Origin of the sequence: Lewinella cohaerens DSM 23179, assembly GCF_000379805.1 — a bacterium.
Classification (GTDB): Bacteria; Bacteroidota; Bacteroidia; order Chitinophagales; family Saprospiraceae; genus Lewinella; species Lewinella cohaerens.
The window spans coordinates 1-57,671 of the sequence record NZ_KB903598.1 but is presented as its reverse complement, the minus strand read 5'-3'; the positions used below and the strand labels follow the sequence as shown (position 1 = coordinate 57,671).

General features: G+C 43.5%; 38 protein-coding genes. 19 read left to right on the top strand and 19 right to left on the bottom strand.

Features of this window, described 5'->3' with window-relative positions; all coding sequences use genetic code 11:
• Positions 1–43 precede the first annotated feature (43 nt).
• Positions 44–1,660, top strand: coding sequence for a M43 family zinc metalloprotease (locus A3EU_RS35330; protein WP_020539093.1), 1,617 nt, complete (start codon positions 44–46; stop codon positions 1,658–1,660).
• Positions 1,661–1,759: 99 nt separating this feature from the next.
• Here A3EU_RS35330 and A3EU_RS0125865 read toward each other — a convergent pair whose 3' ends face one another.
• Positions 1,760–3,565: a hypothetical protein gene (locus A3EU_RS0125865; protein WP_020539092.1), complete on the bottom strand. Its 1,806-nt coding sequence runs from the start codon at positions 3,563–3,565 to the stop codon at positions 1,760–1,762.
• Positions 3,566–3,710: 145 nt separating this feature from the next.
• Here A3EU_RS0125865 and A3EU_RS0125860 point away from each other — a divergent pair, with 145 nt between their 5' ends.
• Both A3EU_RS0125860 and A3EU_RS0125855 read left to right on the top strand, forming a co-directional pair.
• On the top strand, positions 3,711–5,261 hold the full coding sequence (locus A3EU_RS0125860) for a bifunctional ADP-dependent NAD(P)H-hydrate dehydratase/NAD(P)H-hydrate epimerase (RefSeq protein WP_020539091.1): 1,551 nt from the start codon (positions 3,711–3,713) through the stop codon (positions 5,259–5,261).
• Between the two features lie 86 nt (positions 5,262–5,347).
• Complete coding sequence (locus tag A3EU_RS0125855) at positions 5,348–6,046, top strand: SIR2 family NAD-dependent protein deacylase (RefSeq protein WP_020539090.1); 699 nt, start codon at positions 5,348–5,350, stop codon at positions 6,044–6,046.
• A gap of 101 nt (positions 6,047–6,147) precedes the next feature.
• Here the strand turns inward: A3EU_RS0125855 and A3EU_RS31925 are convergent, their stop codons facing one another.
• Entirely contained in the window at positions 6,148–6,702 is a 555-nt protein-coding gene (locus A3EU_RS31925; RefSeq protein WP_020539089.1) for an RNA polymerase sigma factor, read from the bottom strand.
• Between the two features lie 266 nt (positions 6,703–6,968).
• Here A3EU_RS31925 and A3EU_RS33320 point away from each other — a divergent pair, with 266 nt between their 5' ends.
• Positions 6,969–7,505 (top strand): helix-turn-helix transcriptional regulator, encoded by a 537-nt coding sequence (locus tag A3EU_RS33320; RefSeq protein ID WP_020539088.1) that lies wholly within the window; start codon positions 6,969–6,971, stop codon positions 7,503–7,505.
• On the top strand, positions 7,502–8,134 hold the full coding sequence (locus tag A3EU_RS0125840; protein WP_020539087.1) for a DNA-3-methyladenine glycosylase I: 633 nt from the start codon (positions 7,502–7,504) through the stop codon (positions 8,132–8,134). The genes A3EU_RS33320 and A3EU_RS0125840 overlap by 4 nt, the downstream gene beginning before the upstream one ends.
• A gap of 40 nt (positions 8,135–8,174) precedes the next feature.
• On the opposite strand, the gene A3EU_RS0125835 is transcribed toward A3EU_RS0125840, so the two are convergent.
• Positions 8,175–8,591 carry a hypothetical protein gene (locus A3EU_RS0125835; RefSeq protein ID WP_020539086.1) on the bottom strand — a complete coding sequence of 139 codons (417 nt, stop codon included), beginning with the start codon at positions 8,589–8,591 and terminating at the stop codon, positions 8,175–8,177.
• A gap of 281 nt (positions 8,592–8,872) precedes the next feature.
• Here A3EU_RS0125835 and A3EU_RS31915 point away from each other — a divergent pair, with 281 nt between their 5' ends.
• Both A3EU_RS31915 and A3EU_RS0125825 read left to right on the top strand, forming a co-directional pair.
• Positions 8,873–9,457, top strand: coding sequence for a TlpA disulfide reductase family protein (locus tag A3EU_RS31915; RefSeq protein ID WP_020539085.1), 585 nt, complete (start codon positions 8,873–8,875; stop codon positions 9,455–9,457).
• Positions 9,458–9,475: 18 nt separating this feature from the next.
• Positions 9,476–10,189, top strand: coding sequence for a thioredoxin family protein (locus tag A3EU_RS0125825; RefSeq protein WP_020539084.1), 714 nt, complete (start codon positions 9,476–9,478; stop codon positions 10,187–10,189).
• Positions 10,190–10,371: 182 nt separating this feature from the next.
• Here the strand turns inward: A3EU_RS0125825 and A3EU_RS0125820 are convergent, their stop codons facing one another.
• Positions 10,372–13,533 (bottom strand): WD40/YVTN/BNR-like repeat-containing protein, encoded by a 3,162-nt coding sequence (locus A3EU_RS0125820; protein ID WP_020539083.1) that lies wholly within the window; start codon positions 13,531–13,533, stop codon positions 10,372–10,374.
• 466 nt (positions 13,534–13,999) lie between these two features.
• On the opposite strand from A3EU_RS0125820, the gene A3EU_RS0125815 reads away from it, so the two are divergent.
• The gene (locus A3EU_RS0125815; RefSeq protein WP_020539082.1) at positions 14,000–14,602 is read left to right on the top strand and encodes a hypothetical protein; all 603 of its coding nucleotides are present in this window, start codon (positions 14,000–14,002) and stop codon (positions 14,600–14,602) included.
• A gap of 130 nt (positions 14,603–14,732) precedes the next feature.
• Here A3EU_RS0125815 and A3EU_RS0125810 read toward each other — a convergent pair whose 3' ends face one another.
• Positions 14,733–16,208 carry an XRE family transcriptional regulator gene (locus tag A3EU_RS0125810; protein WP_020539081.1) on the bottom strand — a complete coding sequence of 492 codons (1,476 nt, stop codon included), beginning with the start codon at positions 16,206–16,208 and terminating at the stop codon, positions 14,733–14,735.
• Positions 16,209–16,470: 262 nt separating this feature from the next.
• Between A3EU_RS0125810 and aceB the strand changes: the two genes are divergently transcribed.
• Both aceB and aceA read left to right on the top strand, forming a co-directional pair.
• A complete protein-coding gene (gene aceB / locus A3EU_RS0125805) occupies positions 16,471–18,060 on the top strand; it encodes a malate synthase A (protein WP_020539080.1) in 1,590 nt (529 codons plus the stop codon).
• Positions 18,061–18,091: 31 nt separating this feature from the next.
• Entirely contained in the window at positions 18,092–19,363 is a 1,272-nt protein-coding gene (gene aceA / locus A3EU_RS0125800) for an isocitrate lyase (protein ID WP_020539079.1), read from the top strand.
• A 286-nt stretch (positions 19,364–19,649) separates the two neighbouring features.
• Here the strand turns inward: aceA and A3EU_RS31910 are convergent, their stop codons facing one another.
• Entirely contained in the window at positions 19,650–20,159 is a 510-nt protein-coding gene (locus A3EU_RS31910; protein WP_044087034.1) for a thioredoxin family protein, read from the bottom strand.
• A 179-nt stretch (positions 20,160–20,338) separates the two neighbouring features.
• On the opposite strand from A3EU_RS31910, the gene A3EU_RS0125790 reads away from it, so the two are divergent.
• Complete coding sequence (locus tag A3EU_RS0125790) at positions 20,339–20,920, top strand: UbiX family flavin prenyltransferase (RefSeq protein ID WP_020539077.1); 582 nt, start codon at positions 20,339–20,341, stop codon at positions 20,918–20,920.
• A 234-nt stretch (positions 20,921–21,154) separates the two neighbouring features.
• Positions 21,155–22,267 carry an acyltransferase family protein gene (locus A3EU_RS0125785; protein ID WP_020539076.1) on the top strand — a complete coding sequence of 371 codons (1,113 nt, stop codon included), beginning with the start codon at positions 21,155–21,157 and terminating at the stop codon, positions 22,265–22,267.
• Between the two features lie 392 nt (positions 22,268–22,659).
• On the opposite strand, the gene A3EU_RS0125780 is transcribed toward A3EU_RS0125785, so the two are convergent.
• On the bottom strand, positions 22,660–23,826 hold the full coding sequence (locus tag A3EU_RS0125780; protein WP_169433398.1) for a VWA-like domain-containing protein: 1,167 nt from the start codon (positions 23,824–23,826) through the stop codon (positions 22,660–22,662).
• Positions 23,827–23,935: 109 nt separating this feature from the next.
• Here A3EU_RS0125780 and A3EU_RS31905 point away from each other — a divergent pair, with 109 nt between their 5' ends.
• The 5 genes from A3EU_RS31905 (at position 23,936) to A3EU_RS0125750 (ending at position 28,488) form a co-directional block, all read left to right on the top strand.
• Complete coding sequence (locus A3EU_RS31905; protein ID WP_020539073.1) at positions 23,936–24,667, top strand: low molecular weight phosphatase family protein; 732 nt, start codon at positions 23,936–23,938, stop codon at positions 24,665–24,667.
• 64 nt (positions 24,668–24,731) lie between these two features.
• On the top strand, positions 24,732–25,904 hold the full coding sequence (locus tag A3EU_RS0125765) for a glycosyltransferase (RefSeq protein ID WP_020539072.1): 1,173 nt from the start codon (positions 24,732–24,734) through the stop codon (positions 25,902–25,904).
• On the top strand, positions 25,901–26,608 hold the full coding sequence (locus A3EU_RS0125760; RefSeq protein WP_020539071.1) for a peptidoglycan bridge formation glycyltransferase FemA/FemB family protein: 708 nt from the start codon (positions 25,901–25,903) through the stop codon (positions 26,606–26,608). The genes A3EU_RS0125765 and A3EU_RS0125760 overlap by 4 nt, the downstream gene beginning before the upstream one ends.
• 3 nt (positions 26,609–26,611) lie before the next feature.
• Positions 26,612–27,550: a GNAT family N-acetyltransferase gene (locus tag A3EU_RS0125755; protein WP_020539070.1), complete on the top strand. Its 939-nt coding sequence runs from the start codon at positions 26,612–26,614 to the stop codon at positions 27,548–27,550.
• Positions 27,547–28,488: a glycosyltransferase family 2 protein gene (locus tag A3EU_RS0125750; RefSeq protein ID WP_044086961.1), complete on the top strand. Its 942-nt coding sequence runs from the start codon at positions 27,547–27,549 to the stop codon at positions 28,486–28,488. Before A3EU_RS0125755 ends, A3EU_RS0125750 begins: the two co-directional genes overlap by 4 nt.
• Here the strand turns inward: A3EU_RS0125750 and A3EU_RS33315 are convergent.
• The 8 genes from A3EU_RS33315 to A3EU_RS0125705 form a co-directional block, all read right to left on the bottom strand.
• Entirely contained in the window at positions 28,485–29,411 is a 927-nt protein-coding gene (locus tag A3EU_RS33315; protein WP_020539068.1) for a glycosyltransferase family 2 protein, read from the bottom strand. The two genes, A3EU_RS0125750 and A3EU_RS33315, sit on opposite strands and share 4 nt — an antisense overlap.
• Position 29,412: 1 nt before the next feature.
• Entirely contained in the window at positions 29,413–30,816 is a 1,404-nt protein-coding gene (locus tag A3EU_RS0125740) for an oligosaccharide flippase family protein (RefSeq protein ID WP_020539067.1), read from the bottom strand.
• A gap of 104 nt (positions 30,817–30,920) precedes the next feature.
• Positions 30,921–31,559 carry a hypothetical protein gene (locus A3EU_RS31895; RefSeq protein ID WP_020539066.1) on the bottom strand — a complete coding sequence of 213 codons (639 nt, stop codon included), beginning with the start codon at positions 31,557–31,559 and terminating at the stop codon, positions 30,921–30,923.
• A gap of 14 nt (positions 31,560–31,573) precedes the next feature.
• A complete protein-coding gene (gene porU2 / locus A3EU_RS0125730; protein WP_020539065.1) occupies positions 31,574–36,619 on the bottom strand; it encodes a putative type IX secretion system sortase PorU2 in 5,046 nt (1,681 codons plus the stop codon).
• A gap of 345 nt (positions 36,620–36,964) precedes the next feature.
• A complete protein-coding gene (locus A3EU_RS33310) occupies positions 36,965–38,470 on the bottom strand; it encodes a metal ABC transporter permease (RefSeq protein ID WP_020539064.1) in 1,506 nt (501 codons plus the stop codon).
• Between the two features lie 46 nt (positions 38,471–38,516).
• Positions 38,517–39,641, bottom strand: coding sequence for a glycosyltransferase family 4 protein (locus A3EU_RS0125720; protein WP_020539063.1), 1,125 nt, complete (start codon positions 39,639–39,641; stop codon positions 38,517–38,519).
• 80 nt (positions 39,642–39,721) lie between these two features.
• Positions 39,722–40,048, bottom strand: coding sequence for a HesB/IscA family protein (locus A3EU_RS0125715; protein WP_020539062.1), 327 nt, complete (start codon positions 40,046–40,048; stop codon positions 39,722–39,724).
• Positions 40,049–40,503: 455 nt separating this feature from the next.
• Entirely contained in the window at positions 40,504–41,676 is a 1,173-nt protein-coding gene (locus A3EU_RS0125705; protein ID WP_026211592.1) for a cysteine desulfurase family protein, read from the bottom strand.
• 232 nt (positions 41,677–41,908) lie between these two features.
• On the opposite strand from A3EU_RS0125705, the gene A3EU_RS0125700 reads away from it, so the two are divergent.
• Complete coding sequence (locus tag A3EU_RS0125700) at positions 41,909–43,093, top strand: methylmalonyl-CoA mutase family protein (protein ID WP_020539059.1); 1,185 nt, start codon at positions 41,909–41,911, stop codon at positions 43,091–43,093.
• Between the two features lie 94 nt (positions 43,094–43,187).
• Here the strand turns inward: A3EU_RS0125700 and A3EU_RS0125695 are convergent, their stop codons facing one another.
• The 4 genes from A3EU_RS0125695 to A3EU_RS0125680 form a co-directional block, all read right to left on the bottom strand.
• Entirely contained in the window at positions 43,188–44,135 is a 948-nt protein-coding gene (locus A3EU_RS0125695) for a fasciclin domain-containing protein (RefSeq protein ID WP_020539058.1), read from the bottom strand.
• A 229-nt stretch (positions 44,136–44,364) separates the two neighbouring features.
• Positions 44,365–48,006 (bottom strand): reprolysin-like metallopeptidase, encoded by a 3,642-nt coding sequence (locus A3EU_RS0125690; RefSeq protein ID WP_020539057.1) that lies wholly within the window; start codon positions 48,004–48,006, stop codon positions 44,365–44,367.
• Positions 48,007–48,148: 142 nt separating this feature from the next.
• Entirely contained in the window at positions 48,149–49,960 is a 1,812-nt protein-coding gene (locus tag A3EU_RS33305; protein ID WP_083937579.1) for a PAS domain-containing sensor histidine kinase, read from the bottom strand.
• A gap of 237 nt (positions 49,961–50,197) precedes the next feature.
• Entirely contained in the window at positions 50,198–51,292 is a 1,095-nt protein-coding gene (locus A3EU_RS0125680; protein WP_020539055.1) for a 6-phosphofructokinase, read from the bottom strand.
• 416 nt (positions 51,293–51,708) lie between these two features.
• Between A3EU_RS0125680 and A3EU_RS33300 the strand changes: the two genes are divergently transcribed.
• Positions 51,709–57,671: choice-of-anchor I family protein (locus tag A3EU_RS33300; RefSeq protein ID WP_052331339.1), on the top strand; the 5,963-nt coding region annotated here is incomplete at its 3' end.

The following is a 57,671-nucleotide window of genomic DNA, read 5'->3' as shown; positions in this document are numbered from 1 at the left end:
GTGAATTATTGAGATATTATTTTACATCATTTAATTGACTAGTATGAAAAACGGTTACCTAACATTTTTACTCTTACTACTTTTTGGACTAAACCTCAACGCTCAGCGCAACTGTGGAGCGATGGAGTACCTCGAATATCAAAAGCAACAAGACCCAACCCTTGAACTCAGGATGCAAGCCATTGAGGACTTCACAGAACGATTTAGTGGAGAATCTGGCGCTCGTAATGTCATTAGTATTCCGGTTGTAGTCCACGTTGTTTATAACACAAGCTCGGAAAACATTAGTGATGCTCAAGTGCTTAGCCAAATACAGGTACTAAACGACGATTTCCGGCGCATGAATTCAGATGCTGACAATGTGTGGTCACAAGCGGCAGATGCTGAAATAGAATTCTGCATGGCCACTATTGACCCTTCTGGCAATGCAACCAATGGTATCACACGCACATCTACCGGTAAGCGTTCGTTTCGCACCAATGATGATATTAAGAAAAGTAATAAAGGTGGTAAAGACGCCTGGCCTTCTGGAGATTATCTGAATATTTGGGTAGGTGATATCTCCAATGGAATTTTGGGTTACGCTCAGTTTCCTGGCGGTCCTGCTTCTACAGATGGTGTTGTCATTGATTACGCTTATTATGGCACCATTGGAACAGCAACAGCTCCTTTTGACTTGGGCCGTACTGCTACTCACGAAGTAGGCCACTGGCTTAACCTACGTCACATTTGGGGAGATGGCCCTTGTAGTGCTGATGATTTTGTTTCAGATACGCCAAATTCTGATGGTGCCAACTACGGTTGTGCATTAGGTAGCGTTTCTTGTAGTTCTACAGACATGGTTCAGAATTATATGGACTACTCCGATGATGCTTGTATGAATTTGTTCACAAACGGGCAAAAGTCGCGTATGCGTGCCTTGTTTGCCTCTGGTGGAGCTCGTGAAAGCTTATTGTCTTCTGGTGCTTGTGGCGGTACTCCTCCTCCTCCACCAACCCCTACCTGTGATGATGGTATTCAGAATGGAAACGAGACTGGAGTCGATTGTGGCGGACCTGACTGTGATGCCTGTCCTACCGGTTCCTGTGATACTCCTGACAACCTTAATTATTCTTCTGCTCAAGGTGGCAAAGCAGCTGACTTAAGCTGGAGTGCTGTTAGTGCAGCAACAGGTTATACTCTAGAAATTCGTCCAACGGGAGGAAGCTGGCAGTCATTTGCTATTGCATCCAATAGTGTTCGGATTACCGGGCTTACAAGAAATGCCTCTTACGAATGGCGTGTAACTGCCAATTGCTCAAGTGGCAGTGCAACATCAGCAGTCGCTAGTTTTGTTGCTGGTCAAAGCAACCGTCTAAGTGGTGAATACAGCAGCTTATCAGTATTCCCGAATCCTGCCCAGGATCGCATCTTCTTCGATTTTGACCTCGCAGAAGGAACCTTAATTGAATTCGGAAATGCGACTGTTACCGAACTTAACGGCACTTACCGGGCTACAGTTATAGATGCCACCGGGCGGGTACTCACCAATCAGCAAGTAACTTATGGTGATACTAATGTGGAAATTGATGTACAATCATTTAGTGCTGGACTTTACTTCCTACAGCTTCATAGCAGAGAAGGGGAATTGCTTGAAGCCACTAAATTTATTGTAGAATAATTAAACCAAGAATTTATTAGTCTTAATACTTACCCGAATTCTGGCAATAGCTAGAATTCGGGTATTTACTTTTGGCTGTAAGCATATTTGAGTCTTATGCTACTGCTTGTCCTCTCCTCCATCCTGTATGACCGGAACAGGGCTCAAATCCACTTCCGGTACGGGCGGCGGCGGTGGGTTGATCGTGGGGAATGAAATAACGCCTTTGAGTGGTCGCTGCATTCTCGCTTCAGAACGCTCGGCAGGTAGGTGTACTTGACAATTCAGCTGATAGCTTCTCATCTCTTGGTCGTTAATTCTTCCTAATGGCCAGGTTTGTACCGTTTCCAAGACCAGCACATATTCATGTCGACGAGCATCTGTTATCACCTCTTTCACCTGAACCTCTAAAGGGTCAAGTTGATTGCTACCACGTAGGGCCAGTTCACTGAAATAGGGCACCTCCAGAAAATCGACGGGATTTTCGTCATCAATCACTTCAAGTGGTACTTTCCACTGCAGGGCAAAACGTCGATCTTCCTTGATAGATAAATCAAACCGTCCCTCTCCTAGCTGGACTACAGGATGAGCACTGGTAGGCAATTCCTCTTTAACAGTAACCGAGAGTGCTTTCGGGCCAATCTGCTGTAAGCTTCGGATGCGGTACGACAAGGTTTGCTTTCCTGGGCGTTCTGCTAAAGGCCCCGTAAATAAAGCTGCCTCAGGTTGTCCAATAATTGTAAATCGGCAGCCAAACCTGCCATCTTCAGAATATGGACGGGCTTCCAGGCGGGGTGATTGACTGTACACTCCCGGAGAAACGCCTTCTATGACCCAACCTCCGCGCGCCAGCGACGCCGGTATTCCTTCTAATTTTAAATAATGACGATGCTCAACACCTTCCGTTAGCAAAGGAAAGTCAGCATGACGCTCAAACCCTGGTTGTAGTTGTCCAAAGTAGGCAATAATTGCCGTAGGATCTGGCAAGCGAGCATACCACTGCTGGCGCTTGTATTGCTCGTTGAAATCAGCAAATACAATGGTTTCCCAATCGGTACCCGAAAAACTAGCCCTCCGGCTGCGCCCCCAATCCATTTGCGCATTGGCCTTTATCCCCAAAGGCGCGTTAATATTCATCCCCAATTCATTCTCTATTCTGCGGCTCTCCTCTGCCGAAGCAGTGTGCTTAATCATTACGCCAGCAAAAGATTGCAAGTAATAAGCCTGCCCTATGTACTCAGGATTTTCTTGATAAAACTCCCATAGTCGCAACATCAAGCTGGTAGTACGGGCGTCTTTAGCACGCAGGGCTGTTTCTAATGGGCTAAGGAAGGTTCCGGCAATAGCCAACACTGTTGATTCTTTGCGGTCATCGGTACTCAAAGCTGCTTTAAACGCAGCATACGGAGGCTCCACACCTGCATCCAGCGCTGCCTTGAGGTAACCACTACAGTTTTCCGTAAGGATAAACGTATCAAACTCATCTACCGGAGACAACTCGAAAGAGGTAGTGCTTCCAGGTAATTCCAAACGAAATTCCGGACGGAACCGAACCACGTTTAATGGTAAGGTCGTTTCATCTTCATTGAAAATGTATTGCAGTAACCCACCACCGCTGAGGTCTGCTGCTTCAACCTTGGTACGTAAATCACGGCTTCCCAGAAAACGGTTAATATCTGCGGGGAGGTAATCTCTGCTCCCTTCAGCGGATTCAAATCCACAATATTGATAATGTCGCTGAAAGGTCTCTTGGAGAGCGCGTCCTAATGACACCCTGGAATAAACTTTCTCCGGAGGCCAGCTTTCCGTACGATGGTCTCTTAACTTACTACGGGCACGGTCTATACGTTGCGCGGATAAGACTGGCGCAAAAAAAACACCAAGTACTAAAAGCAATAAAAAACAGCGTAATTGTCTGGAAAGCATATCACTCATTTTGTCCTAAGCCGAAAATAGCCAGATGACTGCTAAAACTACACTTGTATATTGTTTATTTTACGCAACGGTAGGAATCCAAAGAGAATGGTAAGTATTGCGCAAAAAATAATACCTTCTCTCATAATTTTGAAATATGCCACCAATAAAAATTCTTTCAGCTGCCCAGATACGCACACTTGATCAACAAACTATTTCGCTAGAGCCTATTTCTTCTTATGATTTAATGGAGAGAGCAAGCCGTACCTTCGTCCAGCAGTACCAAAAAGAACATACCGACCTAGACCAGCAAATTCTCATCGTCTGCGGCCCTGGCAACAATGGAGGGGATGGTCTGGCCATTGCCAGAATGCTCTACGAAGCCAGCTATGAAGTCAGTGTATTGGTCATTAACCTGGAAAAAAGTAGCGAAGACCAGCAAGCCAACCTAAAACGACTGCACAAAAAGCGAGGGGTCCCCATTCAAACTTTATCAGAAGGAGAAAAACTACCTGACCTAGCCAATATTGAGGTCATCATTGACGGGCTTTTTGGCTCCGGCCTTAATCGCCCAATATCGTCTTATTGGGGGCAATTGATCACCCACCTCAATGAAAGTCCTGCCAGACGTGTAGCGATTGATATCCCCAGCGGGCTTTTTGCTGATTCTTCTTCAGGAGGCATTATATTCAAAGCCGATCGCACCTATACTTTTCAACTGCCAAAGCTTTCCTTTTTCGCTCCTGAAAATGCGCCTTACACAGGGCGATGGACAGTCCTTGACATACAACTCCACCAGCAAGCAATGGCAGCCCAAACGACTGCTTACTCTTACTTCCCCATTCAGGCTGCTACTGGCTTTTTAAAAAGAAGAGGTCGTTTTGACCATAAAGGCACCTTTGGACACAGTTTAATCATTGCGGGCAGTTATGGCAAAGTTGGTGCCGCTATCCTCAGTGCGAGGGCCGCACTACGGGCGGGTTGTGGCTTGGTAACTACCTATTTGCCAGTTTGTGGTTACGAAATTATGCAGATCGCTTTTCCGGAAGCGATGGTTTTAACCGATCCGCATCAAGAAGTATTCACCACCCCTCCTGACCTCGGGGCCTACGCTGCTATAGGTGTGGGGCCTGGCCTTGGGACCAACTCGCTCACCCAAGCCGCATTGTTGTCTTTACTAAAAAAAGCATCGCAACCGCTAATACTCGATGCTGATGCACTAAACATACTGGGCGAGCATCCTGATTGGCAAACATTAATACCCAAAAATAGTATCCTAACGCCTCATCCTAAAGAATTTTCTCGCCTTTTCGGGCAAACAGCAAATAGCTTTAGCAGGTGGGAGCGACTACAGGAAAAAGCACAACAGCTACAATGCTACATTCTCCTTAAAGGTGGAAATACAGCGATTGCCACCCCGGAAGGCCATATGTTCTTTTTGACGGTTGGCAACCCTGGAATGGGAACTGCTGGTGCAGGTGATGTGTTAACTGGTATTATCTGTGGTCTTCTAGCGCAGGGATATACCTCTGAAAAAGCCGCTTTATTAGGAGCTTGCTTACATGGTTTGGCCGGTGACCTGGCAGCAGCTGATCAACAAATGGAAAGTATCATTGCCGAAGATATTATTCAATACCTCGGTAAAGCTTTCGCTAAACTAAGGAACAGCACGAAAATAAAAAGCGATTTTGTTTTTCACAATAGTTGACTAAATGCTTCATTTTAAGCGTTTTAACTATTTGAAAAACTTAGAAAAATCGCACTTTATTTTCTGCGCAATATAAAGAACCTATCATGCGTAAAAGAGAAAAAATAGTTGTCCTCACCGGAGCAGGCATCAGTGCCGAAAGTGGCATCAACACCTTCCGCGACGCAGACGGGCTATGGGAAGGGCACGATGTAATGGAAGTGGCCACGCCCGAAGGCTGGCGTAAGAACAAGGAATTGGTCCTTGATTTTTATAACCAGCGGCGGCGACAATTAAAAACAGTAAGCCCCAATGCAGGACATCTTGCACTAAAAGAGCTGGAAGCACAGTACGATGTTGTTATTGTCACTCAAAATGTAGACAACCTACACGAGCAGGCCGGAAGCACCAACATTATCCACTTACACGGAGAGCTTCGAAAAGTGCGGAGCACAGGTGATGAAACCCTGATTTATGATTGGGAAGAGGATTGTGTGCTAGGTGATCGCTGTAAAAAAGGTTATCAACTGCGGCCTCACATCGTTTGGTTCGGGGAAGCAGTTCCTGCATTGGAAGATGCCGTCGATGAAATTTACGGCGCACATCATATCCTTATTGTAGGCACCTCTATGCAAGTTTATCCAGCTGCCGGATTGGTGGGGTATGCTCCTCGAGATGCTAACATTTACTACATCGACCCCAGACCTAGTATTAATTACGAATTACAACAGCGGAGTAACTTGGAAGTTATTGCGGAGCCCGCGACCACCGGTGTTCGAAAATTAGTGGATCGGTTGCTTCTCTAACTTTCTTAAAAAAGAACAAGCTCCAACAAAATTAATCGTCGGAGCCCATTCAAGTCACTTGTTTAAAGTCAGTTCTAATACTTGGCGCTTGCGCCATTATGTCATGCCGTTTTGGTATTTCGCTGCTGTTCCTGCAATAAATTCTTCGTCGCGTCTGCATACATTTTCTGCAATTTACGACGAGCGAAGAAAATACGGCTCTTAATTGTACCTAATGGAGACCCCAATTCTTCTGCAATCTCATCATACTTGTAGCCTTGGTAGGCCATCATGAAGGGAATCTTGAAGTCATCGGGCAAACGATCTACCATTTCTACCAATTCCTTGTAAGCAACCTGGGTCTCGCCATCATTTTCAATGGGGCGCTCACCAGAGTTGATGTAGTAGTTATTGGGTGTCTGGTCGATAATGAGGTTACGACGAACTTTCTTGCGGTAGTTATTGATAAAGATATTCCGCATTATAGTAACCGCCCAGGCCTTGAAGTTGGTCCCTTGGCGATATTTATCAGCATTCGTGATAATCCGTAATGCGGTATCCTGATACAAGTCCTCCGCATCGTCGCTATTTCCCGTCAGTTTCATTGAGAAAGCCTTCAGTGAGTTACTGATGGAGTCTAATTGATCCTGTATTTGGTTCTGAATCGCGTATAGCATATCAGGGGTGATTTATATTCTGTAATTATTTTTGTCAAAAATAGCTACATTTTCAACACAATGCAAATATTTTTGACTTTTCAACTATATTTGTACAAGAACTGTTCCATACACGACGAACTGACGCATTGGCAGCTTAAAAAGTGTTAATTTTCTTAACATTCTAAAACAAAATCAGTCCCTCCTTTGTATTTTTGGATAGGAATTGATAGTGAAACGTTTTTTGGGTATTCATTAAGGTAGTTTCCACACAAATGTGCTAGTAAATGGAAACTGTTAAGCAGGACAAACAAATCAGCAGCAATTATCTTGCCGTCAATCTTCGGCTTCTACGAAAACGCAGGAAGTTGAGCCAGGAAGAGTTGGCCCTACAAATAGGTCTTAATCGAGGCAATATTGCTTCTTACGAAAATGGATCAGCTGAACCCAAAATCAGCAATCTGCTACGCATGGCGGAATTTTTTGAAATTTCGCTGATCGACCTTGCCCAACGAGATCTAACCGAGGAAGCGACCCTCAAGTCACTAACGAGAATTCATGGTTTGTGCCCTCAGGAGCGGGTCAAATTAGAAGGCCTTTTTCAAGGTGCGCTAGATTTTGATCAATTCCTCAAAGGCATATACACCTGCTATTCCTACAAATCAAAAGATTTGGAAAAGAACAGTGATGACCTTCCTCAAGTAGCTAAATTTTTACGCAGCCATTTTGAGCAACTGCATGCAGCAGCCCTCAAGTTATCAGAACAACATCTGCAATTACTGCGCATGTGCCACACAAAAGAAGAAAAGAAGGAAGACTTATGAGTTCTATCCCGGAAGGCTTGATTCAAGGAGAGGATGGGCAACTACGCTGCTGGTGGCATGGTAGCCACGAAGATTACCTCCACTATCATGACAATGAATGGGGATATCCGGTAAAAGACGACTTCCGCCTTTTTGAAAAAATATGCCTTGAAGGTTTTCAGGCAGGATTAAGCTGGCTGACCATTCTCCGTAAGCGAGAAAACTTCAGAGAAGCATTCCATCATTTTGATTATTCCAAAGTAGCAGAAATGGGGCCGGATGATGTAGAGCGCCTTGTACAAAATGCCGGAATCATTCGGCATAGAGGAAAGATAAAGAGCACTATCAACAACGCCCAGCGAGCTATCGAACTCGTGGAAGAAAAAGGCTCCCTCGCGAATTATTTCTGGTCTTTTGAACCACCTGCGAATGAACGACCCAAAAACCTGAATTACGAGACCTTACACCAACTGGCACAAACACCTGCTTCCACCGCCTTGAGCAAGGATTTAAAAAAGCGTGGCTGGCGTTTTGTTGGGCCCACCACTGCCTACGCTTTCATGCAAGCGATGGGACTCGTCAATGATCACCTCGAAAGTTGTTTCTGCCGAACAAAGGCAGAGGCTGCGCGTGCTGATTTCAACTTATAAAGAAAGGAGGGACTCATCGTGTGTTTCTTTGTTAAACCGTTTACATCATTTCCACCAGTAACTCTAAGGAGTAAATGCTAGGGTCAATATCTTCTTCTATGAACTGAGTGGGGTAAGGTAAGACCTTTAACAGGCTGACGTTCCATTCGCCGACCATGACTTCCGCTGGCGCAGTTTCAATTGGACTGAGGCCCATTACTACTACTTCTCCATCGATCTCTACTTCGACGATCACCTCTCCAGCCCAGATGCACGCGACCGGTTCCGGGCAACGGCTTTCCGTCACCACATTTACAAAGCGAAGTTCGGGGCCATCACAACCATTACAGTTTGTAGTTTCATCATATTCCAGATTGAAAGCAATACCTGCTTCGTACATCGGGCTCAAGCTTTCTGTACTTTTCTCACAAGCGAAAAAAGCGAAGCTGGCTAATATTAGTATCTGATAGACTTTCATAATAAATGATTTAACATTAAAGAAAACTCTTCTATTTATGCTAAGACGTCAATAACGGAATAAAAGGTTGGAGTATTTGTAAAAATCTTTCTTGCGAAGACCTCGATCTGATGATTTTCTTTACCAAATTGAATTTAAGCACTGAAAGAGGTGCATTTTGCAGTCAACGTCACAACATTGGGTTGAAGCTTGTTGTTTGTAACATGACTTTGTCTCTTCAGCGTTTATCAAGCTTTGTTCCTTTAAACGCTTAATGAATACAATAATAAAAAACGGCGGATATGCGACACCTACTCTCCGGCTTACTGGGTTTAACTTTATTCTGCACAGCAGCTTGTCAGTCAACAGAAACAGATCAACAGCAAGAAGGAGAAGCGTCTACGCCTGTTACAACAGTTGATACCACACCTAAGCAAATAATGCACCTTGCTTTAACCGACACACTCCCCTACCCTATCGTAGAGGATTTTGACGATTTAGCGCCCATCTTTTCCCGTACTGACGATAAAATTTATGTGATCAATTTTTGGGCAACCTGGTGTGCCCCATGTGTAGAGGAACTCCCCTACTTTGAGCGTCTAGCAGAAGAAACAAATCCAGAAGAGGTAGAGATTGTGATGGTAAGCCTGGATTTTCGCCGCGATGTTCGTACTAAATTATGGAAATTCATCAAGAATCGGCCCTTCGACCTTCCTGTTATCGCGCTCACAGACAGTAAAACCAACGTTTGGATAGACAAGGTTGATCCCGAATGGGGAGGAGCTATCCCTATCACAATTGTTTATCACCAGGATAAACGATTGTTTATTGCTGAACAATTTGCTAATTATGAAGAACTGGCTACTGCCGTTCGATCTTTCCAATAATCTATAAATCATTAAAAAATGAAGATTGTAAGTTTGCTTCGTTCCCTAGCACCAATGATGGCACTCGTGGCCCTTTTCAGCTGCCAAAACGCTACTACTGAAAATACAGATGCTACAGCAACGGAATCAACCGAAGCTGTTAGCAAAACCGTTAGCCATACTACTGAAGATGCAGATATGACCGGTGTAAAGGTTGGTGATACTGCTCCTGCTTTTAATCTCAAAAACATTGACGGAGATATGTATTCCTTTGATAATATCAAGGATGCTAACGGGAACACGCCTAAAGGATATGTTGTTACGTTCACATGTAACACCTGCCCATATGCAGTAATGTATGAAGATCGCCTCATCGACCTTCACAATACACTGTCACCTATGGGCTACCCTGTCGTTGCTATTCAGCCTAATGATCCAGAGATTAAAGAAGGCGATAACTTTGCCAACATGCAGCAGCGTGCTGAAGAGAAAGGCTTTCCTTTCCTCTATCTTATGGATGAAGGGCAGACCGTTTATCCACAATATGGAGCCAGCCGTACCCCGGAAATTTACCTTGTAGATGCCGACCTGGTTGTTCGTTACCACGGAGCAATTGACGACAATGCGCAAGATGCTGAAGCTGTTACCATTAATTATGTGGAGAAAGCAGTCGAAGCCATCAACAATGGCCAAGAGCCAAATCCAGCAGATGTAAAAGCTGTTGGCTGTAGTATCAAGGCTAAGAAGATTTAGCAAAAAGTACTGAGTAGTTGGTAAAAAGTACAAGGTATTTTACTTTCCGTAAAGGAGATCATGCCTAATAACTTATTAACTACCTAAAAAAAACGCTCTACCTAGCGATGCTAGGTAGAGCGTTTTTTTGTGCTGTTGTTCCCAACAGACTAAAAGTCATTCTAATCTTCTTAAAACCAATACTACCAAGCAGTCCCGCTGGCTGAATCGGGTAAAAATAGCGCAGGTAATTGTTGCTCGCTATACAGCTTATTGAATTCTGCCATCTCATTGAAGATGATTAAATCACGCTCTTCTGCTAAACTTTCCCATTCCGCCACCAAATCAGCTAAACGATCTTCTGCTCCTTGTGTTACCCGAGGATCGATACCATCGCAACGATTATGTAAATCGAGTAATTCTGCATTTAAGCGATTAGGGAAATTGATAACATCTTGAAAAGTTTTCTGATCAGGTTGGATCAGTTGCCGTTCCCATACATTAATTTGATCCGTAATACCTTTTGCTTTTGCCACTAAGCCTGACTGAGTTTCTAACTTGCTTAAGCGCCCGGCTAATATTTCCATTTGCGCTCTCAAGTCTTGCATCATCTCTACCGAACCGTGAATATCAGCAATGGTTTCTTCTATATTTATCAATAACTCTTGCTGAGCCATGTAAGCATCACCACTGAGCTTCATACGAGGATCGGCCAATACCTGAGCAACCTCTTCGTACTTATTATCACCAACAATCAACCGCAAGGTATAATCACCTGGAGGCACCAATGCTCCCTGATAATTTCCTAATACAAAAACATCTTCCAAGTGGCGAATCGGTTTGCGGCGTAAATCCCACTGAAAACGATGAATACCATAGCCCCTCGCGAGAAGGGGTTGCTCAGAAGGCCCCCCTACATAAGCAGAATATTTCTCATCAGCTTTACTCGAGAATGAACGTACTAGTTCACCTCTGTCATCTAAAATCTCCAGGATAGCCAAAGCGGTATCCATCTGTGGCGGCAGGTAATAATCAATGCTCATCCCTTCTGCCGGGTTTGTACCTTGCTGACTTCCGCCACCGCTAGTGGTGAGGCGATAAGTATTTTTGGGCCGAAATACCTGAGGGCTTTTTGCGAGCAAATAACCTGCGCTTTGCTGTAAAAAACTGAGGTCATCAATCATCCAAAATCCTCGCCCCGAGGTTGCCGCAATAAGATCATTGCCCTGAATGGTTAGGTCATTGATTGGACAAACTGGTAGGTTAAGCTGAAAACGATGCCAGAAACGGCCATTGCTGTAAGATATATAGATGCCTGTTTCTGTTCCCGCATAAAGAAGTCCTTCTCTGAGTGGATCTTCACGAACGACACGGGCAAAATCTTCCGGAGCAATACCTCTTGTCGTTTTTATCCAGGTTTCTCCAAAATCATCTGTTCGAAAAATAAGCGGTGTAAAATCGTTGAACCGGTAACGAGTGGCCACCACATAAGCCGTAGCAGGGTTATGTGGAGAAACCTCGATGCTGTTTATAAGGCACTCTCCCAATTCCGGTGGAGTGACGTTTTGCCAGCTCTGTCCTTCATCGCGAGTAAGATGTACTAAACCATCATCACTACCTGCCCAAATCACCCAAGAATCATGGGGAGAGCAAGCCAGGTAACTGATCGTATTGTAATTTTCGCCACCAGCACCTTCATTGGTGAAAGGTACCCCTCCTGGGCCTTGTTTTGTTTTATCGTTTCGGGTAAGGTCTGGGCTGATTTCGCTCCAGTTGATACCGCCATCACGTGTTCGCAGGACTTTTTGTGCAGCATGGAAGATCACCCTTGGGTCTTGCGGGCTGGCCACGATAGGAGCGTTCCAATTGAAACGGTACTTCATGTCTCGTGGCAAAGTCGCGAGGCCTACTGTTGGGTAGGCCATTATATCCTTAGTTTCTCCCGTATGGTGATCAAACACAGAGATATTTCCCTGGTAGCTTCCTCCATAAACCAGCTGAGGGTCACTGGGATCGAAAGCAACAAAAGCACTTTCGCCGCCAGCTACCTCGTACCAATCTTTTCCACTAATTCCTTCGCGAGGAGAACGAGTAGCAATGGCTATGGCAGAATTATCCTGTTGGCCGCCGTAAACATGGTAGAAGGGAAATCGTTGGTCGGCAATAACCCGGTAAAACTGTCCGGTAGGTTGGTTGTCTTGTGCAGACCAGCTTTTGCCACTATTAAAGCTTATACAGGCTCCACCATCATTGGCTAAAATCATATTCGTTGGATCAGATGGGTTGATCCAAAGATCATGCTGATCGCTATGAGGGTTAGGAATACTAGCAAAGGTCCGCCCTCCATCATTAGAACGTAGTAAGGGTGCGTTAAGAACATATACGGTATGCTCATCTCGGGGATCAGCTACAATTTCGGTATAATACCAAGCTCGTCCGATGGTCAAGCGTTGGTCATTTACCTGGGTCCAGTGATCCCCTCCATCAGTAGAACGGAAGACACCGCCTTTTTCGGCTTCGATATTAGCATAAACGACCTGGGTATTGGCCGGAGAGACACAGACCCCCACTTTACCCATTTTTTCTGGGAGGCCTTGATAAAGTTTTTGCCAGTTTTCACCACCATCTACAGAACGGAACAAGCCAGAGCCTTCACCTCCACTACGGATTTGCCAAGGCTTGCGCTCATGATCCCACATTCCTGCATATAAAATCCGAGGATTAGAGGGGTCCATGCTTAAATCAGCAGCACCAGAAAAATCATTGATAAAGAAAAGGTGTTCCCAGGTTTTGCCACCATCCTGAGAACGGTATATGCCACGATCTGAGGAAGGTCCGTGTGCAGCACCCTGAACAGCAACGTAAACTAAATCAGCATTTTCGGGGTGAATCTGAATATCAGCGATATGGCGGCTATTTTCCAAACCCAGATAAATCCAGTTTTTGCCACCATCTGTAGATTTGTAAACACCATCGCCATGGGAAGTCATTACTCCGCGGATAGCATGCTCGCCGGTACCAACATAAAGGACATTGGGATCTGAAGGTGCTACGCTTATAGCTCCAATAGAGCCTACGTTAAAAAAGCCATCAGAAATATTGTGCCAACTGAGACCAGCATCCGTAGTTTTCCAGACGCCGCCGCCTGTAGCTCCCATGTAATAAACCTGAGGATTATCTACTACCCCGGCTACCGCTACGCTGCGGCCACCACGATAAGGACCAATGCCGCGCCAATGCGCACCTTGGTACACGGCCACATTGAACGGGCCGACGTTTTTTGGTGTCTCGAGCTGTGCTGTTACAATTGAGGTGGTTGCGAAAACCAGGGCCAGCAACAAGCTCGTTTTGAGCAAGTGTTTCATTCTCATAATATTGGGCATAAGCGAAAAACCGGCGATTAAAAACAGGTACTACCGAAGTAGATACTGAAATAAACTCGGCGATGATTGCAGCTTTGCACCATGTTGTAGTGGAATAAACTTCAGAAAACAATCCCGTTTTAAATTGCTTTCTGTTGTAAACTAACCACGCATAGGGGATCAAAGCTGCTAATTTACGAAAAACATCGTAACCCAGTGCTTAACCCTTGAGAAGTTGGCTTTTCAGGCAGAAAGCCTGAAAAGGACAGGACGAGCCTGTGCATGTTTATTTGGATTTTTATCTATCGTTCATAGTTTACGGATTAAGGTTCTAAAGGTTTCATATTATCTAAAAATACCCCCCATTTCGCGGATGGATTACTAAACAATACGTATTTAAAGTGCTAATTACTATTGGGTTAGAAAATATTCGTATTTTTATAAAGAAGTACAAAATCAACAGACGAATATGCCAAGAATTTCTACCCTCCTCCTATTCACAATTGGTATTCTTTTCGGTACGATAAATGCCCAAGATTCGCAAGCATTAACTGGGTATATTGTCACAAAGAACAATTATCATTTAACCGGAGCTATTGGTCTTATTGAACATACCCAGTATGGAAGTATGGTAGAGTTCATTAATGACTTTGGCACACCTTATTTCCTGCACCCTGCACTTATTAAGGGCTTTGTCTTTTTTGAAGGGCCAGCGATAAGTGCTTACGAAAGCAAATACTACCGAAATACTTGGATGTTTTTGCGGCTACAGTATTCCGGCGAGAATATAAGCTTACTGCAAACGCCAGAGACGCTGGTCAAATACGAATGGTTTAACGGAAACTTAGTCGCTCATGACAAAAAGATTGTACAATATTGGGTAGAACTCCCCGGAGATCGAATTCTTCCACTAAAAAAACTAGGATTTCGTCGCCAAATGAAACGGCTGATGTCTGATACTGCACCAAGGCTATCCAGGCTTATTGGCAAGAAGGGTTACCGATTCAAAGATTTGTATACCATACTAGAAGCCTATGACAAAGAATGTGCGAAAGGTAAGCGGCGACTTTAGTCTATATCCAATCAAAAAATCAGGTGTCCTAAAGTCTACTTCGTTAACAAATCGCCTCTTTTCATACAACTAAGATTAAGAATCAACACCGAAGGTGAAGGTATCCCTAGTGTTTNTTGACCTTATTTCACTAAGTATCTAACCGCCGCAACTGTTCCATTAGTAATTGATTTTCGGACTTTTCTTCTAAAACCAGAGCAGGGCGTACCCTTGCTTCGCAATCAGGAACACTACAACGCTCACAAGTCGTGTTGACTATTCTTCTAGATAACTTGGGGTCGTTTAGAAACCGGAACTGCTCTCTTAGTGCTTCATTGAGCTGTAGACCTATTGTGACACTGCTAAACTTACCTCTACTAGTTGATGAAGGTCGTGCTAACGAAAAACAAAAATAGGTATTCTCTGCTTCCCAATATTCACTCATCTGAGCTTGTATTAGTACTTCTTTTTGTCGGGTTTGACGCGCCTGCTTTATAATATTTACAGATACCCAACGTCGACAATAGTGTTCATTTAGTGCATTAGCATATGGGTTATGAGGACGATCAAGATGCAACTCTTTGGTCATCCGATAAGCCGTCAACTCTTCATCAGCCTGTAGCCGGATAAAAAACAAATCCGACAAACCTAAATGGTGAGGCAACAGGTTGCTCATCCGCTGTAAGAGCATTTCCGGGGTTACCTGATACTTGGTTAAAAAGCGCGTTAATCTATCTGGGTTCCAAACGATATCTTGAGCCCATTCCTTAATGTCTTTGACCAAGGTGTCTTCATTCATTAACAGTGCTGAAGAAAAATAGCTCGCTTGAAAATTATTGTAAAGCACCTCAAAATTAGGCACCTCCAGAATCCGGGTTTCGTAAGGGCGGGGTTGCCATTGTGTGTATTGAAAAGCCAATTCTCGCCCCAGTAGGAATCGTTCTTGCGCTGAAGAAAGACCATCTCTGAGATAAAGGACCTTATGTTCTTCTGCGTAATACGACCGACAGCTTCCTCTAGTAATTAATTCACTAAACCTCTGCCTATCTACTTGGACACCATACGCTGTTTCCAGCAATTGTTCTAAATGAATCGTTCCGTTGTCCAATACATCAGGCAGATTATGGGTCTCTCTAAAGCATTTCACCTGATCTTCCACCTCCAAAAAGTAATTGTTTTTCAAATTTTGGAAAGCACGTAACGCAGTGAAATACAAATGCTCCCGCGTAACTTGAAAATGTCGGATCATGTGAGTCATGGTACTAATAAATGCAGTGACTCTTTCGGGCGCATTGACCAATAATTCCATTAACAAATTCGTAGAAACTCCAAAATCATCCAGTGGAAACTCCCGCAGTACATCAGAAGTGAGTAAATCTATAACTGGCTGAATTTTCTTAGAAGCGCGGCGAGAAACCAAGTAATCATAATCTACTCCTAAAGCTTTTGCTAGAATATGAATTTTATCGACTTTAGGGTATTTCTTTCCCTTCTCTAGTTCGTGAATATAAGACTTAGACAGACCAGATTTACCGGCAAGTTCTTCCAAACCTAAGCCAAGTTCTGTACGTAAATATTTTAATTTGAAGCCAAATAATAGTTTTACAACTTCTGCATCTGTAAGCATAAATCTTGATTTAAAGCGCTCGATAAGAAAACTTAATACTGAAACGCTCCTATTCTCTTGCTTGGTTAAACCAATTAGGGCTTGTAATTCAGCAACTACACAAATAGCTGAATACCAACAAACAAACTCTTTTCCAGCGTCAAAAAAATCGCTTTCAGCTACTGGAAAAAAGGATAATTGGCGGAAATAATTAATTCAGCGGAATTTCCGCTTTTTGATCATTTACTGCACTTTTGTGTAAAGGAAACAAAAAAATATTGTCATGCCAAATCAACCTTCTCTGGCTGCTCTTACCATTCAAGCCCCAAGTACAAAAACCATTAGTGAACGTGTACTAACCCCTGCAGCAATGTCTTTCCTGGAAGCATTGCACCTGCGTTTTAATGATCGGAGAAAAGCCTTACTGCAACAACGAGTCATCCGCCAAAAAGCAATTGACGAAGGCGTATTCCCTCGTTTTTCCCCCGAGACACTCTCCATTCGGGAGTCCGATTGGAAAGTAGGGCCTTTGCCTCTGGATTTACTAGATCGAAGAGTAGAAATTACAGGCCCGGTAAACCGAAAAATGGTCATTAATGCCCTTAACTCAGGTGCCAAGGTCTTCATGGCTGACTTTGAAGATAGCAATACGCCAAGCTGGGATAATAACATGAATGGTCAGTTAAATTTGCAAGATGCCATCCTCGGCACAATCAGTTATGAACATCCAAAGACGGGGAAATTATACTGCCTTAATCCTCAGACTGCTACTTTGATGATACGTCCTAGAGGGTGGCACTTGGAGGAAAAAAATCTCCACTATAAAAACGAAGCCTTGAGTGGGAGCTTGGTAGATTTCGGCCTTTATTTTTTCCATAATGCTAAAACATTGATTGATCAAGGCAGTGGCCCTTATTTTTATCTACCTAAGTTAGAAGGTCATCACGAAGCTAAGCTTTGGAATGATGTTTTTTTATTCGCTCAATCTTATTTAGACATCCCTGTCGGTACAATTAAAGCGACCGTTCTTATTGAGACGATCCTTGCAGCCTTTGAGATGGACGAAATCCTTTATGAACTCAGGGAACATTCTGCTGGACTAAATTGCGGCCGATGGGATTATATTTTCTCGTTCATCAAAAAATTCAAGCAGTACCCTGACCGTATAATGCCTGATCGATCGCAAGTGACTATGACAGCCCCGTTTATGAAGGCCTATTGTGATTTGTTGATCAAGACTTGCCACCGTAGGGGCGTACACGCCATGGGGGGAATGGCTGCCCAAATCCCTATTAAAAACAAGCCTGTAGAAAATTCTATCGCTCTAGAAAAAGTGTACCAAGACAAACTTCGGGAAGTACTGGCGGGCCATGATGGCAGTTGGGTTGCTCATCCTGGTTTGGTTTCGCTAGCCAAAGATGTATTTGATGAGCATATGCCCCAAGCCAATCAAATTGACAATATCCCTTCTACTGCGCCTCTTGTAGAAGCAGATGACCTCTTGGCCGTCCCGAAGGGCACAATTACAGAAGAAGGACTAAGAGAGAACATCCGGGTGGGCATCCTCTATTTAGAAAGTTGGCTTAATGGTAATGGAGCCGCGGCTCTCTTCTATAAAATGGAAGATGCTGCTACTGCCGAAATCAGTCGAACCCAACTATGGCAATGGATTAAACACAGCGCTCAGATGGAGGACGGTCAGCAAATCACCTACCTACTTTATCAGCAATTGCTCCAGGAAGAGCTACCTGGTATGGAGGCAATTCTTCCGAATGACAACAAGTTAGAAACGGCGATAAAGCTATTTGATCAGCTCGTAAAGGAAGAAACATTTACAGACTTCCTGACTCTCCCTGCTTACCAACTTTTATAATTATTACAACTATCCATAAAACCAGAAGATCATGCAAAAAGAAATTCAGATTAACCAAATGAAGGAAGACTGGGCTACAAACCCACGTTGGTCCGGGATACATCGTACTTATTCTGCGGAGGATGTCCTCAAGCTTAGAGGAAGTTTAACCATTGAACACACTCTAGCGCAGGAAGGTGCAAACAAACTTTGGCGCAAGCTTACAACTCAACGTTATGTAGCAGGTTTGGGGGCACTGACAGGCAACCAAGCCGTACAAGAAGTGACCGCTGGGCTCGACGCTATCNACCTGAGTGGTTGGCAGGTAGCAGCTGATAACAATTTGGCAGGCACCATGTATCCAGATCAATCTTTGTACCCTGTCAACTCTGTCCCGGAGGTAGTAAAACGTATCAACAATGCTTTACTGCGCCGAGATCAAATCCAATCAGTGAGTGGAGATGGAGACATAGACTACTTAGCCCCCATCGTTGCGGATGCTGAAGCAGGTTTTGGAGGCAACCTCAACGCCTATGAGCTGATGCAAAGTATGATTAAAGCAGGAGCAGCAGGTGTGCATTTTGAAGACCAGCTATCTAGTGCTAAAAAGTGTGGTCATCTTGGCGGCAAAGTATTAGTACCAACCAAAGAAGCAGTTAATAAACTTATTGCTGCCCGTCTTGCTGCTGATGTATCTGGCACACCAACAATAATTATAGCACGCACTGACGCAGAAGCTGCGAATCTGATTACCAGTGATATTGATCCTAATGATCAGGATTTTCTAACCGGAGAGCGTTCGACTGAAGGCTTTTACTATGTAAAAAATGGTCTAGAACAGTGTATCAGCAGAGGACTTGCATATGCTCCTTATGCCGACCTGATCTGGATGGAGACCAGTAAACCTCAACTGGCAGAAGCACAAGCATTTGCTGAAGCGATCCACGCCAAATTTCCTGGAAAAATGCTTGCTTACAATTGTTCTCCTAGCTTTAACTGGGCTGCTAACTTAGGAGCAGAAGAAATGCTGACATTCCGAGAGAATCTTGCGGATTTAGGATTCAAATTTCAGTTTATCACATTGGCAGGGTTTCATGCCCTCAATACAAGTATGTTTGAACTAGCAAGTGCCTACCGTAAAAGAGGTATGGCTGGATATTCGGAATTACAGGAGCGGGAATTTGCGCTAGCAAAGCAGGGTTTTGCCGCAGTAAAACATCAGTCGTTTGTAGGTACAGGCTATTTTGATTTTGTTCAAACGACCATTCAGCAAGGAGCATCTACTGTGGCCATGGCCGGAAGTACAGAAACGGATCAATTTTAGGGCGTAGCGCAGCGCGCGGAGCCCGTATCAACCAAGGATGGCAGTGGTATACCCTGCGCGCAGCGAGGGTATAAGAACGAACAGCCTGGCGGCCAGCACATAAGCATTACGCAGAAAATAAAGTGCGATTTCGTGCTGTTTCTAAGAGGGTGTTCGGAACTTATTCAAGCTACGAGACCGTCTCTAACCCCCTCTTACGTGCGAGGCCGGGGTGCCCAATAATAAAAGATCCCGGACCATGGTTAAACCACAATTCGGGATCTTTTAATTCTTACTGGAGGCTGAATTAATTTGCAGCAGCCATCGCTTTAAGTTCTGTGAGAAGTACATCCGGTGTTTTGTATCCCGGAGAAATCTTCAGTGAATTTTGCTGCTCATCGAGATAAACAAAAGAAGGGTAACCCAATCGACGATTGAGCAAAACAACTGCTAGTTCGTGAACACCACGCCGGCCTGCTCCCGCTTGAAAGCTAAGGGTGTTGCCTTTGTATTGCTGATCGGGGGTACTTTCAGCATTGAATTTTACTGCGTAGTAATTTTCGTTCATAAAGTCGATGACATCGCCATCTGTAAAGGTATTCGCATCCATGCGTTTACACCATCCACACCAGTCGGTGTAAACATCAATGAACATTTTCTTAGGGTTATTTTCCATGGCAACCATGGCTTCTTCCCACGTAAGCCAATTAATTTTTGCTTCTTTAGCTACTGGCTCCACCTGTGTAGCAGGTTGAGCAAAAGCAAAAATAGCGGCCAGCGCAATTAACAATCCTGTTCCGATGACAACTTTTCTCATTATTCTTTCTTTTAAATATGGCCAGGGAATTTTCCTGACTGGGATGTAAGTAATTTGACGATAATAAATGATGTGCTGAAAAAGCCAACTATGACTAATAAGCACATCCATAAAAATAGGATGAATAGGCCTAATCGTTTTTAGATGCTACTTAATTAATAATTATTTAACGTTTTTTGATGAATAAAGCTGATAAACAACGGATAGTGGTGGCCGTAGGTGGCTCAAGTGGCTCGATTTACGCCAAGGTGCTCTTTGATCGCTTGCAGGAAATGGAAGCGCAATGGGACCGAGTGGGCGTAGTGATGAGCGATAATGCCCGCTACAATTGGGAATTGGAACTGGGGGATCATTCGTACAAAGACTACCCTTTTGATTTTTATCAGAAGAATGACTTTATGGCTCCCTTTGCCTCGGGGTCAGCGCGTTATACGAGTATGCTCGTTTGCCCTTGCTCGATGGGCTTGATGGCACGTATAGCACAGGGGCTCAGTAATGACCTGGTGACGCGAGCTGCTGATGTAATCCTGAAAGAACGCCGCAAGTTGATTTTGGTGCCCAGGGACACCCCCTACAATCTGATACACTTGCGTAATATGACCTCACTTACCGAATCAGGTGCCATTATTTGTCCGGCGACTCCTTCTTTTTATAGCAACCCCACCACGTTTGAAGCCTTGGCGCTCACTGTTGTAGATCGGGTGCTGGATCTCGCAGGCTTTGCGCCAGATACCTACCGATGGGGTAGTGAGCAAGAGTAATGTTTTTTTGAACCACCAAGGACATCAAGGTTTTTCATTTTCACCACATAGTTTTCAGGAGGTGTGTTTTTAGATCAAACAAGGGGCACATTTGAGCCCCATCAAACCTACGCCAAACAGGAGGTAGACATCGTTTACGTAGCGCTTCTTCATGCCACCTTTGGAGAATGTCGAAAATCAAGTGAATTCTCTTTATCTTGATCCAGTTCACTTATTGCGCAAAAAATAAAAACGATGGAACAACAACGCCTGTTATCGCTGGATATCTTTCGGGGCATCACTATTGCCGGAATGATTCTGGTAAACAATCCCGGAACCTGGGAGGAGGTCTATGCACCGCTGCTACACGCAGATTGGCATGGGGTAACGCCGACAGACTGGATATTCCCTTTCTTCATATTTATCGTAGGTGTGGCTATTGCCTATGCTTTGGGTAAGCGTAAAGACCAAGGCGACCGTAAGGCTTTGATTCAGAAAATTGTTAAGCGAACGCTAATCATCTTTGGTATTGGTTTATTTTTAAATGGGTTTCCGTATTTCAATTTGGGTACCATCCGTATTCCGGGTGTATTACAACGAATAGCCTTAGTCTACGGAGCTACCTCTATGCTATTCTTATACCTGAATCCTCGCCAGTTGTTCTGGGCGGGCGTGGGATGCCTGCTAGGCTACTGGGCGCTGATGACGCTGGTGCCGGTGCCTGGCGTAGGTGCTCCCAACCTGGGACCGAGTACAAATTTAGGTGCCTGGCTAGACCGAACCATTATGAACGGGCACTTGTGGTCACAAAGTAAAACCTGGGACCCTGAAGGGTTTCTCAGTACGCTACCTGCTATTGGCACAGGTATTAGCGGCGTGCTAGCTGGTCTATGGCTACGCAAACCTGGCGACGGTTATCAAAAAGCAGCTGGTTTACTAGCCATCGGGGTAATATTACTGGCTTTGGCCTGCATTTGGGATCTGGTTTTCCCGATTAATAAAAAGATTTGGACGAGTTCTTACGTGCTCTACACTTCAGGAGCAGCGCTGTTGTTTTTGGGGACAGTATACTGGCTGGTCGACATCAAAGGGTACAAAAGCTGGACTAAGCCTTTTGTGGTGTATGGCACCAATGCCTTATTTGTGTTTGTGATGTCTGGTATTGTGGCGAAGCTTCTTTATACCATCAACTGGACGACGGCGGCAGGCGAAAAAATAACGGCCAAGACCTGGCTATGGGAAAGCGTGTATGAACCGGCGTTTGCCTCTGTGAAGTTTGCCTCTTTTGCCTTTGCGATGACGAACGTGCTGTTCTTCCTGGCACTATCGTGGGTACTTTATTCGAGGAAGATTTTTATAAAGGTCTAAGCGCTTTTTGAAAAAAGTGAGGGCGGTGGAACTATGGTTCTCCGCCCCTACACTAAACAAAAACAGCAAATTCTTATTTAGAGCGTTTGGGTATTGCCCCGTCAATTACTCTAAAGTGATTACAATTACGCACATTCTGCGCAAGCAGAAAAACAGGAGATGAAGTTTAGCATTTTCTTCACAAGACTTTAACAGATAATGTTTTTTTTGAACCACTAAGGACACCTAAGGGGATTTTTCTTGAACCATATTAGGGATTATAAGGAAATTTAAGAGGCTTTTTTACCACAATAGTCACATAGAGATAGCGGCATCACCAAGGGCATTTAAGGTTTTTCATTACAATAGACACAGCATTTTTTTAGCGCTGATACTTATTAAGTTGGAAGAGTTCATATCGTGGGCCAATAAGCAACTTGTCCGGGCCAGTAATTCGCTGGAGAAGTGGAGACTGGGTGGCAGATGATCCATAACAACGGGGATAGACATTTGATACTTGGTGCTGGGCCTTCGCCATCAGTGAGATAGATGACGCCATCGAAGGGGCCAATGGCATTTACCTTTTCGAGCGCAGGGTCGAATGCAGTGCTGCCACCGCCTTTGCTTGTGGGTGGAGTTTTGCCGGTGAATAGGAAGGAGGACCTCACCTGGTAGTCTGCCTCGATAATTACTATTTCGTGCGTGTACTGCTGCAAACCCTGTAATTCTCGAAAAAACTGTAACCGTTGCGTTTCTTGAATACTACCGGAGGTATCTAAAATGACTGCTACCCGGGTAGTCCGGCGACGGCGTAAGCCTGGGAGGGTCCCAAAACGGCGTGAAGGGCGGCGTAGGCTATTGCGATTTTGAGAACGTTGGGCACTGCTGATGAAACGACGTAATACAACAGGCCAGGGTAAGGCTACCTGACGAGAACTAGCGGTTAAATGATTGCGCAACTGTAGGGCGGCAGCTGTTTCACCAAGCGCAGGAAGAAGACTCTTTTGGGCAGGCCACCAGCGCTGCCATACTAGCGATGAGCTTCTAGAAGGCCAGTAAAAATGAGACTTTCGCGAAAAGGGATCTGCTTGCCATTTGGGTAGAATATCAGTAGCTCCAAGTGTGGATTGCAAACGCAAAATGGAAGCATAAATCGTCCTTAAGTCGGCAAATTCATGGAGGTGGAGGCGAGCGCGGAGTTCTTCGTAAAGATGACCCTGATAGCAAGTTGGAAAATATTGACGGACCTCTATGTCAGCAGCCAGGTGAAAAGCCCACTTGATTGGGTACTGCGTGGACTGCGGTGGATGCTGCAACAGTAAATGGAGTAATTCTTCACAAAGCCAATCAGCGAACCAAGCCTCTTTATTCTCTAGAAATTTTAGTAGTAAAGGCTGGTAAAGTAACACGGGTTGGTTTTCCCAAACGAAAGCAAAAGGGAGCGATAAACGCTCGTCTATCCGTTTAGGGATACGTACCAACAAGTGCGCGAAAAAAGGAGCACGAGCCAGTAGTTCACGGGTTGTGGCTAGAAAAAGAGTGTGGGTAATTGTTGATGATTGGGGATTGATTATTGACAATTGCAGGGTTAATGATGATGAAAAGGTACATTAAGTTTTTGTAACCTCTATAAAAATGCTTGTTTGTAAAAACAAACCATCGTAATATTGCAATAAATAAATTAATATTATGAAACAGATTCTACTTTCTTTGGTAATCATTGTTCTACTTTGTGCACCAAGTAGTTTAAGTATAAAAACTAAGTTGACTAAAAAGTTGACTAATTACTGCACTACACTAGCTGATGAATTTCCTCAAATACCCGAAGCTCGCCAAGCTGATTTACGAGCGCTCGGGCAATATTTATTCGAAAAAGTGAAAGCCGAGGAGGAGATTAAGTTGACGGTTATTTGCACGCATAATTCCCGGCGCAGTCATATTGGGCAATTGTGGTTATTGGTTGCTGCCGACTGGTATGGGATTGACAATCTCCATGCTTTTTCGGGAGGGACTGAGGCTACCGCTTTTAATGTAAGAGCCGTAGATGCGCTGAACCGGGCTGGTTTCAAAATTGGAGGCACGAATTCAATCGACAATGCGACTTATGGTGCATCCTGGCATCGCGGATCACGACCTAATGCAAAGACCTTAATGTTTTCCAAAAAGTATGACCATAGTATTAATCCCAAGGAAAATTTTGCAGCAATAATGGTTTGTAGCGAAGCAGATGAATCATGTCCGATAGTTCCCGGTGCTGAAGCCCGATTTTCCTTGCCCTTTGACGATCCTCGCTATTTTGATGGTACAGCCTCTGAAGCTTTGGAGTACGATAAAACTTGCCGTTTAATAGCTCGTGATATATTCTATGCTGTCAACCATGCGAAAGAACTTATGGTTATTGATGCGGAGGGTAGTAAATAGGGGGTATATAATTGTGGATTACAACAGATTGGCTACCTTTATTTCTGTTAGCTAATCTTTAAATATGGACATCTGCTTCCTTCCCGCGTGGTTTTACGACATAGAGAATAAAGGGGGAGGTCTGTTTTTTAGAGAGCAAGCTATAGCGATACAATCCGTAGCTGAACGTTGTAGTATTTTTTACCCAGCCCTAGGGTTTTCCTACTTAGGTAAAGAAAATTGGGAAGAACAAACCTCAGAAGAGGTAACCACCTTTAAGTATCAAGGATTTTGCTTTCCCAAGCGATTAACGAATCTTCAATTTCTCTACAATTACAAAATAAAAAAAGCTTTTTCGCTTTTTTTAGCCTCCCGCAAAGGACGACTGCCGGACTTGATTCATGCTCATAGTTTGTGGGGGGCGTATGCAGCGTTAATCATTAAAAGGGAATGGGGAATACCCTTTGTCTACACCGAGCATTTGGGTAAGTGGACCGCTGCTACCTATTCGCTACCTCGGCATCAATTACAGCAATTATTGGCCATCGTGAAAACGGCAAATTTAGTGACTGCCGTAAGTAATACTTTAGCACAGAGAATGAGGGGAATCTGTTCTACTGAATCAATTTTGGTCACACCAAATATGGTAGACACTGACTTTTTCACCCCTTTAGCGAGTACTGACGACAAACAGCCCTACACCTTCCACATTATCTCTATTGGTGACCCCTGGTATACCAAGGGATTAGATCTTCTTATTGAAGCAGTAGGCATAGCTCAACAACAAACCAAGGTGAGGTTGCAATTGACGTTGGTTGACAACATCCCGAAACGGCAACAACTTTACCCGCTTATCAAAAAACACCAATTAGAAAACCAAGTTAAATTTGCGGGTCGCTTAGAGCGTGATGTTCTTAGAGGTTTGCTCCAGCAACAAGATGTCCTTGTTTCTGCATCCAGAAGAGAGTCTTTCGGGCTAACGATGATAGAAGCAATGGCCTGCGGAGTGCCTGTGATTGCGACAAAGACAGCTGGCGCTCTTGACATCATCCAGCCCAAAAACGGAACCTTGATAGATATAAACAATAGCCATGCTTTAGCTGACGGAATATTGGCACTACTTCGGCGACCAAACTCGTCCCCCCCTCAAGAATTGGCTGCTTATGCACACCATAAATACGGTAGACAAGCCTTTTGCGAACGTTGGCTCCACCATTACGAAACGATTTTGGGAGAGCGCAAAAGTACGCGGCCATGATCGTGGAAAAAAAGCATATTCTCACGTGGATCAGCTTTCCCGACGAGGAAAAAATAAAACCAAGTCTAACAACCGTTTATTTACAATGTGACTATCGCAAACGTTTGTTTACCCATATAAGGCAGCCATTTACGACTTACCTTATAGACTTGAATCTATCGAAACAGCAACTACTTGAGAGATATTCCAAAAAACTCCGGCAAAACATCAAGCGGGCCCAGAAAGCTGGAATTATTATTGAGCGTGACCAAAATCCAGCAGCAGTTATTTTACTCTTTGCGCCTACTGCTCAGGAGAAAAAACTCAACCCCATTAGCGAGGCCAACTTTCGCACTAAAGTACATTTCTTAATCACCAGGGCCATTCACCCAAAATATGGTGTTTTAGCGGCTCATGCTTACCAATTGGATCTACCTTCTCAAAGAGTACAAGGACTTTATAATGCTTCTGCATTCCGGCAGTATACTGATGACAGCGATTTACAATACCTCTGTGGACAAGCCAATTCATTGCTATACCATGAAGATTTTGTTTACTTCCGTAAATTGGGCTATAAAACTTATGACTTTGGGGGATACGGTGGTAATGCTTCGGGAGTAGACTATTTTAAAGACCGATTCGGAGGTACCGTCACTACCCAATACAACTACTACCCTATTTGGTATTTTTTAGTAAGAAAAGTACGGCAAGCCTGGAAAAAATAAGAGATGTTCAATAACCAAAAGTACCGCGATTATTGTAATACTTACGCAAGTGATATTCCGCTTTTCCACCAACCCTGGTGGTTGGATGCCGTAGCAGGGGAAGACCAGTGGCAAGGATTGGTAAGCGACTCCATATTTCAGGGCAAAGCCAGCATTTTACCCATCTGCCTTACAAAAAAGTGGGGCTTTTCAAAAATTCACAAACCGTTATTGACGACTTATCAAGGCCCAATGTGGGCAGGATATGCTCAACTTAGCCCCTCGGAGCAAATTAAAATGGTGCATAAGACGTGGCCGGAGCTTATTGAGAGGGTTCCATCTGTTAGTTCATTCCGTCATACTCTTTTTCCTGATTTTCAATATGCTTTCCCGTTTCATGAGGCTGGCTTTCAAGTAAATGTCAGGTACACCTACACCATTGACTTGAACCAGCCGATCGAATTGATTTACGATAATTTTCGCCGGGATGTAAAAAGGAAAATTAAGCATCAATGGGGTGCTTACCAGATAGTAGAAAGCGGTGATTTAGGACTATTTTTTCCTTTAATGGAAAAGGTGTATCAACGGCAAAACCGCCGCCCCCCTTTTACCTACGTCTTCCTAAATCATCTTTTCTCTAAAGGATTACAAAAAGAACAAACTAAACTTTTCCTACTCCAAAATTCAGCACAAAAGAAACTTGGGGGTGTCCTACTATTCTTTGATCATCAGCGCGTCTACCTATTAGCCTCTGGCTTAAATGAGGAAGGTCGAAAAATAGGGGCGTTTCACCATCTCGTCTGGTACGCCCTTAAATATTTCAGCGGAAGTCGGAGCGTTTTTGATTTTTGTGGGAGTATGATACCTAATGTTGCGGATAGCAATCGTTCTTTTGGGGGAGTGGTAGCAGGATATTTAGAGCTTCGTAAAGAGAATAGGTGGCTAAAAGCAATTAAAAATTGAAGCATCCTAATAAAAACATGGTTTCCATCATCATCCCTAATCTAAATAATGCCCAAAGACTTGATCTTTGTATAACGGCAGTAAAGAAAAACATAGGAGATCGTGAAACTGTAGAAATTATAGTTGTAGATAATGGTTCGACGGATGAGAGTATTGAAATAGCAAAGAGACATCAGGTCACTGTATTGATAGAAGTAACCATTACCACTCCATTTGCTGCAAGGAATCGAGGAATAAAAGCTGCCAAAGGAGACACTATTGTCCTTTTGGATTCCAATTGTATCCCACTTAGAGGTTGGCTAAATACAGGCTTGGAGGTTTTAGGCCAAGGATGGGATATCGTAGGTGGACCATTGGTATTTGAAGAGGTTAGTTCTCACGATTATTTAGCAAAATTTGATAGAATTTACGGGACGATCTATCCAGAGGATATTAACAAGAGAACCTCCTTACCCAGTGGAAATCTTTTTATCAAACGGCAAGTATTCGTAAAAACAGGACTATTCCTACCTTATGCACGTGGCTTGGGAGATATTGAATGGACGAATAGGGCTTATAACAATAATTTTACTTTAGGTTGGGCTCCATTTGCAAAAGTGCTTTACCCGCCAAAATCAGGTAGTGCATTTTTAAAAAAAATGTTCCGTTTGGGTACAGGAAAGAAGGAGCTTCAAGTTTACAACAGAAAGACCGTGTGGGATTTTAGATGGTGCCTGAAAATCACAACAAAACTACTTCCTCCATCGCCTCGTTTTGTTGTTTCTATGAACCGGATTAACCAAACCGAAGAGCTGGGATTATCATTGATAAGCTTAGCTTTCCTTTGCTGGTTAACTAAGTTACTACGAGGATGTGGAATGTTATTCGGTAAGATTGATACGAGAATATACCCAAGAAAAACACCTGGTAATCAGCCGATTAATAAAAACCACTCTTAACGCAACACACGTAATACCCAGACCGCCACTCTATATCCCAAAAACTTTGCTACTAGATAAAACATACCTCCTTCAAAGGGACTTGATACGGGGTATAGTTTGGGAAAATACGCTTTAAAAGCAGCTATTCCTTTTTCGGGACAAACGCTACTGTACATTTTTATGATGCTGAAAAACCTTTGGTTTATTTTTTGAAAGTATGCTTTGTGTTGAGGTTCTGCTATTATATTTTGATAGTATAGAACACGTAATTGATAACTAAAAACGAAGTAAGCAGACGACTGATAAGAAATAGATCCATGCCTTTGATAAACAATAGCAAGCACATTTTGACACCATACAGGATTAAAGCCTTTCGTAACCAACCTAGCCATTAATTCATATTCCTGGCAAGCTTTAAATTCATTATTCCACCCCCCCACATTCTGCAAACTTGTTCTACACCAAAGATTAGATAGGGTATTTCCTAAGCTCCCCATAAACACCCCAAAAAGAGGATCACATTCTGGAGTATTTATTATAGATTGCCCTCCTTCAGGAGAAATAAGTTTGCTCGGACTAACAACAAAAGAGCAAGAATCAATTGCGATAACAACAAGTTGTTTTTCGATCTTTTGTGGCAAAATTTCGTCATCGGCATCCAAAAACTGTAACCATTCACCTCTAGCATATCTCACACCAAGGTTTCTAGCAGCTGGAGCACCTTGCTCCAATTCATGAAACACCTGTATTTTTTCAGGATACTTTTTGCGATAATCACTGAGAATTTCTAATGTTCTATCAGTTGAATTATTGTCTACACAAATGATTTCGGTATTAAGGTAAGTCTGCGCCAATGCGGAATCAATTGCTCTAGCAATATAATTTTCTACATTGTAGCAAGGAATGATGATACTTACTAAAATTGGTTGTTTTGTCTCCATCCTAAAAAAATGATTTCCCTATTACCAACAATAAGCACATTGCACCAAAAATCAAGAATTGTATTCCTACTGATTTAAAGAAAGGCAGACTACCCAGTTTACACAATTGATAAAAATGAAACAAATACCCCATTAAACTGCCTATAGCAAACATAAGCAATGCCTGATAAAAAGTAAACCATATCAACCCTACTGCCAATGGTATCGTACGAGTAAAGAACATGACTATCTGGGTTAGAAGCGACATCTTTTCCGCCATAGCTACCCTATAAACCCCTGATAAAGGAGAACTACTCATCCGAAACAGTATAGCAAAGGATAAGTATTGAGCCATCACTCCGCCTTCCCACCATTCTGCACCGAATACATAAGTAAAAATCTCAGGGGCCCACACCGTTAAAATAGCGTAGGGAAAAAGCCCCGCGCCAAATAATGCAAAATTGGTAGTAATCGTAAGTTGCCTAAAAGCTCTTGGAGATGAATGAAAAAGAGTAGAAATTTTTTGGAGATACACAGGAGTAATGGCCTTACTGGCTAATCGAAACGGGGCAGCAAGAATATTCTCTGTAAATAAATAAACACCTCCAAGAGCAGGAGAATACAAAAAACTAAATACTAAAAAGGGAGCAGACAGTGCAAGGAGTCCTATTACATTTCCCGGCAACATATAAAGCGGATAATAAGCAAACTCTTTTACACTTTGCTTAAGTGCTCGCCATGATGGTTTAATCCTCCACCATCTGAGTACAGCACTTTTAGCTTGACCACACACAGCTACAAAAACACCAATAAAGGACGATAAAATAATTGCTAAATAATGCCCTCCAGTACTCCAACCTCCTATAATTGTAATGGCTCTGCCGATAATACTATTTGTCAAATTGATTTTAACATTTAATCCAAATTGTGATCCTCTTACGTTTAAAGCTTCAATAACCGATCCTATCTGGCTAGCCAAAAGGCCAAAAGGCAATAGCCAAATCCAAATTCTTATCGATGGATAGTCTAACCATCCAGAGAGAAAAGGGTAAATTAGGATAACCAATAAGATGGACAAAAGAAAGGTCAGTATCCATAGTACCTTTAGCCCAGCTAATAGACGGTAAAGCTTTCGAGGGTTTTGAATCACTACTATGCCCGTAGGTAACATTAGACTACCTGCCAGTGCCAGGTAAGAAAGTATATTAGCATATAAGCCAGCAATACCATAAGCTTCAGGAGAGAATATTCGAGAAATAATAGGTGAAGTTACCAAACTAATAACAGACCCTAATCCAACTCCTAGGCCAGTTATACTGAGGTTCTTCAGGTAGCTACTTTTCCACACTTTCAATATGTCTCTATACCATTCCAAGAGATAATTCTTGATATTTTTGCTACTTTTAATTTCCAGGCTTGCTCCCAAAACTAGTGGTCGTTGATTAGCCCCCCCCTAATAACCAGGTACTCCTGTTTTTACTAGGCAATACACCAATACATTTTTCACAGACTAGAGTATTGTCTTAATATTTAGTGTTGTTTAAATATTTTCTTTAGAAACCGAAAAAAAATCTTTCCCCTCTGAAAACAGTTTAGCTTAAAAATGTCCTGTACAGTTTCCTCTTTTGCATTATACTTAATGACCAAAGTAGAAAGGGCTTTATTTATATTACCTTTTGCACCTACCATTTTCCAAAAAACAGGAAAATCCACCTCCAAAGACTCTGTTTTTATAGTGAGTTTCTTAGATTTGTTTTTCAAAAAATTCTCAATAGCTTCATTCACTTTATCATAATAATCATAGCAATAGGCAATAGCATCTTGAGCATTATTCAAAGGGGCACCCTCCTTCATTAATATGCCTGATTTGTAAAAACGAATAATACTATCCTTCAAGAACCACCTCTGGTTAAAACTTTCAGCAGTCGCATCTCGATCTCTAATGAGATGTATATAGATAGCATCATCACCATAGCGCTTATCTAATCCCCAAAGGAACCAGCTTAAACGGTTATCTGCTTCAATATGCCACGTAGGATAATTAAAGCGTTCTTCTCCTAACAACTGGGCACGAGACTCATGCCCTGCCGAAAAATTTTCAATATGCTTACACGCTTCAATAAAAGTCGTTGATCCGCATCTACCCGTACACAAGACAAAAACATTCATAAAAACTCCAATTATTACCGCAACAGAACAATCTTACCTAAGCCATTACGAAAAGAGGTATTACTACTGTTATCGCGTATTTCCAAATCATTGCCTGCCTCATCTTGCGCAATGACCCGATAAAGATAGACACCATTCGCTAGTTGGTCTCCGTAGTTATCTCGCCCGTCCCAGATGTAATCCGACTGATGTGTACCAATTCTTAAATCCCCGAAGTCTGCTTGGCCAATTTCTTTCACGATACGCCCCGAAACCGTCATGATTTGTATACCAAATTTAGTGGGTGGATTCCCTGTAAGTGTGTACACAAAGCGGGTTTGGCTAGAGAAAGGATTAGGATACGGCAATATGTTAGAGATGGTTTGTTTATTAATCACTTCGAAATGAACCTCACGTTGGAGCCTCCCTGCATTATTACCGGTAGCATCCTGCCCTTGAATGCTTAACAAGTGAAGACCATCTTCTAATATAGCTGGTTGATACTCAATTAATGCCTTATTCTCACCAGTAGTTACATCTGCTGGCACCCAATTATAATCACTAAGGTCTACAAGAACTGGCGTACTATTCTCTGGGGATTGTAAGAACAACCTCACTCTATTGGGATCATCAAGCGGTAAATTCAAATTCTCATCTTCGATTACAATCGTAATTAAAGGACTTGGAGCAACAATATCACCATCAAGGATTTTTATGCCGTCAAAAGTGACGTCTACAACAGGATCAATCACATCACTACTTGTCTTTCCTCTATTCACATTCACGTTATTGAAGCGAGCATATTCTTTAGGGGTATTTGCAGGATTTACCGTGGTTATTATTTCAAAAGTCCCCACTGTCTCTCTAGAGGTGACGAGTAAAGTATCTAAATAAACAGCGTCTTCTTCCAAGGTATTGATGGTTTTGTTTTGAATATCCACCCCCGGAATATTATTTACCTGATAGTCTATGGTAATATTATTCACCGCAGTTGCCCCTAAGTTCTCTATGGCGTAAATCAACTCAATATTCTGTCCTTGTGAAAGCGAGTCTGTAAATGAATAAAACAAGTTATTGTTGATTGCTAATTCAGCTAAAGGGTTGTGATAAATATGTATAAAATCTGGCTGCGGCAGTGTTCGGTTTTCAATGTCATAAGCAAAGTAACGAACCCTTAAATAAGGTGTTGTTGATACATTAATATCCGTAAGATCGTAGAAATAAAAAGGCTGAGCAAGCTCCCTTACTTCCCATATTGGAGACCATGAAATCTGATCAGAACTGCCTTCTAAAACAATGGCTACCGAGTCGGTCATTTCTAACGATTCTGGTAAGAATTTCACTTCTAACCTGTTCCAGCTTTCAACTGGCCCAACAGGGATCGTGGTCATTTGCCCTTCGTACCATAGTCCGGCAAAAGAATGATCCAGAAAAGCGTCGCCTTGCAATGTTTCTGCTAAAGCCTCGCCAATGTACTCCACCCCCTTTTGGTAAAAAAGAACATAAGGACGAGAACCTACCGTCTCAAGCTCACGAACGCGTAAAGCCCCCTCCTCTTCTAAAACATTAAAAATATTTGTGCCATCTAAAACTAAAGAGTCGGCCGCCCACAACTCAGGATGATAATCGGAAGTAAGTGTTCTTTGGGCCGAATAAATTAGTACGTACGCACTATCCGGAACAATTTCAGTCAAGAAATTAATCAAACTTGTTCTATCCTCTAAAACTTCCGTCCGGTAGGCAAATGGAAGAACCGACTCCCATCCCGAAGCGGTATTGACACTTCCATAAAGTCCGCCTAAAGGATTACGCCAATAGTCTAAGGTTGGGTAAGGTAAAACAACTACATTGAGTCCTTCGTGAATACTCCAAGTCCAAGGTGACCCAATAAAGCGATCTCGATTATAATAAGTAGGGGGGTCATTACTATCATATACTTTATTGCGAATAGCTACATCTAAATTATTGTCTGTAAAATTGATTACTTTGGAGATAGAGTCAATTGTTGAGTTTTCGAAAATATTATCTACCCATTGCCCCCAATCTCCCTGTCCCCAACCACTGGGTATGCCTGTAATGTATTCAAAAGAACTTTCTTCCCAAACAAAGGTCGGAACAACTGCTCCAATCGTATCAGGAGCAACACGCCAATAATATACCGTACTATCTTGCCATTCAATACTAGGCGACCATCTTAGTACCCCTCCACTTGATATGACTTCTGTTTGAGCTAATCGGTTCACAAAATTAGGTGAGGTAGACAGTTCGAAAAAATATTTTCTTTCTTCAGACAATGCATTCGCAGTGCTTGCTTTTAAGACAAGAGGAAACTCACCGACTAAACTATACTTAGGCGGCCAAACAGGAATGGCAATATCATCAACAACATAAAATGGCACACCTCGCTCACCACTAGCTAAGATAAGTTCATTATTACTTTCTGCAGCAGCACTTGGCAATTCACTAATTTCATTATTAGGGTCTAGCCGAATTAGGATTCTATTGATCCCTATGGAATTCCTGCCCAAGGATGGTATTTGGAAGGAGATGCTTTCTTGGTAACCTACCGTAGGAACCCTAGCAACAAAATGCAAGACTTCCGATCCATCGGGCAATCGCTGACTAATTTCAACGGAAATACTGTCGGTAACTTTTCTACCTAAGTTCACCAAATCAAAAATCAACTGAAAACTATCCGTTTGTACATTTACAATCTCGGGATTAATTTTCACAGATTCTGCTGCGATCAAATAATCTTCCCCTATTTGAGGATGCAAGCGTAATGCCGGATCTCCCTGAAGACTAAATTGCTCATTAAGTGTTCCATAAGCTTGATCTGTGAAATTTTCATAATTAGCGATAGTGACTCGAATACCATCACCAATACAAGCGCCATAATAATCATTACTCATTCGATCATAAAAATGGCGTCCAAAATTACTAAGTGAATGAATAAAACCTAAACCTCTAGAAGCTCCAAAGGCTCCCGCTCCTCCTGTCTCTAAAAAAAGAAAGTCTTCTCCTATACTACGGGAATTGGTAAACATATTACCTGAATAACAACCTAAGGAGAGCATTAAAGGATATCGATTAGTATTTAGATAGTTTACTGGTTGATCTATACTAAAGTCAAATGAATTAGCATTAGAATGCCCAAAAAAAGTAAGTATACTCACCCCTTCATTGATACGCCCAAAAATGCCTTCCGACTGCGAACTCTGAATAGGATCCGTACTCGTCTTATAAAAGGAAGTAACCTCTCCACCAAAAGTACCCTCTTCTATCTCCCGCCCCATATTCGCTAAATTATTCTTAATACTCTGCTGCTCCGAAGGGCTACTGCCACCACCCAGGTGTAGCACGTTCTTCATCCAGCTTCGGCCTTCGATGGTTTGCGGGCTGCCTGCGACGAAGGTCTCCATGCCCTGGATTTTGTTGAGATATAGGCGGACTTCTTGCGGATTGATGGCGGGCAGGCGGCCTAGACTGACCAGTGGGGTCGGCTTGTCAATGCGGGAGGCGAGGAGGTTATCGCTGGCGGGGTAGCCAAAGGAGGGCACAAACAGGGTGGTTCCTAAAGCCGCAGTGAGGTTGGCAGGCGTTCGGAGATCAATATATTCGCGGCCTTTACCTATGATAAAGAGGTATTTGAAGGCCGGATTGACCTTGCGCTGCCAGGCAATGAAATTGCGGATAGCCATTGGGTGCTGCTGGACGCCGTAGCCAAATTGATCAAATAAATCGTCGATATTTACCACTGCTGTTTGGTAGCCGCCGCCGATAGCACTGGCGCGGTAGTTGGCATAGGCTTGCACCGGATCATCTCCTCCTGCGCGCAGCAAACTATGAGTAAGGATCAGATAATCGGCATCTCCTAAATCCGGAACCTGTAAATTGGCTGTGCTTATTTCCGGGGAAGGCAGATTGCTTTCCAACGCTATTATTCTTAGTTCTCGGGGCTTGGCCGCTACCGGCAATGTAACCCTAAGGAGCCCACTGTTGATATTGCCAACTACTATACGGTAAGCATTTGCCAAATCATAGACAATGGCTGATGTTCCTGCAAAATTGGTAATCTCCAGGTATTGGCGGTCGCCAGTGGGTTCGATCCGACAGCTATATGTCGTAGTATTAGCTGCATCGGGAGTCGCAGGGTAATCCAGCTGAACAAAGCCGATACTAACTTCATCTTTTTCACCACCAAGGCCCTCCCATTCCAGATTGAGTTCTTCGTCGGCAAGGACACCAACGGGTAAGTTCGTAGCCACATTTAGCATTCGCCAATCATAAAAACTATCGGTACGGATAAGGTTACCCTCCACTTTCAGTTGCTGGATATGCTGAAACAAGGCTGCTGTGTAGCGGGTTTTCAAAACAGGCTCAGGGCCATTGCTATAGGCTGATGGCAAGGCCAGGTCTACCGTTTGAATGGTCGATCCATCTGCTAGTAATTCATTAATTGAGCGACTCCCATACCCCTCTCCAATACCAAAATGTGAATAGTAAAGTGTAGCTCCAGAAAAGCGGTAATATTCCTTCATAAAATGATCCGAAAAGATCTCTTGGGCTTGTTTCCAAACATAAGGCTCGGCCCCAGGTAGGTTATTCAAATCATTGAGCAAGGATTCATATTGAAGGGTTCCTCCCTCACTTTGCCAACTCAGATAATAAGTTGCTTCATCGGAATATAAGCTATACTCTGGGTTCAGTTGCTGCGCTTCAGGGTTACGGTAAAGGTGCTGATCCAGCTCCCCCCTGTTGCCTTGGCCATAAAAGACTAAGAAATCACCAACTCCTAAAGGGGTTCCCTCTACTGCTGTACTATAGTATGGAATGGCTTCACCAGCGTAAAACAAACGGTAGTCTTCACTATTAATGCTAGCGACGGGCCACCCCTGATCTATCAATGACTGATAGTTGACACGATAAAAATTATCCTCCGTAAGGGTAAGCTTTAGATGGGGATTTTCGGTGGTGATCCACTCATTGCCATATAAAGTATCCAGACCATCGACTATTTGAGCAAAGGAAATGGTGCAAAATAAGAAGTAAACAGGGATAAAAAGGAACCGTTTTCTCATTGTCCGGGATTATCATACCGACCTCTAAGCAGTTTAGCCAAAGACAAACGACCTTAGGGTTGGGTTAAGAGCTTGAATCTAAAACCACTACCAAAGATACGAAAAGATTGAGGGCAAATCAGCTACCGAAATGGTCTAAAAAGTGACAAGTATGCAGAAGATAGGAGAAACGAAAAGCACCTACACCTAGAGAATCTCTCCAGATGTAGGTGCAAATAACATACTATGAGAAAACTACACAGTACAAATATACGTTTATACGCCCCTCCTAAGTGGCCATTTTAGGTTATGGTGCCTTTGGTACTGTGGAAGGAGCGTTCGGCTTAGAATAAGGGAAAATTAAAATCAGGCTTCTGCTACAAAAGTGCCTTGGGGTACAACATTAATCTGATCAGCAAGCTGCAAAGCAAGGCTAACGGTTCTCCCTTCGTAATCTAGTTCTAAGAGACTATCATTTCTGTTGGTAACTCTTAGTTGGGTGCCTGCCATGATTTTTTCTTCCCATAACCTTGCACTCACATAAGCACCGTCTTGATCCGCAGACAAGATGGCTGTTTCTCCAACCTTGATTTTACTCAGAGGGAAAGCAGGTTTACCAATACTGCGAGGAATAGGAGACCCGTGTGGATCCAATTGAGGATAACCCAGCTTTTCATCTACCGCACTAAGAATAGCTTCTGGCAATAGATGTTCATGTCGTTCAGCATCCAGGTGAATCTGTTCTTTGTCTAATCCTACTTCTGTAGCCAGGTAGGTTTCCCACAGGCGGTGTGCACGCACCAAGCGGCGAGCAGCCTCCACGCCTTGATTGGTCAACTTTAAGCTATCTGTCTGTAGCCACTTGTGACGGCGTAATTGCTTGATCCCACGCTGCCAATTCAAGAGGCTTATATCAAGTTTATCCCGCAATTCAGCGTTTACTGCGTGTCCCTTCTGGGCGCTACGATATAAAGCTTTGAGGATATCTTCTCGGTCAATACGCAGTTTGAGTTGGCGGCGGCGTACTGCTTTTGCAAACAAACCCTTTTTCGGTGCAAAAAGGACGACCATCAGGTAAAAAGAAGTAGCCGTAACCGCAATAGCTGGCCCCGGAGTCGTATTAAGTATTATTGCCAACAACAAACCTACTACTGCTGAAAGCAGGCCCATTCCCGCAGAAATAACAATGACCTTTTCCATTTTATCAGACAGCAACAAAGCCGTTGCCGCAGGGGTAATAAGCATAGCTACCACCAAGATAACCCCTACCGTTTGTAAAGAAGCTACGACTGCAAAGGAAAGTAGCAACATCAAAAAATAATGAATCAAACGCACCGGAATCCCCATTGTTTCTGCAACGACAGGCTGAAACGTGGATACAAAAAGATAGCGATAAAACACAACTACACTGAGGATAACATACAATGTAACCAAGCCTGTCAGCAAGAGGTCAGTATCCGCTACACCAAGTACATTACCAAAAAGGAAATCCTTTAAATCCAGGTGAACCCCCTGATTACGGCTTATGTAGGAAATACCAATCACCCCAAGAGAAAACATGGCGGTAAAGACAATTCCAATAGCTGCATCGTTCTTGGTATTCACGCGATGTTGAATCCAGGTGATGCCTACAGCAGTGAGCAAGCCAGCTAATACAGAACCCGTAAAAAAGGCTAATGTGCTATAACCGACCAGTAAAAAAGCAACAACTACGCCTGGCAGAATAGCATGAGCAAGCGCATCACCTACCAAAGACATATTGCGCAAGACAATAAAACAGCCAAGAATGCCGCACATTATCCCGACCAGACTGGACGCAAGTAAGGCTCTTACGGCCCAGGTTTCCTGTAAAATATTTAAGAAGTCTATCATCGTATTACAAAGGTAATACTTAGTATAAACAAAAACAACTTTTAGATTAGACTAAAAGACGTTTATAGGTACTCACCAATTGCTCGGTCAAAAAACCGCCTGTGAATTGCTGTGCATACTGGAAACCTGCTTCAATTTTCTTTTTCCGGAGATTTTCATCTGTGAGCAAGGCGATCATTCCCTCTGCCATTTCCTCTGCACTCCCAGGGTCGACAAGGTAGCCTCCTGGGCCTGCGGCCTCTGGCAGAGAAGATATATTCGACGTCAGCACTGGCACTCTACTAAAAAGTGCCTCCAGTATTGGAATCCCAAAACCCTCTGCATAAGATGGATAGACAAATAGTTGTGCTTGTTGATAAAGGGCAGGAAGCTCAGAAAATGCTGGTTTGATAAAAATTAATTGATCCAATACACCTAGCTCCTTAGCGCGTTGCTGCACCCTTCTTTTGTATTCATTACCCTGGCCTACTACAACTAGCGGAAGTCTAGTATTCTGGGGTAACGCAGCAATAGCCTCGACGAGGCCTAACAAATTTTTTCGCTCGATCAATGACCCTACATAGAGCATAAACTCTTTAGGCAAACTATACTTCTCCAATACTGCGGCACGTGCGCTAGCTGGTTTTTCCAGCATAAAACCTTCGTGACAAGATTGATAGATGACTATAATTTTTTCTTCAGGAATACCATAAAACTGCATGATATCCCGCTTAGTACTTTCACTAATTGCAATAATAAGATCGCTATTCTCGCAAGCGTAGCGAAATTTCCGGTCGTAGATTTTACAATCTAACCATTTATACTGCTCGGGATAATGGCGAAAAATGAGATCATGGATAGTCACAATAGTGGGTATCCCTGTTTTAGGAAGGCCATAGGGGATTTCGTGACTTAAACCATGAAACAAATCAATTTTATCTTTTACAAGATCTGCCGTTTGTCGCCAGCTACGCCATAATAAGCGACGGCTTTTAGTAGGCGTCCGGACCGTAAACATTGGGCTATCCAGGAAGAATTGTGTCTGTGGAGTACGACTAACTTTAGGCGTATAGAGGAAGTATTCCTCATCAGGATGGAAAGAGGTAAGGTTCCGCAAAAGGGTCCGACTATAATTCCCTAAGCCGGTAAAATTGTTAAAAATACGTTTACTGTCGTAACCGATTCGGTGCATGAAGTTGCCGGTTAATAACAAAGCACCACTTGTTGGTCAAATGGTGCTTTGGATGGTGGTATATTAAAGAAAACAATCCACTAGACCGAGAAACTTTCACCACAGCCACAGGTCCGCGAAGCATTCGGATTATTAAAATAAAAGCCTTTCCCTTCCAGGCCTCCCGAAAACTCAAGAGTTGTATTACAGAGGTAGAGGAAGCTCTTTAGGTCGGTAACAATTTTAACGCCATTATCTTCAAATACCTGATCATCTGGACGTGGCTGATTGTCAAAATCCATCTGGTAAGATAAGCCTGAGCAACCGCCACTTGTGACCGATACACGGACGAAGTGCTCTTTGGTGAGCTGGTCCTTATGTTCAATCTCTCTAATTCTCTCTTTTGCACTGTCGCCTACAAAAAGCATACATTCTCCAAATTTATGATCAATAACATTCTTTACCAATAACCGATAAGGTTGGGTGAAAGTTTTAGTAGAACTAAATATACCCGTAATTGAGAACTAAAGTAAGGAAATTGTAAGTAATATCTGTTATTGACGAGGAGAGATAAAACGAAGTCTATTGAATTATTTAGGCATACCGGCCCCAAGTGGAGGGCCCACCCTCTTGCCAGATCGCCGAAAATGTCCCTGACCAACCGGCCACATAGGACATGCGTCATCATCTGCTACAGTATCCCGTAGCAGCCAAGCAATACGCAAAAATAAACCGCTGAATGCCCTCATGACAAACTGAGGGGTATTACCTTCGATATGATCAGCACTTGTCAGGTTGCTGAGCGTAGTGTAAAGGTACAAAAAAACACAATTAAAACAAATAAACCTCAAGTTTAAAAATAAAAACATTTACAAACACCTCTCTACACCCATAATGGATTCGCTGCCCGAACACTATTTACCCCACGAATAATCCACTCCGCTACTTGGTCAATATCCTCTTCTGTATTAAATCTGCCAAAACTCAGGCGTAGCGACGCGTGAGCCTCGTCGCTGGTGAGGCCCATCGCTTTAAGTACGTGACTGGGGTCAAGTGAAGCAGAGGTACAGGCTGAACCGGAAGATACCGCGAGCTCCTGATTGAAAGTCCTCATCACATCCTCGGCATCGGCATATTCAAAACATAGGCTGCTGATTTGTGGCAATCGATTTTCATGGCTTCCATTTAAACTTACTTTCTCTAAGCCTTCCAAAAGCTTACGCTCAAGTTGATCGCGCCATACTGATAATCGTACCATTTCTTCGGTCATTTCTGCTTGCGCCAACGCCGCTGCTACACCGAAGCCCACAATACCGGGTACATTTAAAGTCCCTGACCTACGTCCCCTTTCATGCCCTCCCCCCAGCAACTGGGCTGTTATTTTCACAGGAGGGTTTTTACGCCTCACATAAAGTGCGCCCACTCCTTTTGGGCCATACATTTTATGTGCCGAAAACGCCATTAGATGGATTCCCGTCGCCACTGGATCAACAGGAATTTTGCCTACTGCCTGAGTACCATCACAGAAAAAGAATACTCCCTTGCGGGTACAAATTTCTCCAATAGCACTTACTTCTTGTAATACCCCTGTTTCATTATTGGCCCACATAATGGCCACCAAAATCGTATCCTCTCGGATAGCGGCTTCAAGTTCACCTAAATCAATTCGGCCTTGCTTATCTACCTCCAAGTAAGTGACTTCCGCCCCCTTCTCTTCTAGCCATTGGCAAGTGTCCAATACAGCTTTATGCTCCGTCTTTACAGTGATAAGATGCTGCCCTTTACGTTTATAAGTATCGTAAATACCTTTGATAGCAAGGTTTACAGCCTCCGTAGCACCACTGGTAAAAACAACCTCTGTCTTATCTACCCCCAATAGCTCAGCCACCTGCTGACGTGCTTTACCCACTGCTTCTTCGGCTTGCCAACCAAAAGCATGGGTCCTACTAGCAGCATTTCCAGGCTGGTCATAAAAATAAGGTAACATTTTGTCTACCACCCTGGGATCTGTTGGTGTGGTTGCACTATTATCTAAATAGACCATACGATTCTTCATAAGACAAAAATAAGGATTACATAAAGTAATTTGATTCTCTGACATTTTTTGTGTTTAGCGTCCATCGTAAAACAAAAATCACGTTCCTTTCCAGTCACTTACGATTTCTGCTTTAGCTTGACCACAAAAGTTGTCAGAGAAGGAGTAATTTACTTGCAATTCAATACCTTTAGGTTATAAAGAACTGTGGCAGCAAGAAACAGTCTGCTACTGAGATTAAAGTGCCCTGATTATGCCTACCAATTCAAAACTATTTAACTCCTTTTCTAACCCTACCAAAGAACAATGGTTGGAAAAAATAACTCGTGACCTAAAAGGTAAACCTCTTGAAGAGCTCGAATGGCAATTAGAAGAACACATTCGGGTAGCCGCTACTTATGGAAATGAGGATGACCTAAACAAAAAACCAACGCTAAATTCAGGGCGCAACAACAATAGCTGGTCTATTGGGGAATACCTCTTCGTTCGTGACCCTAAAGAAGCCAACACTCAAGCCCTGGAAGGTTTACAGGGAGGTGTAAATGCACCTTTATTTCACCTACACCACCTGCCTAGTCGTGAGGAATTGGACGTGCTTTTAGCTAATATTGAGCCTTCTTTTATTTCTATTCATTTTGCCCCAGCATATCCAGGAAAAGACCCCGCTGAATTATTTCGCAATCTCATCTATTATGTCAGAAGGCGTAATTTGAAACTAGTAGACATTTATGGCTCAATGGACTTTGACCCTCTGCTAGATTGGTCAGAACCACCATTTACAGCCTTGGCCCGCGTCTTGAAATTTGCACAGCAACACACCCCCAACTTCAAGGTTTTACAAGTTAATGGTCTAACGCTCCATACCGGCATTGAAAATACGAGTAGAGAACTGGCCTTGCTTATCGCCAAAGGAGTTTCTTATCTCAACGCCATGGAAGAACAGGGTATTCCAGCTGCTGTCACCAACCAGCACTTACAGTTTTCAGTCGCGATTAGTACCAGCTATTTTGTAGAAATTGCAAAAATAAGGGCGCTAAAAATCCTTTGGGCCAACGTACTCAATGGTTTTGGATTGGCCAATGAATCCATACCGCCTATCGCTGCTCATCTCGCTGCCGAAACTCAAACCGATCAGCGTGAGTACAATATGATTAAAGCAGCCACTCAGGGGATGTCGGCCATTATAGGTGGCGCATCTTTCTTGTACATTCCTCCGGCAGACCTTCGTACCAAAGGAGAAAGTAGTTCTTTCACTCGCCGAATTGCCAGAAATGTACAGCATTTACTGCAAATGGAAAGCCATCTAGACCAAGTGGTTGACCCTGCTGCTGGCAGCTATTATATTGAACACCTTACCCAACAATTCTGTGAACAGGCCTGGGGCAAATTCCAGCAAATAGAGACACAAGGTGGGTTCCTCCAGTTGGCGAATCTATAAAATAAAAACGGCCCTGCTTCCGCAAAAGCGAGAAGCAAGGCCGTACGACACAACTTTGTCTAATAACAAAACTGTTTTTTTTACAAAAAAGCTCTTAAGGTAACAGTACCGTATCAATCGCGTGTACAACACCATTTGTACCTTGTACATCAGTAGCGATAATCGTAGCAGTGCTATTCGTTGCATTGATCACTGGAGCACTACCTGATAAATCAATAGAGAAGTCAGAACCCTCAAAGGTTGTAACTGGAGCACCACTTACAATATCACTAGCGCGAACGTTAGCACCAGCAACTACGTGATACTTTAGTACCGCCTCTAGCGTAGCTACGGGGATATCTGCCAAAGTATTCCAGTCAGTATTCGAAGCCAACAAGGCTTCAAAAGCAGCATTAGTAGGCGCAAATACCGTAAATGGCCCGTCGCCAGAAAGGATACTCACAAAATCTGCCGTCAGGTCGGTACGTGTTAGCGCAGCTACAAGGTTACTGAAAGTAGGATCAGCAGTAGCAAAAGTGACTACATTCGCCGGCGCAATAACTGCATTTACCGTGTGAATTACACCATTGGCTACTTCCTCATCGGCAGCAGTCACATCTACAGCACCATTGATTTTTACACCACCACTCGTATTCACATACAAGGTGAGAGGCTCATCAGTTGCATACTCAGCCAGCGTATTATAGAAAGTAGAAGTCAGCTTACTAGATGTCTCCTCTGTTGGCAACACATGGTATAATAATACCGTTTGTAAAAGCGCTACTGGTACATCATTTAGAGATGCAAAGTTGTTGGCTGCCAAGAATGCTTCAAAAGCAGCGTTAGTAGGTGCAAATACCGTCAATGATGAGGTCCGGTCATTTAGCGCGTCTACCAAACCAGCAGCAGTTAGAGCATCAACAAGGATACTGAAGTTGGCATTATCTTGTGCAAACTCAACAATGGTTGGATCATCCATCACATCATCATCGTCACAAGAAAGAAAAGTAAAAGATAAGGCGAACATCATCAGGATGCTCAAAGCATACGAATGCACTTTCATCGTAGATTGTTTTTTGGTTGTTTTTTAGAAAGTTTACGGTAGGGAAACAGGGGCCTATTTTATTTGTTCAAGCCTAGTTTAGCAAATGGCTGTTGGCTGACAAACAGGTAAATGAGAGTCGATATTTTAGAACAATTATAGACGCTGGCTATTGGCATGTACTTCTATAAAAAAATGCAGAGGGAAGCTTCCCTCTGCATTTTCACAAATATTATAATTCTCGACTTTTCTACTGCTTAACCAGCTTCAAAGTGCGCCCCCCCAGCTGTACGAGGTAAATCCCGTTTGGCCAAGCAGTTGTTGTCAATTGATGTTGTAGCGTGCCGGCGGCTACTTTCTCTTCCAGCAGCAATTGGCCACTGATATTGAATACCCGCAAACGCATTTCCTCCGTATTTGAGGTGGGTAGCAAGAGGTTGACCATCTCGCTTGTAGGATTGGGATATAACAAGAAATGGTTACCAGCACTGATTTCTTCTGTGCCTACCACCGCATTTTCATCGATTTTAATATCAAAACGTTGCACTGGCAAGAAACCTCCCGTACCATCTTCTACCACAAAAGTGAAGCCATCGTTGACGGCATCAGGGTTCGTGTTCTGGTAACGAAGATTACTTGCATCTATCGTCCCTTGGGTAAAGGTGCTGCCTGGTGACAATTCCTGGTCGATGATGTACAACGAACCGTGGCCCGGAGTACTCACTAAAGAATAAGTCAGGTCAAATGGTCCTTCCTCGGTGTCTGTTACTTGTAACAAATCATTCGTTACCGGATTACTCATCAATGGTGGTACAAAGAGTGTATCGTTGGTCAACAGAGCTGGCGCGGCTGAATTACCAGCAGCACAAAACTCAAGTCCCCATTCTGATATCTGGCCGGATGCACCAAAACCTGTTTCAAGGATTTTCACTTTCAAAGTCCAAATCCCCTCGCTGTTTTCTCCATCAAAAGCAGAAAGGGCTTCTATTGGCTTAAAAAGAATTTGATCATCTGGTGGGCAAATAATTTCATTTGGTGCTTCGTCATCAAAACCTATTGCTACTACATCAGAGCCAAAACAATCCCCATCATAAAGTCGTACTTCCGTACCTGCTGGACTAATCAGCGAAATATAGAAATTTTGAATCGGCTGATAACGGACGCGGAGAAAGGGAATATTGATATCACTAACCACTCCATTAAATGGCACGAACACTTGTGAAGTCACCGTTGGCGGCAAGCCAGTTCCTGGAATGTTTACTGGTGTATCTTCGGCCAATTGTTGGGTACAGAGTACGTTCACCGTGTGGAACACCTGCGGTGCTTGCCATTCACCAGCTCCACATTCATTGATGGCACGAACCCGCCAGTAAAACAGGTCGTTATTTTCTAATTGGGTCAACTGTATAACTTCCGTCTCTGAAATACCATACCGGCTATCTAAAACATTGGAAAAACCAGCGTCATCAGAGAGCTCCCAATCGTATAATTGTGCATTAGGCAGCGGTGTCCAGGTATAGGTTGTTCCCAAAGTAATATTGGGCTCCCCTTCTACAGGCGTCAACAGACTAAGGTCGCTAAAATCATTATCAACCAACTCGAAGTAGATGGTACGGTAGCTGGTGTCCAAATCGGTAGTAGCTACGGCAACTTCTATTTCCAAGGGGCCATCATAGTCTTCCAGGTTATTAAAATCAAGCTGTAAACTTACGCCTTCGCCCGGTGCAAAATCGTTATTTGAAAAAACAGCGTTAACGCCCTCTGGCAATTCACTACTGATACTTAAATTAATAGGCGTTGTATAATCAAGTACAGCTCCTGTTGTAAAATCAATAGTCGTTACATCTGGCAAACAAAGCTGCTGAAAAACAGGACCATAATTCAAGGTGTAAGTAGGTACGGTTGCTGGCTCAATACTGAAATTAGCATTAGAAATATCAAAAAAGATATTGTTAGCCGCTTCTACTCTGACACGCATATTACTCCCTGTCACCTCAGGTACGGTAACAAAAGCAGATCCATTATTAGGGACACCGCTTACCAAGGTATATGGGTAAGTTTGGCCACCATCACTTGATAACCGAATATTTACCAACTGACAATTTACGAGTTCATTGGTTGTATTGGCTACATCCCAGGTTACTTCCCGGTATTCTCCGGCTTGCCAAACAGTGCTGCTATTATTTGGAGACATTACCAAAAACGGCCCTGCCGTAGCTGTGCTCTTAAAAGCAACATCTGCCCAAACCGTTGCACCAATCTCAGGGCTATTATCCCTGACGGTACAACGAAAGGCGATATCTCTACTATAAGTAGGCAATATCTCTGTAATCGTACTGTTATTGCTCAGTAAATCAACAAGCCGTGGTAACACCCGGTTGGAAGCTGTCGTTGGAGGGTAGCTTCTGAATATCGGTGCGTTACCAAAAGGCGCGCCCAAATCAGAAAGTGGACCTAAATTCATTTGTTCCCAACAATAGGTGATCGGGTCTTCGTCGACATCTACAACCGCTGCATCCAATTCAAAAGGTGTGCTGATTGGAATATAAAAACCATCTGTATAATTGAGAGTGATTTTAGGCTCAGTATTGTCTGTTGGAATAACTGTTGCACAGGCAGCAGCATTACCTTGCCGCGTGTAATTGGTAAATTGCTCAATACTGTGCCCGTGATAGTAATCATCATTATTAAAGGCAACATTTTGATTACCGCAAGAACCCGCATAGGACATAATCGTGGTACCTGAGCCTGGCTCAAAGGCAGAACCACTAGCCAACTGCCCCAAACTGTTTGGACAATTACTCCAGGAGTGAGCTGTTGCAAACTGGTGGGCTACCTCGTGTGTAAAAACCCGACGGATAATAGAGGCAATATTATTACTATAATGACAAGTTACTCCCCGATCCTTGCCCGGTGTACACACCTGACCGCCAACGACACCCCCTACATCCGTACAGGAGCTTGTAAAAACATGTCCCATATCATAGGACGAAGTAGGAAAACCAGCACTGGTAATAGCCCCTTGCACTTGGCTCAATAACTCTCCTCCTTCATCAGCGTTGATGAAGGGGTCGGTGCCTGCATTCAGGTAAACCAACAGCTCTTGGTTCTCTATCAAGCGAATACGAACACCAACTTCATTCTCAAACGTAGCATTAGCCAGGTTGATAGCTGTTACAAAACTACTGAGAACGGCCTCTACTGTACCTCCTTTCTGCGTAGCATACTCGCCAGTACAGGTAAGTGCCATTACATACTCATGGATATTGGCGGTAGTACTTGCAGTCGTTCTATTTATTTCTGAAACAGCCTCTCCGTCTGCATTGATGGGTTTTGGATCTTCGGTTTCTGAAGGCTCGTAACCACAAGCCAACTGAGGAAGTTCTTCCGGCGTCAGAACGAGATCATGGTTAAAGTAGACAACATGAACGAACGATTGATTACTTGCGTAGGGCTCTACAAACACTTCTCCATCATAAGAGGTATAAGTTGCTGTGATTCCCTGTGGTGTAACGGTCAGGCGTCCTTTGTATTGAGGGGCCGATACGTCCTGAACACGATAAGTGCGTAATTGTGGCCAACGAGCCTGCAAAGCTTCTGGCATCACAGGGCTTTCTACGACCCGAAAGGTGCGCATTGTGCCATCAGGCAGCGGCAATTGAATTTGAGTAGCTGATCTTGGAAGGCTCGTATTTACCTCCAAAGGGGCATATACTAAAGCTTGACGAAGGTCGCTGACTTCAGCGGTGAGTGTTGCATATTCCGCCAGCGGTAGATTCACCTCAGCGTTTACTTCTAACAGGACGTCTGACTCATCTACAAACGTGAACGTTTGAGCAGATAACCCTAAGCCAGAGAGAAGGACAAGCAAATAGGTAGCTATTATTTTCATTAATATAATTTTATTGCACGAAAGTGCTATCGCACTTATGAGCCTACACAAATTAAATAGTAAAGAGTAAGTAAAAATAAAACAAGTTCGGGAAAAGACCTTTTGTAAATGACTTTATGTCGGTTAATTACTAGAAGAAATCCTACTTAGAGGAAGGAAGGCGCATTACGAAAGCTGATCCGACACCATTGGTAGTATCCTCTATCCAAATTTCACCACCATGCAATTCTACAATCCTACGACAAATAGCCAAGCCGATACCTGTACCAGAGTAGGCCGCACGGGAATGTAGTCGTTTGAACATTTCAAAAACATGCTCCCGATATGCTTCACTAACGCCGATACCATTGTCTTCGAAATAGAGCTTAACAAAACCAGGGAGCGAATCGGCTTCTACCCTAATTATTAAACAAGGCTGCTCAGCTTCATTGTACTTTAAGGCGTTTTCTAATAAATTTTGAATCAATTGCTGGAGTAACTCTTCATCACCTTTAAGCAAGGCATCTCCATCGAATGTTATTTGTAATTGTTTCCCGTCATTTTCATTCCACAATCTTTTACTGATTTCCTTGGTGATTCCTACCAGGTTTACCGGTTCAAAAGAGAGCCCTTCCTGGCCTAAGCGGGAAACCGTCATTACCGCCTCAATTAAGCGGTTCATTCCTTGCACATTACGCTCTATAAACTCAAGATACTCCTCCACTTCGGAACCAGAGGGCGGTGCCAATCGTCGGCGTAGTAAGCCTGCAAAACTCCCGATATTGCGGATAGGTTCTTTAAGGTCATGAGAGGCAATAAAAGCAAACCGCTCCAGTGCCTGATTAGATGTTTCCAAATCCTGGGCATAAGCAAGAATTCGAGCTTCAGACGTTTTATAATCAGTGAGATCTGTACCAACGAATACATAACCTCGCCTAAGGTTCCCCCCCAAACCAAAAAACTTCTTATAGATCGGGGTAACTAAAAAAAGTAGATAATTATTCTGCCCACCAACGGAAATATTGGTTTCATAATTCCCTCGTTCGTTTTGCTCAAGCGCCAGTAGACGTTCTCTCGTTTTCTCCCATTCTTTACCCGTAAAGACCTCGTTTAAATACTTGTCTTGCCAATTTTTTGCGCTGCCTCCCATCAACTCCAAAAAAGCCGAATTCACCTGTTTAATCCTGAAGTCTTTATCCGTCAAGATAAACCAATTAGTCATCGTCTTCAAGAGACTAGGCACCGCATGTTGCGACTGTAAATCAGTGAGTTGTAGATTAACAATCATCAGCCCAGTGAAAAGCCCACCAATAGCAACATTAATACTCTCATTAAGTAAACTGGGGATGCCCAAAAAATAAGTAAGCAGGTAATTTTGAACAAATGACCCTATCATAACCAAGGAAAAAATGATAACTATTCCCATCCGAATTCCTCTGGTAGAACTATTAAACGCATAATGATATGGCAAGTAAGAGAAGTAAATACACAGTCCATAAGTCACTACCACTCCACCGAACCTAAAAAAATCGTACCCTGTATAGCTGTCCATCGTTAACGCTAAACGACCATTTTCATTAAAAAAAAGATCTCCATGCCCATGTAAGGTGAACCCCTCCAGGTACACAAATCCCAAAACAATCAAAAAGGCAAAAATAAGACTGGAGTATTCCCACTTTTTCATCTCGCGAGGCGCAAACTGTTTGGCATAAAACCACATCGTTAACAGCATGCAAACTACCGTCAGGTTCCAGATATTCTCCTGCCAGCGCCTGAGGTTTAGTGCTTTTTCCAAATCCGTAACCGACTCCATTTCGAAAAAAAACAGATTCTGGATAAAGAGCAGCAACGTCGTCGCCATGAATGTTTGGTACATCCTCCGGTGGGTATCCAACCAGTACACGCGTAACCCCATGACGAGGATCGCAAATCCACTCAAAAGCGTAAACCAGTCTATAGATATAGAACTAAACATGAGCGGATGTCATAGATAAAGAAGCTGTAGAAAAGCAATTATTAATGGTTATCAAAACGATAACTTATTTATAAAAGTAATATACATTCAATTAATTATAGAAAATATTTTTCTGAGACCAGCTAAAACCATGAAACTATGCTTTCTGGCTATCTCAAAAACCGGAGCGTATTGGGTAATTTAGCGATCCTATTTTAAGAACTTATTGATTCTAACAACGAAATTCGCTAACACAGTTTAATCTCCAAAAGACAAACCGATAGCACGTGCCGTACGTACTAACTCATGATCAGGAGTAACCACCTTATTCGCCTTCACCGCTTCCTTTAAAGGCACACTAACAAATTTGTTGTTTTGGTAAGACACCATTTCTCCAAACTCTCCAGCAGCCACCAACTCGAAGGCTTTCACCCCCATTGCTGTAGCTAAAATACGATCAAAGGCTACCGGAGTTCCTCCTCGTTGAATATGCCCGAGCACCGTGGTACGTATCTGGGGCTGACAGCCCATTCTTTCCAGTTCGTAACGAAGTGAATTACAGATTCCGCCTAGTTTTAGATGCGGATCACCAGCATCATGGGCAACCTCGCCTACGACCTCTCCATCTAGTGGTTTAGCCCCTTCAGCGATCACTATATTCATAAACCCTTTGCCTTTTTTGTAGCGCTTGTCTATCTTCTTTTTGATCTTTTCAATGCTGTATGGAATTTCAGGGATCAGACAAATTTCTGCTCCGCCAGCAATTGCAGTATGCAAGGCTATCCATCCCGCATCGCGCCCCATCACCTCCATGATAATAATCCGATGATGGCTTTCTGCAGTAGTGACCAACTTGTCAAAACAATCGGTCGCAATCTGTACTGCTGTAGAGAAGCCAAAGGTATAGTCCGTTGAACCCAAGTCGTTATCGATGGTTTTGGGCACCCCGATGACAGGTACTCCCTGCTCGAATAAATGCTGCGAGATGCGTTGGCTACCGTCACCTCCAATATTTACGACAGCCGAAAAGTCCAGGTCCTCCAATTTCTTTTTCAGCTCCTGGCTGCGATCGACCAACTCCACCGATCCATCTTCCTGAGGTACCGGATAAGCAATGGGGTTACCTTTATTCGTGGTCTTTATTATTGTTCCTCCCCGCACGTGAATCCCTGCCACGCGCTTAGGCGTAAGTTTCACCAAATCCGTAGGGGTACTCATCAAGCCATTGAAGGCCTCCTTACTTCCCCATACCTCCCAATCACCTGACGTTTTTGCTGCTTTCACCAATCCACGGATCACTGCATTGAGTCCTGGACAATCACCACCACCTGTGGCTACAAGAATCTTTTTCATCACTTTTTTTGTTGATCTTCCAACATTTTTTGCTTTGCGAGATGCTAAGATATGTGGAATTGTCGGAAGAGGAATAAGCAAAGCTTAGGAAATAGGATGATTTCTATCAGCGAATCTTGATCTTACTCCTACTCCCTAAAATCCCACACACATATCTCTACTCCGAAAACCCACTTCCGCACCCTCCATGTAAAACACATATTAAGTTTTTGCTAAGTATCTAAAATTGGTCATTTAGTATACCTAGTAAACCATTCTCATCTGTTAATTTTGAGCAAAGACGACTTGGTTTTGGGGCCCAATAGGGCAATTTATTAGCTACAGTATTGATAATCAAAAAATTGCTTTAGCAAGCTTCATGCTCGCTAAAGCCTTGGCCTATTTTTCTGTTTTTTTCAAATCATAAACTTAATCTCATGAGAGTAGATGTACCATCTACGGCGATTCTCAGTTTTTTATTGGCACTAATATTGAGCCTAACAGTTATCACAACTGTTCAGTCTCAAACGATTATTGCCAGTCAAGACTTTGATTCTCCATTAAACTTAAACAGTCAGGACATTGATCCTGATGGTTCCACCTTCATGTCCGCTGGTGACATGTTTAATGTTTCCGATCAAACGGGAGCAGGTAATCCTACAGGACTACCATTTGCACTTGCCGATGATTCGGTTGATGCCTCCTGCCGAGGAGGATCACCATTCCCTCCTGACAATCAAGGATTTATCACTTGCGGTTATCCAAACGGCAATTTCTTTGGCGTTGTCGACTTGGATAATAATGACAACATGTCTGGAATGGGGACGGTCGATTGGGCTTTCCAAATTGATAATGCTACAGACTTAGTCCTCGCTATTGATATGGCTGCCATGGGCGATTTTGAAGCTAGTGGAGACATTTTCAACTTTTCTTATTCTTTTGACAATGTCACCTTTACCCCTCTTTTTGCTAGTTCTGTAGACGAGTCATCTAGTCAAACCTACACGCTAGAGGATGGAGACATGTTCTCTTTTGATGACCCTCTTATCATGAGTGGTACGATGTTGAACGAAAATTACCAAACCATCTCCGGTTCCTTGGCAGGTACAGGCGCAGTTTTGTATCTCCATTTTGAAGCGACTAACGATGGTGGAAGTGAAGCTTTTTCTTTTGACAATATTGTCGTGACCAGTGGTGCAACTCTCTGCCCTACAGTAACACAAGTTTTCATCAACGAATTTCACTATGACAATACTGGTGGAGACGTAGATGAATTTGTAGAAGTTGCCGTTGCGAACAGCTTTGGTGGCAACCTCACCGATATCAGTCTTACCCTTTACAATGGTAGCAATGGTAGCACCTATGGTTCGACCCACGACCTTAGCACCTTCACTGCTGGAACAAACGATGGTACTTTTACCTACTACAGCAAACTAATCACCGGTATCCAAAATGGTGGCCCTGATGGTTTAGCTCTTTCGTGTGATGACTTAGCATTCCAGTTCCTTAGCTACGAAAGCATGCCTTTTGTTGCCAACGGTGGCGATGCAGATGGCCAAACCAGTACAGACATTGGCACCGCTGAACCAAGCTCAGCTCCTTTGAGCTCGTCTATTCAGCTGATTGATGGTGTTTGGGTTTACACTCCAGGCTTCAACACCCAGGGAGAACCGAATGTAGCTGCAGCAACAGAGTGCCCAGAACTAGGAGAGGCTTTCATTAACGAATTCCACTACGATAACGATGGTGGTGATGTTAATGAATTTGTAGAAGTAGCAATTGCTAACACTTACGAAGATGCTGTAGACGCTATTACCATTACTTTATATAACGCTAGTGGTGGTGCTGCTTACAATTCCTTCACGCTAGGAGATGTAGCATTTATAGAAGGAAATGATGATGGTACTTTCACATACTATTCTATTATACTTCCTTCTAACGGTATCCAAAATGGTTCTCCTGACGGCTTGGCACTATCATGTGATGGTGATCTGATTGAATTCCTTAGCTATGAAGGAACCTTTACTGCTAGTGATGGCCCCGCTGTAGGTATTGAAAGTACCGATGTAGGTGTAGTGGAATCTAGCGCTACAACCGAAGATGGTTCTTTGCAATTAATAGACGGTGTCTGGGTAGCAACCTGCCAAAACACAATTGGTGCAACAAACGAAAACATACCTTGTTGCGATATCACTTTTGACGAATTCATCATTGTAGATGAATCTTGCGCTGGTGAAGGCGACGGTAGTATTACTGTGACGGCTTCTTGTTTAACTTGTGAAGATATTCTCTACTCTTTTGACGGTGGTGAAACCTTTGGTCAAGAAAATACAGCAACCGACCTCAACGAAGATTGCTACACCGTAGTAATTCAAGCAGTTGGTGTTAATGACTGTGAAGTTTCACGTCTTTTGATTGTAGAAAACGACAACCCTACCGTTATTCCTCAAATTGAGGAACTAAGCTTTACTCGTGAAGCTATGCTGGAATTGGCAGGCGCGGAAATTGTAACCTATATTCCTGACAATACCTCTGCTGCTGTTACAAGCGGCGATGGGCTACAATTGGTAGACCTTAGTGATCCTGCCGCTCCTAGTCTAATTATGACCATTGCTCCTACTAGTTTTGGCTTTAGTAACGATGAAGTATCCAGCACAGCTTACAGCAATGGCATCCTTGCCGCTGCAGTTCCTAATGACGATACGCAAATGCCTGGTGATGTACTGCTCTTTGATGCTAGCGGTACCTTTATCAACTCTATTACTGTTGGAGCATTACCAGACATGGTCAAGTTCACCCCTGATGGCACCAAGTTGTTGGTTGCTAATGAGGGTGAGCCTAATGATGACTATGACAATGACCCTGAGGGTACCATCTCTATAATTGACCTTAGTGGCGGTGCTGGAGCAGCTTCTGTAACTACTGCAGATTTCACCTCTTTTAATGCCAACCAAGCGATGCTAGAAGCAGAAGGTGTACGTATCTTCGGCCCTGGTGCTACCGTTGCACAAGACTTGGAGCCTGAATACATCACCATTACAGATGATGGTGCTACTGCTTATGTTTCCTTACAGGAAAACAACGCTTTTGCTGTTGTAGACATCGCTTCTTCTACCGTTACCGAAATTCGTGCTCTGGGCCTTAAAGCATACTGTGAACCAGGTAATGATATTGATGCAAGTAACCAAGATGATGGTATCAACATCAAAAATTGGCCTGCTGTTGGCATGTACCAACCGGATGGTATCGAATGTTATACCGCCAATGGGCAGATGTACATTGTTTCTGCCAACGAAGGCGACGCCCGTGATTATGACGGCTTTTCCGAAGAGGATCGTGCTGACGATCTAAACCTGGACGAGGCAGCGTATCCCGATGCTGACGATTTACAGCAAAATGAAAACTTGGGCCGCCTTACCATTACTACAGCAGAAGGTGACTTAGATGGAGACGGCGATTATGACCAAATCACCTCATTTGGTGCACGTTCTTTCTCTATCTGGAATGCAACGACGGGTGATCTCGTTTTTGATTCAGGCAGTGACTTGGGTAACATTTCTGCCCTCATTACTCCTACCTTCTTCAATGCCAACGATGGTGATGAAGGCGAGTTCGACAACCGCTCTGACGATAAGGGCGTCGAACCAGAAGGAATCGCGATCAAAGAGATTGGAGGCTCTGTTTATGCCTTCGTAATATTTGAGCGAGCTGCTGGTGGTTTCGCAGTTTACAATATTACTGACCCTGTTGCGCCTTACTTCGTGACTTACGTTCCAGGTGCTGATGTTGGCGATATTGCTCCTGAGTCCATTGTAGTGATTGATCCTACTAGCAATCCAACAGATGGGTTCTTAGTATTATTAGCTAGTGAAGAATCTGGCACTCTATCTACTTTCTCCGTTACCGACAATAAGGAAACAGGTATTATCCCTGTAACTGTACTCGCCAACGGAGGTTCTGGTGTTTACACGGCCTACAGTGCCACTATTACTGGCGGAACTGCCGCTGGTGAAGTAAGCCTCTATGACGGCGACACGGAGAACCCTATTTTGGACGCTACCCAAGTAACCGAATCAGGTACCGTAATACTGGAAACCCAAGTGACCGATGAAAATGGTTGTGTCACCATAGTAACAGAAACAATTTTCGTTGTCCCTGCACTTGAGCGTGACATCGCTATCTCCGACCCTTGTTCTTGTTTGGACAACGCTACCGTCCTTGATTTCGATAACAATACAGGTGGCGACGATGGGCAATTCTCAGAGCAAGTTGCTATTACAGGCATTAATGGCACGGCACTTCCTGCTGGCCTCGATTTTCGGGTAGTAAACGTTACTGGTGGAACAGACGCCAACAACGTACCTATGGTAGGAACCCAAAGCGATGGTACTCCATTTGCGGGAGAAGAGCCATTGACCTATGATCCTGTTACTGGCTATTACACTATTGATTTTGTATTTATAGAAAATCAAGGCTACACCATTACCGTAGAACAATTTGTTGCAGGTAACGCTACTGGCGGAACCTTTACTATTGGTAATAATTGTGCCTATCCGAATCCGGTATTTGACCCGATTCTCGATGCTATTTACTGTAACTTCGAAACAGCTACTACACTTGGAGCTGATGACCTTGAAGGTCTTGGTGCTGACGCAATCAACTTTACCATTAATGGACAAGCAGCTACTGAATTTGATCCTGTTGCTTTAGGAGCAGGTATCCATACCGTTGTTTTGACTTACGATGGTGCTGCTGATGCCAACGGAGGTATTTCTCCTGACGGAGGTACTGTTCCTGCATTCCCTGGCTGTACCCAAACTGCTCAAGTGGTAGTAGAAGTTGAAAGCCTCGACGTAGGCTGTATTTCTGACCTCAATGTCACACTTGGCGAAGCTTGTACGACAATTATCACTCCTGAAATGGTGTTAACAGGCTCCTTTGCTTGTGCTGATGAAACCATCGTTACTGTTGATGGAGGCAACTCCAATACAATCACAGGTTGTGGTGCTCATACCTATTCTGTAGATGTATTCGTTGCAGGAGAAATGGTTTACACCTGCTGGGGCGACCTTTTCGCCGAAGACAAAACCGACCCAGTAGTAGAGTGTCCTGATGACGTTGACGAAGCTCTGGTAACTTTCGAGTTACAGACACTAGAAGGTAGCATTGATGGCACCGAAGAGACGCTGGCATTGGCTGATTACAGCTGTTTCCAGAACTTCTTTGAGCCTATCGCTGGTACGGACTATTCTTACGACTTGATCACTTTCACAGTGAGCGAGACGGATGTGTACAACTTCTTAGTTGACTCAGATGTGGCTTCTACCGTTATCACCTTATTCAATGGTGATTTCAACGAGAACAACCCATGTGAGAATGTTTTAGGAGGTTCTGATGGTGCTTATGCGATTGTCGACTTCTTCGGCATTCAGTTTGCTTCTTTCTTCAACCAGAACCTACGTGTTCCGTTGATGTTGGAAGCAGGAAACACTTACACGCTGATGGTAGCGAATGACGGTACGCCTACGGATTACACGGTAGGTGTAGTTAGTGATAATGGCAACGCTGTTAGTGCTGCGGGGCTCAGTACACCTCAGCCTGTAGATATTCTTGTTCCTTTTTACTGTGAAGACGTTGATCTGATTAGGTTCCAGACTCCTCAGAACTGGATTGCTGATGCTAATGGCGTATTGGACTTCACTGCAACACGCAACACCTTCTTCGGAGGTAGCACTGCTGCATTGAACGCATTCCTTGATAAGGTTGGCATGACTGGTTTACCTGTAGTTGGAGACAACTGTGGTCCTGTATTGGTAACCTTGTCTGATGTCTTAACAGAAAATGGTGATTGTGGAGACATTACGCTTACTCGTACGTTCACGGTAGCTGATCGCTACGATGGTGCCTGTATAGGTACTCCACGTACTGTTGATTGTGATCAGGTGATCACCTTTAGCCGTCCTTCTTTGATCAGCGATGTATTCGGTATTGATCCTAGCTTGGTATTGCCTCCGTTTACCGGCATTATCGAGTGTGATGAAGCTTTTGAAACTGACGGTTCTGTTGGTGGTCCTGATGATAATCCTACTGCTCAGGCAGCTGGCCAGCCTTTCATTCTGACAGTGTCTGGATACGTATCTCTGGATCAGGTGTTCTGTAACATTGGTGCTTCTTATTCAGATGAGCCTCGTATTGATATATGTGAAGGATCTTACTCCTTCCGTCGTGAGTGGAACTTCATTGACTGGTGTGCTCCAGCAGAGAATTTCATTTTCCAGCAGTACGTAAAAGTAGGTGACTTCACTGGTCCAGTTATCAGCGGTATTCCTGCTGTAATCAACGTATCTACCTCACCATTCAGCTGTTTGGCTAACGTAGCGATTCCTTGTCCTACCCTTAC

Bases quoted from the DNA above. Each gene is read 5' to 3' on its own strand.
- A3EU_RS0125840 (WP_020539087.1), top strand. From the start codon at position 7,502: ATGAGTTCTATCCCGGAAGGCTTGATTCAAGGAGAGGATGGGCAACTA.
- A3EU_RS31915 (WP_020539085.1), top strand. From the start codon at position 8,873: ATGCGACACCTACTCTCCGGCTTACTGGGTTTAACTTTATTCTGCACA.
- aceB (WP_020539080.1), top strand. From the start codon at position 16,471: ATGCCAAATCAACCTTCTCTGGCTGCTCTTACCATTCAAGCCCCAAGT.
- A3EU_RS0125815 (WP_020539082.1), top strand. From the start codon at position 14,000: ATGCCAAGAATTTCTACCCTCCTCCTATTCACAATTGGTATTCTTTTC.
- A3EU_RS33320 (WP_020539088.1), top strand. From the start codon at position 6,969: ATGGAAACTGTTAAGCAGGACAAACAAATCAGCAGCAATTATCTTGCC.
- A3EU_RS0125825 (WP_020539084.1), top strand. From the start codon at position 9,476: ATGAAGATTGTAAGTTTGCTTCGTTCCCTAGCACCAATGATGGCACTC.
- A3EU_RS33310 (WP_020539064.1), bottom strand. From the start codon at position 38,470: ATGATAGACTTCTTAAATATTTTACAGGAAACCTGGGCCGTAAGAGCC.
- A3EU_RS0125810 (WP_020539081.1), bottom strand. From the start codon at position 16,208: ATGCTTACAGATGCAGAAGTTGTAAAACTATTATTTGGCTTCAAATTA.
- A3EU_RS35330 (WP_020539093.1), top strand. From the start codon at position 44: ATGAAAAACGGTTACCTAACATTTTTACTCTTACTACTTTTTGGACTA.
- A3EU_RS0125765 (WP_020539072.1), top strand. From the start codon at position 24,732: ATGGACATCTGCTTCCTTCCCGCGTGGTTTTACGACATAGAGAATAAA.
- A3EU_RS0125785 (WP_020539076.1), top strand. From the start codon at position 21,155: ATGGAACAACAACGCCTGTTATCGCTGGATATCTTTCGGGGCATCACT.
- A3EU_RS0125715 (WP_020539062.1), bottom strand. From the start codon at position 40,048: ATGCTTTTTGTAGGCGACAGTGCAAAAGAGAGAATTAGAGAGATTGAA.
- A3EU_RS31905 (WP_020539073.1), top strand. From the start codon at position 23,936: ATGAAACAGATTCTACTTTCTTTGGTAATCATTGTTCTACTTTGTGCA.
- A3EU_RS0125705 (WP_026211592.1), bottom strand. From the start codon at position 41,676: ATGAAGAATCGTATGGTCTATTTAGATAATAGTGCAACCACACCAACA.
- A3EU_RS0125790 (WP_020539077.1), top strand. From the start codon at position 20,339: ATGAATAAAGCTGATAAACAACGGATAGTGGTGGCCGTAGGTGGCTCA.
- A3EU_RS0125700 (WP_020539059.1), top strand. From the start codon at position 41,909: ATGCCTACCAATTCAAAACTATTTAACTCCTTTTCTAACCCTACCAAA.
- A3EU_RS0125835 (WP_020539086.1), bottom strand. From the start codon at position 8,591: ATGAAAGTCTATCAGATACTAATATTAGCCAGCTTCGCTTTTTTCGCT.
- A3EU_RS0125720 (WP_020539063.1), bottom strand. From the start codon at position 39,641: ATGCACCGAATCGGTTACGACAGTAAACGTATTTTTAACAATTTTACC.
- A3EU_RS0125865 (WP_020539092.1), bottom strand. From the start codon at position 3,565: ATGCTTTCCAGACAATTACGCTGTTTTTTATTGCTTTTAGTACTTGGT.
- A3EU_RS31910 (WP_044087034.1), bottom strand. From the start codon at position 20,159: ATGAGAAAAGTTGTCATCGGAACAGGATTGTTAATTGCGCTGGCCGCT.
- A3EU_RS0125820 (WP_020539083.1), bottom strand. From the start codon at position 13,533: ATGAAACACTTGCTCAAAACGAGCTTGTTGCTGGCCCTGGTTTTCGCA.
- A3EU_RS0125755 (WP_020539070.1), top strand. From the start codon at position 26,612: ATGTTCAATAACCAAAAGTACCGCGATTATTGTAATACTTACGCAAGT.
- A3EU_RS0125855 (WP_020539090.1), top strand. From the start codon at position 5,348: ATGCGTAAAAGAGAAAAAATAGTTGTCCTCACCGGAGCAGGCATCAGT.
- A3EU_RS0125695 (WP_020539058.1), bottom strand. From the start codon at position 44,135: ATGAAAGTGCATTCGTATGCTTTGAGCATCCTGATGATGTTCGCCTTA.
- A3EU_RS33315 (WP_020539068.1), bottom strand. From the start codon at position 29,411: ATGGAGACAAAACAACCAATTTTAGTAAGTATCATCATTCCTTGCTAC.
- A3EU_RS31925 (WP_020539089.1), bottom strand. From the start codon at position 6,702: ATGCTATACGCGATTCAGAACCAAATACAGGATCAATTAGACTCCATC.
- A3EU_RS0125690 (WP_020539057.1), bottom strand. From the start codon at position 48,006: ATGAAAATAATAGCTACCTATTTGCTTGTCCTTCTCTCTGGCTTAGGG.
- A3EU_RS0125680 (WP_020539055.1), bottom strand. From the start codon at position 51,292: ATGAAAAAGATTCTTGTAGCCACAGGTGGTGGTGATTGTCCAGGACTC.
- A3EU_RS0125760 (WP_020539071.1), top strand. From the start codon at position 25,901: ATGATCGTGGAAAAAAAGCATATTCTCACGTGGATCAGCTTTCCCGAC.
- A3EU_RS33305 (WP_083937579.1), bottom strand. From the start codon at position 49,960: ATGTTTAGTTCTATATCTATAGACTGGTTTACGCTTTTGAGTGGATTT.
- A3EU_RS31895 (WP_020539066.1), bottom strand. From the start codon at position 31,559: ATGAATGTTTTTGTCTTGTGTACGGGTAGATGCGGATCAACGACTTTT.
- A3EU_RS0125860 (WP_020539091.1), top strand. From the start codon at position 3,711: ATGCCACCAATAAAAATTCTTTCAGCTGCCCAGATACGCACACTTGAT.
- porU2 (WP_020539065.1), bottom strand. From the start codon at position 36,619: ATGAGAAAACGGTTCCTTTTTATCCCTGTTTACTTCTTATTTTGCACC.